The following is a 57,671-nucleotide window of genomic DNA, read 5'->3' as shown; positions in this document are numbered from 1 at the left end:
GGTTCCGGTGGGGGTGGGCCGGGCGGTCACGTACGTACCTCCATGGTTGGCTTTTACAACTAAACAACCGTTGTACTATACAACTGATACGTCCGCGTGGGCGAGCCCGGGGAGATTCCGGCCCTGCCGCCCAGCACTCCGGCCCCTGGCCCCGCGACCGAGGAGCGCCATGACCGACGGCGACCGCAAGAACTCCGTCGACACCATCCAGCGGGAGCTGACGGCTTTCGCCCGGCGGGCGCGGGCCGCGGCGGCCCGGCTCCACCCCGAGCTGCCGCTCGTCTCCTACACGCTGCTCGCCCATATCGTCGATCAGCGGGGCTGCCGGGCCACGGACCTCGCCGCGCACTATCTGCTGGACAAGTCGACCGTCAGCCGGCAGGTGGCCGGGCTGGAGAAGATGGGCCTGGTCGAGCGCCGCCCCGATCCGGACGACCACCGGGTGCAGGTGCTGCACCCGACGGAGGCCGGCTCGGACCTTCTCTCCTCCACACAGGCGAACCGTCTCGCCGCCTACCAGGAACGCCTCAGGGACTGGTCCGCCGAGGATCTCGCCCGGTTCGCCGGGTACCTCCTCCGCTACAACGCCGCGGGTACGGCCGGCTTCCCCGACCCCCTCCGCTGACCGTCGGCGACGACGGCCGAGCCCGCGCCCCGCAGCCCTGCCCCGCTCCCACCCCGGTCGCGGCCCCCGTCTACAGCGCGGCGTCCCGGGCGAGCAGCGCCGCCTGGACCCGGTTCTCGCAGCCCAGCTTGGCCAGGATCCGGCTCACGTACGTCTTCACCGTGGCCTCGCTCATGTGCAGGCGCCGTCCCGCGTCCGCGTTGGACAGTCCCTCGCCGAGCAGCGCCAGCACGTCCCGCTCCCGCTCGCTCAGGGCCGCGACCCGGCCCCTGGCCTCCTCCGCCCGCGCCGCCTCCCGCCCGGAGGCCAGCCGCTCGACCACGTGCCGGGTGGCGGCCGGGGAGAGATAGGCATCCCCGGCCGCCGCGGCCCGCACCGCCCGGATCAGTTCGGCGGGAGCGGTGTCCTTGAGGAGGAACCCGGCACCCCCGTGTTCCAGGGCCCGCAGCACGTTCTCCCGCTCGCCGAAGGTCGTCAGGACGATCACCCGCGCCGAGGGGGCCGTCCTGCGCAGCTCGGGCAGGGCGGAGAGTCCGTCGAGCACCGGCATCTGGATGTCGAGCAGCACCACGTCGGCGGCGTGCGACCGGGTCGCCTCGACCGCTTCCCGGCCGTCGGCGGCCTCCGCGACCACCTCGATCTCCGGATCCGAGGTGAGGATCATCCGGATCCCCGCCCTGATCAGCGGCTCGTCATCGGCGATCACGACCCTGATGCGCTGCCCTGCCACAGCTACTCCCCAACGGCTACCGGTACGGCGCGGCCAGCGCTACCGCTTGACCTCGTAGGACTGTTTCTCGATCAGCTTGCCGTCCTTGAAGCAGAACCGGAAAACCGGCTCCGTCTCGAAGTCGTCGCCTATCTCCGAGGACATCAGGACCAGACACGCGGCCCCCTCGGGCTCGGCGGGCCCGTGGCCGGCCAGCCCCGCGGTGGTGATGGTGTCGCCGGAGGGAAGGACGTCGCGCACCTCCTTCTCGGCCGTGCCGACCTTCACCGCGTCGTACTGGCCGGGGTCGATCATCCCCTCCTGCATCGATCCCACCAGGAAGTAGAGCCCGAAGCCCGCGGCCACCATCAGCAGCACCAGCGCCGCGGCGGCGATCCCGCACCCCAGCGCGACGCCGTTCGTCTTGCTCCTGCCCCCGCGCAACGCCATCGCCAGCTCCCGCTCCGTGAACGTCCAGTCGGCCGGTCCGACCGCGACCGGTCCACCGTCGTCGAACACGGGTGCCGCCGACTGCTGCCGGAAGTCGTCGGCGACATCGACCAAAGGCGTTGCTTCCCCACCGCCGTAGGGCAGGACTCCGGCGACCCGGAAGCCGCCGCTGTCCACCGGGCCGGCGTGGACCATGCCGCCGACCAGCCGGGCCCGCTCGTGCAGCCCGGTCAGGCCCTGTCCGCCGCTGACGACGTCCCCCGGCGGGGACGCGGCCGCTTCGTTGACGATCTCCACGACGAAGGAGTCGGGTTCGTACCGCAGCTCGACGCCTATGAGGGCGCCCGGGGCGTGCTTGTAGGCGTTGGTCAGCGCCTCCTGGACGATCCGGTACGCGGCGTGGTCGGCGGCGGGCGGCAGCGGCTGGTGGCCCCCGACCCGCCGCAGCTCGACCTGGTTCCCCGCGGCGCGTGCCGCCTCCACCAGCCCTTCGATTCCGGCCGTCCCCCGGGCCGCCCGCCCGGTCTCGTCACCGGCCCGGGCGGGCGCGAGCGCGGGAGCGGGGGCGTGTGCCCCCGGCCCGGTGTCCGGGGCCTCGATGCCGTCGCGGAGGATGCCGACGACCTCGCGCAGCTCGTGCATCGCGGTCACGGAGGCGTTCCGGAGCACGCCGACGGCCTGGCGCTGCCGGTCGGTCAGTTCGCGGTCCACTTCCAGGGCGCCGGTGTGGACGGAGATCAGCGCCAGCTGGTGGCCGAGGCTGTCGTGCATGTCCTGGGCGATCCGCTGCCGTTCCCGCAGCCGGGCCTGACTGGCCACCATGACCCGCTCCCGCAGCAGTTGGGCGTTGCGTTCCTGCAGGGCGTGCAGGAGGGTCCGGCGCTGGGTCCAGTACCGGTTGGCGAGGCCGGGGGCGAGCGTCGTCGCCAGGTAGTACAGCGTGGAGAGAAAAACCAGGGTCAACGCCCGGTGCAGGTCCCAGGACTCCAGGAGGGTGGTCGCGATGTTCAGGACGTAGGCGGCGCTGTACGCCACGAGGGCCCGTCCGGCGCCGGCGATGCGGCGGCCCGCCGACCAGCCGACGAGGATCAGCAGCACCAGGAAGCCGGGGAGGAGCGGCGCGAGTGCTCCGGTGACGATGAGGACGCTGGCGGGGAGCCGGCGCCTCAGCAGCGACAGCACGGCGGCGGCCAGGGCGACCCCGGCGAGCTGCCATCCCTCCCCGCCGAGCAACTCCTCGGTCCCGGCGGCCAGCAGCGCCATGACCACGGCGAGCACCGTCTCGCCGGCGGTCCTGCGCCGCGACCACATGCCGGGTGGCGCGAACCACCGCCGCCCGGCGGCGATCGCCGATCTGATCTTCGAAGACGCGTCCACGCTCGCACCCTAGGCAGTACCCGGCACCGCACGCGGCTCTCTTTCGTCTCCCCCGCGCACGACGAACGTCGCACCGCCGCGAGGCGCCCGCCAGCCCGCGCCCGGACCGCGCCCGCCCGGTTGGTGCCCGGCACCGCGGCCAACCCCGCGCCCGCATGCCGTGTGTGACGTATATAACGCACCGCACAAACGCGGAAGCCCCGTAGGTCGTTGACCTACGGGGCTTCCGTCTGGTGCGCGAGGGGGGAGTTGAACCCCCACGCCCTTTCGGGCACTGGAACCTGAATCCAGCGCGTCTGCCTATTCCGCCACCCGCGCATTGGGTGTGTCTCCCGGTCCCGCACCTTGTCGGTGCGAGCGCCTGGCGACATCTGAAGATTAGCACGGCGCAGACCGTGGATTCACATCCGTTGTTTCGGCCGCCCGTCCAGCGAACAGGGACAGACAGGGAGGCGAGAGAAGGCCGCGGGGAAGCGGGAGGAGGCCGGGGTGAGCGACGAAAGGACGGCGATCGAGGCGGCGGCGAACCGAGGACCGGACCGATAAGCCCCGAGGAGTCGAGAGACGCCGCGAAGGGGAGGAACGGGACGGACCGCCCCTCGGCGGCCCCGCCGCTTCGCCCCGCTCTCCCTGTACACCCGCCGGGTGCGGGACACTGTCCACAGGCCGCCTCTACGATCCGTGTGAGAGGTGACACTCGTCCACAGGGCAGAGAAGGGGAACCAGCCGATTTCCCGACGCGTGGATACGATCAGTAAGCAGTACCAGGACGACAACGACGGAGGAGGTGCCCCATGGGAGTCATGAAGCGTTTCGAGCAGCGACTCGAAGGCCTGGTCAACGGCACCTTCGCCAAGGTGTTCAAGTCCGAGGTCCAGCCCGTCGAGATCGCGGGCGCTCTCCAGCGTGAGTGCGACAACAACGCGACGATCTGGAACCGCGAGCGGACGGTCGTCCCCAACGACTTCATCGTGGAGCTGAGCACGCCCGACTACGAGCGTCTCAGCCCCTACTCGGGCCAGCTCGGCGACGAGCTGTCCGGCCTGGTCCGGGACTACGCCAAGCAGCAGCGCTACACCTTCATGGGCCCGATCAAGGTCCATCTGGAGAAGGCGGACGACCTCGACACCGGTCTGTACCGGGTGCGCAGCCGCACCCTGGCATCGAGTTCGTCACAGTCGCAGCCGCCGGCCGGCGGCGCGGCGCAGGGCCGTGCCCCCGGGTACGGCTACCCTCCCGCCGGTGCCCCTCCGATGCCCGCGGCCCCGCCGCCGGGCGGCCCGCAGCGCCCCGCGCCCGCAGGCCGTCCCGCCGCCGGTGCGCCCGGCCCCATGCCTTCCTCCGGCGCCCCCGCGCGCCGCTGGATCGAGATCAACGGCACCCGCCACCAGATCTCCCGCCCGACCCTGGTCCTTGGCCGCAGCACCGACGCGGACGTGAGGATCGACGATCCCGGCGTCTCCCGCCGGCACTGCGAGATCCGGACCGGAACGCCCTCGACGATCCAGGATCTCGGGTCCACCAACGGCATCGTGGTGGACGGGCAGCACACCACCCGCGCTACGCTCCGCGACGGCTCGCGGATCGTCGTGGGCAGCACCACCATCGTTTACCGGCAAGCCGAAGGGTGAAGCGGGGGCAATGTCAGAGCTGACCCTGACGGTCATGCGGTTGGGTTTCCTGGCCGTTCTGTGGCTGTTCGTCATCGTGGCCGTCCAGGTCATCCGCAGCGATCTGTTCGGCACACGTGTCACGCAGCGCGGTTCGCGGCGCCAGGACGCCCGGCCGCAGCAGAACGCGCGCCAAGGGGCCGCGCCGCCCCAGCAGCGCGGCCAGCAGAGCGGGGGCGGCGGCCGCCAGCGCCGTGGCGCCCCGACGAAGCTGGTCGTCTCCGAGGGCACCCTCACCGGCACGACGGTCGCCCTCCAGGGGCAGACCATCACGCTGGGCCGGGCCCACGACTCCACGATCGTGCTGGACGACGACTACGCCTCCAGCCGGCATGCCAGGATCTACCCGGACCGGGACGGCCAGTGGATCGTCGAGGACCTCGGGTCCACCAACGGCACGTATCTCGACCGGACCCGACTCACCACCGCCACACCGATTCCGCTGGGCGCGCCGATCCGCATCGGCAAGACCGTCATCGAGCTGCGGAAGTAGTGCTACGTCATGTATGAGTGCGAGCGGAGCGAGCGGGCCGAGGCGGTCCCCACGACGGACGGCGCGGACCGGCAGGTCCGGGCCGGGTACCGGCACGGGCTCCCGACCGGAGGGTGGGCAGTGTGGCTCGAGACCGGCTGTACCCCGAGGCGGCGTCGACAGGGCAGGTGCGCATGAGTCTGTCACTGCGCTTCGCCGCCGGGTCGCACAAGGGCATGATCCGCGAGGGCAACGAGGACTCCGGTTACGCCGGGCCCCGGCTCCTCGCGATCGCCGACGGCATGGGCGGCCAGGCCGCCGGTGAGGTCGCCTCCTCCGAGGTGATCTCCACCCTCGTCACCCTCGACGACGACGTCCCCAGCTCGGACATCCTCACCTCGCTCGGCGCGGCCGTGCAGCGGGCCAACGACCAGCTGCGGATGATGGTCGAGGAGGACCCCCAGCTGGAGGGCATGGGCACCACGCTCACCGCCCTGCTGTGGACGGGCCAGCGCCTCGGCCTGGTGCACGTCGGCGACTCCCGCGCGTACCTGCTGCGCGACGGGGTGCTGACGCAGATCACCCAGGACCACACCTGGGTGCAGCGCCTCGTCGACGAGGGCCGGATCACCGAGGAAGAGGCCACCACCCACCCGCAGCGCTCCCTGCTGATGCGCGCGCTGGGCAGCGGCGACCACGTCGAACCGGATCTGTCGATCCGTGAGGTCCGGGCCGGCGACCGCTATCTGATCTGCTCCGACGGGCTGTCCGGGGTCGTGTCCCACCAGACGATGGAGGACACCCTCGCCAGCTACCAGGGCCCGCAGGAGACCGTGCAGGAGCTGATCCAGCTCGCGCTGCGCGGCGGCGGCCCCGACAACATCACGGTGATCGTCGCCGACGTCCTCGACGTCGACGGCGGCGACACCCTCGCCGGGCAGCTCAGCGACACCCCCGTGATCGTCGGCGCGGTCGCGGAGAACCAGGCCCAGCTGAACGACGGCGGGGCGATGCAGACCCCCGCCGGTCGTGCCTCCGGGCTCGGCCGGGCCGGCGGGCACCAGCAGCCGCCCGCGGGCGGCTTCGGCCCGCCCGGCAGCGGTGACGACCACGGCTACGGCGGGATGCCGCCGCAGGGCTCCTTCGGGGCCTACAGCGACGAGGACTTCGACAAGCCGCGCACCGGCCGCAAGTGGCTGAAGCGGAGCTTCCTCCTGGTCCTGGCGCTCGCCGTGATCGGCGGCGGCGCGTACGGCGGCTGGCGCTGGACGCAGACGCAGTACTACGTCGGCTCCAAGGACGAGCACGTCGCCCTGTACCAGGGCATCAGCCAGGATCTGGCCTGGGTCTCGCTCTCGGAGGTCGAGAAGGACCACCCCGAGATCGAACTCAAGTACCTGCCGCCGTACCAGCGGAAGCAGGTCGAGGAGACGATCGCCGGGGGCAGCCTCGGCAAGGCGCAGACGAAGATCCAGGAGCTGTCCCTCCAGGCCACCGCCTGCAAGAAGGCGGAGCAGCGCCGCCAGGCCGCGGACAAGGCCGCGGACCAGGCGAGCAAGCCGCCCGCGGACGGCGCCGCCGCGCCCGACACCAAGCCCACCACAGCCGCTCCCTCCCCGGGCCCCACCCTCTCGGAGGACGAGCAGAAGCTGGCCTCGAACTGCGGCAAGCAGTAAGCACCCGTAGGGGGGCCTTTCACCACCATGAGCGTTGTCACCAACACGACCACGATCGGCGCGATCGAGGCACCGAGCCGCCGTAACACCGAGCTGGCGCTGCTCGCGTTCGCCGTCGTCATCCCGGTGTTCGCGTACCTCAACGTCGGTCTGGCGATCGACGGCGAGGTGCCCTCCGGCATGCTCGGTTACGGCCTCGGTCTCGGTCTGCTCGCGAGCGTCGCGCATCTCGTGGTGCGGAAGTTCGCCCCGTACGCCGACCCGCTGCTGCTGCCGTTGGCCACGCTGCTCAACGGCCTCGGCCTGGTGCTGATCTGGCGGCTGGACCAGTCGCCGCGGATCATCTCCCGGTACAAGACCTTCACCCCGGACGCCCCCAACCAGATGATGTACTCGGCCATCGGCATCGCGATGTTCGTGGGCGTGCTGCTGATCCTGAAGGACCACCGGGTCCTGCAGCGGTACACGTACATCTCGATGGTCGCGGCGCTCATCCTGCTGCTGCTGCCGCTGGTGCCGGGTCTCGGCGCGGACGTCTTCGGCGCGAAGATCTGGATCAACGTCGGCGGTTTCTCGATCCAGCCCGGCGAGTTCGCCAAGATCGTCCTAGCGGTGTTCTTCTCCGGCTATCTGATGGTGAAACGCGACGCGCTGGCGCTGGCGAGCCGCCGCTTCATGGGGCTCTACCTGCCCCGTGGCCGCGACCTGGGCCCGATCCTCACGATCTGGGCCGTCAGCCTCCTGATCCTGATCTTCGAGAACGACCTCGGTACGTCGCTGCTGTTCTTCGGCATGTTCGTGATCATGCTGTACGTGGCGACGGAGCGGACCAGCTGGATCGTCATGGGCCTGCTGATGTCGGTCGCGGGAGCCGTCGGTGTCGCCTCGTTCGCCGGGCACGTCCAGTCCCGCGTGGCCGCCTGGAGCGACCCCTTCGGCTGTCTGGAGACGGCTCCCGAAGGCTCCAACATGGCCGCCGCCTGTGACCAGATGTCCCAGGTGCTGATGTCCTTCGGCTCCGGCGGCATCCTCGGCACCGGCCTCGGCCAGGGCAACTCCGACCTGATCGGCTTCGCCGCGAACTCCGACTTCATCTTCGCCACCGTCGGCGAGGAGCTCGGACTGACCGGCGTCATGGCCTTCCTCCTCCTCTACGGCCTGATCATCGAGCGTGGTGTCCGCACCTCCCTCGCGGCCCGCGACCCGTTCGGCAAGCTGCTCGCCATGGGCCTGTCGGGCGCGTTCGCCCTGCAGATCTTCGTCGTCGCCGGCGGTGTGATGGGCCTCATCCCGCTGACCGGTATGACCATGCCGTTCCTCGCGTACGGCGGTTCCTCCGTGATCGCCAACTGGGCCCTGATCGGGATCCTGATCCGGATCAGCGACACCGCGCGCCGCCCGGCGCCCGCCCCCGCCCCGTCCCCCGACGCCGAGATGACCCAGGTGGTCCGTCCGTGAACAAGCCCCTGCGCCGGGTCGCGATCTTCTGCGGCCTGCTGGTCCTCGCCCTGCTGATCCGGGACAACTGGATCCAGTACGTCCGCGCCGACGAACTCAACACGCACCCGCGCAACAAGCGGGTGCAGATCGAGCGGTACGCCAACGAGCGCGGCAACATCATCGTGGACGGCAAGCCGATCACGGGCTCGGTCGACTCCAAGGACCCGTACTACCGGTTCAAGCGGACCTACACCGACGGCCCGATGTGGGCGCCGGTGACGGGGTACGCCTCGCAGGCCTACGACGCCAACCAGATCGAGAAGATCGAGGACGGCATCCTCACCGGCAACGACGACCGGCTCTTCTTCGACCGCACGCTGTCGATGTTCACCGGCGACAAGAAGAAGGGCGGCAACGTCGTCACGACGCTGAGCGGCGCCGCCCAGAAGGCCGCCTTCGAGGGGCTCGGCAAGAAGACCGGCGCCGTCGTCGCCATAGAGCCCAAGACCGGCAAGATCCTGGCGATGGCGTCCACCCCCTCGTACGACCCCTCGACGTTCGCCGGCTACTCCGGCAAGGACGAGAAGGCCTGGGTCGCGCTCGAGAAGAACAAGAACAAGCCGAAGCTGAACCGCGCGCTGCGCGAGATCTACCCCCCGGGCTCCGTCTTCAAGGTCGTCACGGCGGCCGCGGCGCTGGAGAACGGCGCGGTCAAGGACATCAACGCGCCGACGGACACCCCGGAGCCGTACAGGATCCCGCTGTCCTCGACCAACATGAAGAACCACGCGAACGGCTGCGAGAACGCCAGCCTGAACCGCGCGCTGGAAGTCTCCTGCAACTCGGTCTTCGCCAAGCTCGGTGACCAGGTCGGCCGCGACAAGATGGTCGAGACGGCGGAGAAGTTCGGCTTCAACGCCGAGCAGTTCACCCCCGTCCGCTCGGCCGCCTCCGTCTACGACAAGCAGATGGACCGCGGCGGCAACGCGCTCTCCTCCATCGGCCAGTTCAACACCGCGACGACCCCGCTCCAGATGGCGATGGTCACCGCCGCGATCGCCAACGACGGCAAGCTCATGAAGCCGTACATGATCGACAAGCTGGTGGCGCCCAACCTCGACGTGCTCAAGCAGAACGACCCGGAGGAGATGAGCCGCCCGGTCTCGCCGGAGAACGCCCAGCTGATCCAGACGATGATGGAGAACGTCGTCGAGAACGGCACCGGCAGCAATGCCGACCTGAACATGGACGGCGTCAAGGTCGGCGGCAAGACGGGCACGGCCCAGCACGGCGAGAAGAACGCCAAGCGGCCCTACGCCTGGTTCATCTCCTACGCCAAGACCGACCAGGGCTCCCCCGTGGCCGTCGCCGTCATCGTCGAGGACTCCGAGGGCACCTCCCGCGAGGACATCAGCGGTGGCGGGCTCGCCGCCCCGATCGCCAAGGCCGTGATGAAGGCGGTACTGAAGACCGGAAGCTGACCACGGGGCCGGGTTCCGGCCGGATACCGGTCAGGTATCAGGTGCCGGTCGCGGGCGAACGCCTTCCCCGCGGCCGGTAGCGTATGCGCGAACAGCACACCGCCGGACCACACACGGGTGCGGTCGGGACAGACGGAGAGGGCTGGATTAGCTATGGAAGAGCCGCGTCGCCTCGGCGGCCGGTACGAGCTGGGCTCGGTGCTCGGCCGTGGTGGCATGGCCGAGGTCTACCTCGCCCACGACACCCGGCTCGGCCGCACCGTCGCCGTGAAGACGCTGCGGGCCGACCTCGCCCGTGACCCGTCCTTCCAGGCCCGGTTCCGCCGTGAGGCCCAGTCCGCCGCCTCGCTCAACCACCCGGCGATCGTCGCGGTGTACGACACCGGCGAGGACTACGTCGACGGTGTCTCCATCCCGTACATCGTGATGGAGTACGTCGACGGTTCGACCCTGCGTGAGCTGCTGCACTCGGGGCGCAAGCTGCTGCCCGAGCGCACCCTCGAGATGACCGTCGGCATCCTCCAGGCGCTGGAGTACTCGCACCGCGCCGGCATCGTGCACCGTGACATCAAGCCGGCGAACGTCATGCTGACGCGCACCGGCCAGGTCAAGGTCATGGACTTCGGCATCGCGCGCGCCATGGGCGACGCCGGCATGACCATGACGCAGACCGCCGCGGTCATCGGCACCGCCCAGTACCTCTCCCCGGAGCAGGCCAAGGGCGAGCAGGTCGACGCCCGCTCCGACCTGTACTCCACCGGCTGCCTGCTGTACGAGCTGCTGACCGTCCGGCCGCCGTTCGTGGGCGACTCCCCGGTCGCGGTCGCGTACCAGCACGTACGCGAGGAGCCGCAGCCGCCGAGCAACTTCGACCCCGAGATCACGCCCTCGATGGACGCCATCGTCCTGAAGGCGCTGGTCAAGGACCCGGACTACCGCTACCAGTCCGCCGACGAGATGCGTGCCGACATCGAGGCCTGCCTCGACGGTCAGCCGGTCGCCGCGGCCGCGGGTCTCGGCGGGGCGGCGTACGGCGGGGGTTACGGCGGCTATCCGCCGGACGACCAGCCGACGGCGGCGCTGCGGCAGACCGACGCGGGGCAGACGTCCATGCTGCCTCCGGTGAACCCGGACAACGGCGGCTACGGCTACGACGACCGCCCGGCCCGGCGCGGCCGGCAGAAGAAGTCGAGCACCTCGACGATCCTGCTGATCCTCGCCGGCATCCTGGTCCTGGTCGGCGCGATCCTCATCGGCGCTTCCGTGTTCGACGGCAAGGAGGGCACGGACCAGGTGGCCGTGCCCCAGTTCGTCGGCAAGACGCTGCAGGAGGCGGAGGTCCTCGCGACCAACGCCCAGGTGAAGGTGGCGCAGTCCGGTTCCGAGCGCTGCGACCAGCCGAAGGGGACGATCTGCCGGCAGACCCCGGCGGCCGACGGCACGGCGAAGATGGCCGTCAACGAGACGATCTCGGTCGTGGTCTCCGAGGGCGCCCCGCAGATCGAGGTGCCGGACGTCACCGAGAAGTCCCAGGAGAGCGCGGAGGAACAGCTGCGCGCCAAGGGCTTCCAGGTGAAGGTCGTGAAGGAGGAGTCCGACGAGGAGCCGGGCCGGGTCCTGAGCCAGAACCCGACCGGTGGATCGAAGGCGGAGCAGAACACCGAAGTGACGATCACGGTGGCGAAGAAGAAGCAGACGCCGCTGCCCGACGTCACGACGAAGTCGTACGACGCCGCCGTCCAGCAGCTCACCACCCTCGGGTTCACCAACATCGCCCGCCAGGACGTGGACTCGGACCAGCCCGCGGGCACGGTCATCGAGCAGACCCCGCAGGCGAACACGGACCAGGCCAAGGACGTCCAGATCACGCTGAAGGTCTCCAAGGGCCCGCAGCAGCCGCAGCCGGCCACGATCCCTGGCGGTCTGGCGGGCAAGAAGTACCAGGAAGTGAAGCAGCAGCTGGAGGCGCTGGGTCTGGTCGTGGCGCCGCAGGGCTCCGACAAGGACAACGCGGTGGTCCTCGGCACCAACCCGCCGGAGGGCAGCCAGGTCACCGCGGGTCAGACGATCACCGTCTTCACGACGGGCGGCAACGACGGCAACGGCTTCTTCGACTAGCGGGTGTTGCAGAAGGTCCGGCCGGCGCGCCACGCGCCGGCCGGGAGCACGCGAGAGGCCCCGGCATCCGAGGAGGATGCCGGGGCCTTCGTGTGTCGTCGCCGGGCCGGTGTCAGCGCAGTTCCGCCGGCGGGGTGCGGTCCCGGTCCACCTTCTCCGTGCGCTCCAGTTCGCCCCAGACGATGTAGCGGTAGTCCGAGGTGTACATCGGGGTGCACGTCGTCAGCGTGATGTAGCGGCCCGGTTTCTTCTTCCCCGACTCCTCGGGGACCGGCTGGATGACGTCCACGTTGTACTTCGTCGTCTCCGGCAGGGTCTTGTAGACCTTGTAGACGAACCAGGTGTCCTGGGACTCGAAGACGATCGAGTCGCCGTTCCTCAACTTGTGGATGTCGTGGAACTTCGCGCCGTGCCCGTCGCGGTGCGCGGCGAGCGAGAAGTTGCCCTGCTTGTCCTGCGGGAGGGCGGACTTGACCGGGTCGGTGTAGTAGCCGGCGACGCCGTTGTTCAGGGTGGCGCTGTCGGTGCCCTGCTTGACCAGTATCTCGCCGTCGCCCATGGCCGGTACGTGCAGGAAGCCGATGCCGTCCTTGGTGTCGAGGGCGCCGGGGCCGCCGGCCCAGCGGTCGCGGACCTGCTCGCCGTCCTGGTCGGCGGCGCGGTCGGCGAGGACGTTGGTCCACCACAGCGAGTAGACGACGAAGAGACCGAGCACCAGACCGGCGGTGATGAGGAGTTCACCGAAGAGGCTGATGATTCCGGCGATCCTGCTGCGCGCACGTGCTGCCACTACGTCGTCCCGTCTGGAGGAATGGGGTCTCAGCCTACGAGCGCGTCCGGTTTCCCCTTGCTGCGCGGGCGTTCCTCGACCATCTTGCCCCACACGATCATGCGGTACGTACTGGTGAATTCGGGGGTGCAGGTGGTCAGCGTGATGTACCGGCCGGGGCCGGTGAAGCCCGATCCCTGGGGCACGGGATCGATGACGGCGACGTTCGACGGCGAGGTCTGCGGCAGGATGCTCGCCATCTCGTACGTGTAGTACGCGTCCTGGGTCTCGACGACGATCGGGTCGCCCGGGTTCAGCTGGTTGATGTAGCGGAACGGCTCGCCGTGGGTGTTGCGGTGCCCGGCGACGGCGAAGTTGCCCTGCTTGGCGGAGGGCATCGCCGTCTTCAGGCTGCCCTCGGCGTAGTGGCCGACCATGCCCCGGTCCAGGACCTTGGGCTTGTCGATGCCCTCGGCGATGGGGACGACCACGTCCAGCTTGGGGATGTACATGATGGCGAAGCCCTGGCCGGGTTCGAAGGCCTCCGGGGCGCGGCCCTTCGTCCAGGCGTCCTCGATCTGTTCCTTGGCCCGGTCGGTCTGCTGCCCGGCGCGGACGTTCGTCCACCACAGCTGGTAGGTGACGAAGAGCAGCATGACGACGCCGAAGGTGATGAAGAGCTCGCCGACCACGCGGCTGGCGACGACGCCGACGCTCTCCTTGCGGGCGCGGGCCGCCCGTCGGGCCTCGACGCGCGAGAGGGGGGCGGTGGGCGCGGTGGCGGCGGCCGGAGCGGGGGCCGCCCCGCGTCTCCCCTTGCCCTTGCCCTTGGCGGCGCGCCGGCGCTCGGCGCGCCCGGGGCCCGGGTCGGGGGCGGGCGGGGGCTCCGCCGGGGCGGGTTCCTGATCGGCGTCGACGGACGGCAGGGCCATCGTCTCGCCGTAGGTCTCGTACGCCGGTGCGGCCGGGGTCTCGTAGGACGCCTCGTAGGGCGTTTCGTACGGCTGCTGCGGCGCGCTCCGGGGAGCCTCGTACGGAGTGGCCTCGTACGGGCCCTGGAAGGGGGTCTCCTGGGGCGCGTGGGGCGGCTGAGGCTCCTGGGCGGGGGCGTACGCCGTCGTCCCGTAGGAGGCCTGGTGAGCCGTCTCGTCGTACCGGGGCGCGGATATCGGGTCGCCCAGCGGATCACTCAGCGGGTCGTACGGGGGACGCCCCGGCGCGCCGGGCCCCGGTGCGTACTGCTGCGGGGGTACGGGGACGGGTTCGGGCCCGTGTTCCGGCTCCTGCGGGTTCGTCACCCGGAACCACGGCGACCCCGTCGTCACGCGACGGCCTTGCCCACCACCGGCGCGAGCCCCGCCGACCGGCCGACCGCCCCCTTGTCGCCGCACCGCTCCAGCCAGTTGGCGAGCATCAGGTGGCCATGCTCGGTGAGCACCGACTCGGGGTGGAACTGCACGCCCTCGACGTCCCGTTCGCGGTGGCGCAGGCCCATGATGATGCCGTCGTCGGTCCGGGCGGTGACCTCCAGCTCGGCCGGCAGGCGGGCGGGCTCGGCGGCGAGCGAGTGGTACCGGGTCGCGGTGAACGGCGAGGGCAGGCCGGTGAAGACGCCGCCGCCCGCGTGGTGGACGAGGGAGGTCTTGCCGTGCAGCAGCTCCGGGGCGCGGTCGACGACGCCGCCGTACGCCACGGCCATCGACTGCATGCCCAGGCAGACGCCGAAGACGGGCACCCCGGTCCGGGCGCAGTGGCGGACCATGTCGACGCAGACCCCGGCCTGTTCGGGCGCGCCGGGGCCGGGGGAGAGCAGGACGCCGTCGAAGCCGTCCTGGGCGTGGCCCAGGGCGACCTCGTCGTTGCGCACCACTTCGCACTCGGCGCCGAGCTGGTAGAGGTACTGGACGAGGTTGAAGACGAAGCTGTCGTAGTTGTCGACGACGAGAATCCGCGCGCTCACTGGCCGTCCACCGTCACATCGTTGAACGGAAGCAGAGGCTCCGCCCAGGGGAACACATACTGGAAGAGGGCGTAGACGACCGCGAGGGCCAGCACGAGGGAGAGGATCCCCCGCACCCACGCGTTGCCCGGCAGATGCCGCCAGATCCAGCCGTACATGCCGTCCACTGCCCCTTCCGTCCGTCAGGAGACCAGAGTACGGGGCGATGGCCCCCGCGAGGGGTCAGCCGTGCAAAGCGGGTGGCTCGTCCGGCTGCGTCGGGGGCCGGGCCGGTCCGGCGTGCGTCACAGCACGGGCGGCCTGCCCCGCGTCACGGGCTGGGTGGCGTCCAGGTGCGCCCAGACGATCAGGCGGTGGCTGCTGCCCCACTCCGGCTCGCAGGTGGTGAGGGTGAGATAGCGGCCGGGGCCGTCGAAGCCGGACGCGCGGGGCACCGGGTCGATCACGCGGGTGTCGGTCGGCACGGTCCGGTGGGGTGCGCGGGCGACGCGGTACGTGAACCAGGTCGTGCCGTCGGTGAGGACGACCGGGTCACCCGGACGCAGCCGGGGGAAGTCCTTGAACGGATCTCCGTAGGTGCGGCGGTGGCCGGCCACGGCGAAGTTTCCGGTCTCGCCGAGGCGGGCGGTGGAGGCGTAGTGGCCGAGGCCCTTCTTCAGGGTGGCGGTGGCGGTGCCCTCAAGGACGGGCCACTCCCACTCCTCGCCGAAGCGGGGGATGTACATGACGGCGAGGCCCTGGCCGGCGGTGTAGGGCCGGGGGGCGGGCGGTGCCGGGGTGCCCGGGCCGGTGTCGGGGGCGGCCGGGAGGGGCTGGTCCACCCAGGCGCGCTGGAGGAGCTCGACCTGGTCGGCCGTGTCGCCGTGGGCCTTGACGCCGGTCCAGAACAGCACGTGGACGACGAAGAGCAGGATCACCGTCCCGGCGGTGACGCACAGCTCGCTGAGGGTTCTCACGACCAGTCGTACGGACAGCCCCACCCGGCCCTCCCTGCGGTCGGCTCGTGGTCGGTCAGCTCACCGGCTTCGCGTAGTGGAGGTCCACTGTGCCGGAGTAGCCGGGGAGAGTCATCGCCCGGTGCTCGTCCACTTTCCAGCCGAGGCCGTAGGCCTTCACGTAGAGCTGGTAGTTCTGGATGGCCGGGGAGTCGGTGAGCGCCTTGTTCAGGGCGTCCCGGTCACCCACAGCGGTGATCTTGTACGGCGGGGAGTAGACCCGACCCTGGAGGATCAGGGTGTTGCCGACGCAGCGGACGGCGCTGGTCGAGATGAGGCGCTGGTCCATGACCTTGATCCCCTTGGCGCCGCCCTTCCACAGGGCGTTGACGACGGCCTGGAGGTCCTGCTGGTGGATGACGAGGTCGTTGGCCTGGGGATCGGGGTAGCCGGGGGCCGCCTGGGCGTTCGGCGGGGCATCATTGAGGGTGACGGTCAGTCCGGGGCCGGAGGTCTCGGTGGTCCCGGCGGCCGCCTCGAGGGCGCGCAGCCTGGCGTCCTCGGCCTTGGTGGAGCCGTCGTCGCGGGCGGCGAGGGCGTCGACCTGGCGGCGCACGGCGGCGGTCGACTCGTCGAGGCCGGCGTTCTTGTGGCTGCGTTCCTCGATCAGGTCGGAGAGCCTCAGCAGGGAGGCGTCCGTGCGGATGTTGGTGCCCTTGGCGGTGTTGAAACTGGTGACGAAGATCAGACCGGCGAGGGCGAAAACGGCAGCGGTGAGGACCCGGACGGGCCGCCACTGGGATGATCGGCCCGGCCCGGTGGGAGAGTCGGCGGAATTGCTCAACGTACCCTGATCCCCTTCGGCGCCACGGAAGCACTACGCTAACGGACGCCCGGGGGACGCAGTGGTCCTCCTACGTCACATCCCGGCGCCAGCCACAGTTCCCTGCGCGGTCACGCAGCGCATCGACAGGAGAGTCCCTCGTGCCGAAGTCACGTATCCGCAAGAAGGCCGACTTCACGCCTCCGCCCGCCAAGCAGGCCACCAACATCAAGCTGACCAACCGAAGCTGGGTGGCACCGGTGATGCTGGCGCTGTTCCTGATCGGGCTGGTGTGGATCGTCGTCTTCTATGTCACCGACGGCACGCTGCCGGTGAAGTCCCTCAACAACTGGAACATCGTCGTGGGCTTCGGCTTCATCGCGGCCGGGTTCGGCGTCTCCACCCAGTGGAAGTAGCCCTTCCCGGGTCGGCCGTCAAGCCTTGCCCTGAGGTTATCCACAGCGTTGTGCACAGCACTGGATAACTTACGAAGATCTGTGGATAACCCATCGGTAGGTTGACGCCGGTGTGACTGCGCCCCCTCCTTTACGGAGGGTGGCAGGCCCCTCGCTCTGAGAAGAAAGCCGCAGCTCAGAGACGAGGGGCACAGTTGTTCCCCAGGAAACACACATCGAAGGCCACCGCCTGTGGATAACTCTGGGGAAAGCTCGCCCGCGCGGCTCATCCACAGCCGTCACCGCTCAGGTGAGCGCCACTGAGCGGGCCAGGACCAGCCCCAGATCGATGGCGAGCACCACTCCACAGGCGGCGTACTGCACCAGGGCCCGGCGGGTCCGGGGCGCGTGCACCAGGCCGTAGGTCACCAGGGCGCCGCCGACCAGGCCGCCGATGTGCGCCTCCCAGGAGATGCCCGGGCGGGTGAAGGTGAGCAGCAGCGACAGCGCCGTGAAGAGGATCACCGGCCGCATGTCGTACCGCCTGCGCCGGGCCAGCACCACCCACGAGCCGATCAGGCCGAAGACGACGCCCGAGGCGCCCAGTGACGGCTGGTTCGAGGCGGCGACGAGGAAGGCCAGCGCGGAGCCGGAGAGGCCGGAGAGCAGGCACAGCACGGCGTAGCGGATCCGCCCCAGCTCCGGTTCGACGATCCCGCCGATGATCCACAGACCCAGCATGTTGAAGACGAAGTGCGGGATCTCCTGGTGCAGGAACGTGGACGTCACCAGCCGGTACCACTCGCCGTCGGCGACCCCCACCACCTCGCCGAGCGCCGGGTTGTACGCGTACCCGATCAGCGACAGCTCGTCCACGAGACGGTCGCCCGCCACCTGGACGGCGATGAAGAGGGCGAGGTTGATCGCGATGAGGATCTTCGTGACCAGACGCCCGTCGGAGGCCACCCGCCCGCCGGCCAGGGTGCGCGGCTGGTTGGCGTCGGGCGCGTGGCCCGTGCCGGAGCCGTTGCGCACGCAGTCGGGGCACTGGAAGCCGACCGACGCGGAGACCATGCACTGGGGGCAGATCGGCTTCTCGCAGCGGGTGCAGCGGATGCCCGTCTCGACGTCCGGGTGACGGTAACAGCGCGGCGGGCCGGACTCCGGCTCCATGGGGTCCCTCCCGAGGACAGGGCGGCTGGGGCGTGCGGACCACGTGCGACGGCGGCGACGCACGGCACCGCCCCGCCCTCCTGACGGACGGGCGGGGCGAAAAGGTTCCCGGGGGCCGGGGGTTCCGGGCGGCGCTCCGGCGGCCGCGGCCCGGGGCACGGCTCCGGGCGGCCGCGGCTCCGGCGCGTGCGGCCCGGCTCCGCGCGGCGCGGGGGGCGGTCTCCGGACGGCGCGGCTCCGGGCGGCCGGCGGGTCAGCTCTGGCGCTTCTCGATCACCACGGACTCGATGACCACGTCTTCGACCGGGCGCTCGGTGCGCGGGTTGGTCTCCGTGGTGGCGATCGCGTCGACGACCTTCTTGCTCGCCTCGCCGCTCACCTCGCCGAAGATGGTGTGCTTGCGGTTGAGCCAGCTCGTGGCGCCGACCGTGAGGAAGAACTGCGAGCCGTTGGTGCCCGGCCCGGCGTTGGCCATGGCCAGGAGATAGGGACGGTCGAAGAACAGCTCGGGGTGGAACTCGTCGGCGAATTCGTAGCCGGGGCCGCCGGTGCCGTTCCCCAGCGGGTCGCCGCCCTGGATCATGAATCCCTTGATGACCCGGTGGAAGACCGTGCCGTCGTAGAGCCGGTCCGTGGAGACCTGGCCGGTGGCCGGGTGGGTCCACTCGCGCTCGCCCTGCGCGAGTTCCACGAAGTTCCGGACCGTCTTCGGGGCGTGGTTCGGCAGCAGCCGAATCTGGATGTCGCCCCTGTTGGTCTTCAGAGTGGCGTAAAGCTGCTCGGCCACGGTCCGCCTTCCGTCGTTCTCCTCTGGGTCTCCCCTGGCGGTCCGATCCTCGCATGCCCCGGATGCCCGCTCGGGCATGCCGGACCTGGATCCGGCAGGCATGATTTCGAAAAGGGTGGAAAGGCGAAAAAGACCGCCGCCGAGTAGGAGGATCCCGTGACCCGGATGGACAGCGTGCGCACCGCGACCGATTCGGCCAAGGACAGCGTGCTGCACGCCGCGGAAGTGGTGGCGCCCTATGCGACCACGGCCAAGGACCAGGCCGTGGTGTACGCGGGCACAGCCAAGGACCACGCCGCGCTCTACGCGCACGAGGCACGCCTCCGGCTCGCGCCGAAGGTGGAGAAGGCCGCGCGTCAGGCCCGTAAGCAAGCGCGTGTGCAGTACGACTCCCGGGTGGCACCGCACGTGCCGCCGCGGGTCGACGCCGCCGCGCATCGTGCCGCGGTGCGGACCCGCAAGGCCGCCCGTCAGGCGGCCGATTACACCGTTCCGCGTGTCGAGCACGCGGTCGCCGTGACCGGTCCTGTCCTCGACGAGGCCGGCACGCGCTCCATCGCCGCCTGGGCCGCGCTCCGCGGTCAGGTGACGCCGAAGGAGATTCAGAAGATCGTGAGGAAGCACGAGCGTCGGGCGAAGGCAGGACGCCTCGCCAAGGGGCTCGCGGTTCTGGGTGTTCTGGCCGGCGGCGCCTACGCCGCCTGGAGGTGGTGGGACAAGCAGGCCAACCCGGACTGGCTGGTCGAACCGCCCGCGCCTACCGAACTCGACGAGGAGTCGGTGCTGTCGTCCGTCGACGGCGGCAAGACTCTCGACGACGAGCTGGCGGCCAAGCAGGCGGCGGCCGACGCGGCGGACGCCGCGGCGGAGGCCGGAACGGCCGAGGACGAGACCACGGACCGCGACGAGCGTCCCTGACCCGGGAGCCTTACGGGTTCCGGGGAAGACCCGGGACCGGCGGTCCCACGACGACGGACACACGAACCGGCACGGACGTAGGGCGTGGGGAGCGAACCGTCTCCCCGCGCCCTACGCGGCCGAGGCAAGGGCCAGGCCCGACAGCTCCGACTGCTGCGCGGCCGGGTCGTTCTCGGCCGGGGTGCCGGTGCGCCGCTGACGTACCGAGGGCGAGGAGCCGTGCGCTTCCGCGCCGATACGCTGCTTGATCGTGGGCGGCAGGGAGCGGTCCCGCACCGGGCTCCACCGATGCGTGCGCTGCGCCGGTACGGACGCGAGGGCCCGCGCGCCGGGGTCGGTGGCGGTGCCGGGCGCGGCCGGCTCCTCCGGCTGCTGCACGGAGGGGGCCTGCGCGGCGGTGGCGGTGCTCGCCAGGCCGACGGAGGCGAGCAGGGCGAAGAGTACGGAGATGAAGGCGGTCCAGAACTGCTTGACCTTGGCGGTGGCCATGGCCCCTCGCTTTCGTGACGTTCGCGGATGACGCTCGGGTCGCGTGCCCGGGCGGGTTGTTCAATGACGTGCTGGGACGGCGTTCTCGGGTGGCGCATTTCAGGTTGCGCGCTTTACATACCTTCCTCATGATGTGTACGCACTGCCGGAATCCACGGAGCGACGCCGACACCGCGCAGTTCTTCCGATGAACACCACCCGTACGGCTCAGAGCGCGGCGCCCGCCTCCGCCGGTGACCGCCGTTCGCCCGCCCGCGCCCGGGACCGCTCGGCCCACCGCACCGCGGGCCCCGTGGCAGCCCCCGCGGCCAGGAAGACCGCGCCGAACACCAGCCAGCCGGGCACGCCCCAGGTGATCAGCAGCGTCGTGACGAGCAGCGGCCCGAGCGTCCGGGCGACCGGGACGCCGGAGCCGTAGAAGCCCTGGTACTGCCCGATCCGGTCGGCCGGGGCGAGGGCGAAGCCGATCTGCCAGGACCCGGCCGAGTGGCGCATCTCCGCGGCGACCTGGAGGACGGCGGCCAGGACGAGGACGGCGACCGCCGTCCACGGGCCGAGCCCGGCGGCCGTCGTCGCGAAGACGCCGCAGGCGGCGCACATGACGACCCCGGAGCGAGCCACCGCGCGCGTGGCGCCGGGAAGATCGGTGACCTTCCTTGCCGTACGGACCTGAAAGAGCATCACGGCCGCCGTGTTGAGGACGAAGAGCGCCGAGACCGTCCAGCCCGGTGCGGAGGTCCGCTCCACGATCCACAGCGGCAGGGCCAGGCTCAGCAGCGGCAGGCGCAGGAGCAGCAGCGCGTTGAGGAGGGTCAGCAGCGCGTACGGGCGGTCGCGCAGCACCCGCGGAGACGGCTCCCCGCCGGCGGCGTTCGTGCGGGCGGGCGCGGGGAGCACGCGGGGCAGGCCGCGCAGGAGGAGCGCGCAGGCCAGGAAGGACAGCGCGTCCAGGGCGAACACCGCGAGGTAGGCGGGGCGGGTGCCGGCGTGCAGGGCGAGGCCGCCGACGCCGGCGCCGACGGCGAGTCCGGCGTTGACGGTCGACTGGAGCCTGGCCAGCGCCTCCGTACGGGCCGCGGGCTCGACCAGCCCGGCGAGCAGCGCCTGGCGGGCGGCGGCGAGGCCGCTCTGGGCGGTGGCGTAGACGACGGCGGCGACCAGGAACGGCACGAAGGCGCGGACGACGAGGAACGAGGCGACGGCCGCGGCGGTCGTCAGCGCCAGGAGAACCGCCGTACCCCGCGACCCGCGCCGGTCGGCGAGGTGCCCGAGCGGCGCGCCGGCGACCGAACCGACCGCCCAGGCGAGGGTGAGCCCGAGGCCGATCTGGGAGGTGGAGAGTCCCACGATCCGGGTGAAGTAGAGCGCCGAGGAGACGTAGAAGGCGCCGTCGCCGATCGAGTGGCAAAGCTGCGCGACGAGGAGGGCGCGGGGCGCCCGCGCGGGTCTGTGCGGGCCCCGGGGAGCGGGAGGGGAAGCGTGTGCCATGGACACGACGCTAGGGGCGGGTGGCCCAGCCGTTCTGGTCCATTGCGCCCTGGGGAAAGCGGGCCACTTCCGGCGTCCGCGAGCCACCGCCGCGGGGTGCGGACGGCTGCGCGGCCGCCCCCTCAGACCCTCGCCGCGGCACCGCTTCCCACCGGTGACCCGCGGCTTCACCCCCGCGAACCGCTCCCGCGCGGCCCGCCCGTTTCGCCCGCCGACGGCCGTGGGACAACCCTCGGACGGACGTCCCCGCCCGCCCGCGCGCCCGGCTTCGGAGGCACGCAAAACACCCCTTCGAACCGCGTTTCCGCAGGTAGGAAGGGGTGTGAAGAGTGGAGCCTAGGGGAGTCGAACCCCTGACATCTGCCATGCAAAGACAGCGCTCTACCAACTGAGCTAAGGCCCCGGAACGAGAACAGAGTACCGGGTCTCCCCCTGTATCTCGCAAAAGGATTGGGACTCCCGGTCGGCCACCACGCTCCGTAAGATGCTGCCCGAGGTTCGCAGTGGCGAACCGCAGGGATGGGGAGAAGTAATGGACGCAGCGCAGCAGGAAGCCACGGCAAGAGCCAGAGAGCTTCAGCGCAGTTGGTACGGAGAGCCGCTGGGGGCGCTCTTCCGTCGGCTCATCGACGATCTCGGGCTCAATCAGGCCAGGCTCGCGGCCGTGCTCGGACTGTCCGCGCCCATGCTCTCCCAGCTGATGAGCGGTCAGCGGGCCAAGATCGGCAACCCCGCCGTCGTCCAGCGCGTCCAGGCCCTGCAGGAGCTCGCCGGCCTGGTCGCCGACGGCAGCGTCAGCGCGGCCGAGGCCACGGACCGGATGGACGAGATCAAGAAGTCGCAGGGCGGCTCGGTGCTGACGGGCACCAGCCAGACCACCAACAGCTCGGGCGCGCCGACCGTGCGCCGCGTGGTCCGGGAGATCCAGTCGCTGCTGCGTTCGGTGGCGGCGGCGGGCGACATCATCGATGCCGCCGACTCCCTCGCCCCCGTCCACCCGGAACTGGCAGAGTTCCTCCGGGTGTACGGCGCCGGGCGCACCGCCGACGCGGTCGCGCACTACGAGTCGCACCAGAACTGACACGGGTCCGCCCCCGGCCGGGGCCGTGGTGCTCGCACCGTGGCCGCGGCCGGTACGGCGGAACCGACACGGCACGAGGGCACGACGGGCACGGAAGCACGACGGGCACGGAAGCACGACGGGGAGCGGGCGCAGAGCGATGGGTGAGGTCTTCGCTGGTCGGTACGAGCTGATCGACCCGATCGGACGCGGCGGGGTCGGCGCGGTGTGGCGCGCCTGGGACCACCGGCGCCGCCGCTATGTGGCGGCCAAGGTGCTGCAGCAGAGCGACGCCCACACGCTCCTGCGGTTCGTGCGCGAGCAGGCGCTGCGGATCGACCACCCCCATGTCCTCGCCCCGGCCAGCTGGGCCGCGGACGACGACAAGGTCCTGTTCACCATGGACCTGCTGGCCGGTGGTTCGCTGGCGCATGTGATCGGCGACTACGGCCCGTTGCCGCCGCGTTTCGTCTGCACCCTGCTCGACCAGCTGCTGGCCGGCCTGGCGGCGGTGCACGCGGAGGGGGTCGTGCACCGTGACATCAAGCCGGCGAACATCCTGCTGGACGTGACCGGGACCGGGCGGCCGCATCTGCGGCTGTCCGATTTCGGCATCTCCATGCGCAAGGGCGAACCCCGCCTGACCGAGACCAACTACGTGGTGGGGACGCCGGGTTACTTCGCGCCGGAGCAGATGATGGGCGCGGAGCCGGACTTCCCGGCCGATCTGTTCGCGGTGGGTCTGGTCGCGCTCTATCTGCTGCAGGGCCGCAAGCCCGACTCACGGGCCCTGATCGAGTACTTCATGGCCCATGGCACCCCGGGCGCCCCCGAGGGCATTCCGGAGCCGCTGTGGCAGGTTCTCGCCGGTCTGCTGCAGCCGGACCCGCAGGCGAGGTTCCGGACGGCCACGGGGGTGCGCAAGGCGCTCACCGCGGCGGTGGAGATGCTGCCCGAGGCGGGTCCTGACGAGGAGCCGGTGGAGGTCTTCGACCAGATCGGCCCGCTGCCGGCCGGTTTCGGCCCGCACGGCCCCGAGAAGCCGGCGCCCCAGGACCCGGCGCTCCCGGCCCCGCAGGCCCCCGTCACGGCGCCCCAGGCCCCGGTCGCCGGCGCCGCCGCACCCGTACCGGACCACACCCCCGGACCCGTACCCGCACCCGTCCCCACTCCCGTGCCCGCGGAGCAGCCGTCGCACCGGCCGTCGCCGGGCGCTTCCGAGACGGGCAGCTTCCATCTGCCGCCGCCTCCGCAGCCGGCTCCCGGGCCTGCGGCGCGCGTGGACGTCGCCCGGGCGCCGACGGCCGCCGGGCCGTACGCGCAGCCCTCCACCGTCCCGTACACCGCTCACGTCCCGCCCGCCGCCGCGGGCGGCCGGCTCCCGGACGCTCCCCTTCCGCGCGCCGCCGAGCGGCGGCCGGGACCGCCCCCGAAGGTCGCGGTCCCGGTGCTCTTCCTGGCGCTGGTCTGCTTCGCGGTCGGGATCTGGGCCCTCACCCAGGCCTGACGCCCGGGCTCGCCCCTCACCAGGCCGTCGGCGGCCCGAACCCCGGCGGACCGCCCGGAGGGCCGTCCTGAGGCGCCTGAGCGGCCGCCCGGCGCCTGCCGAGGACCGTCCACACGCCGAGGACGAGCAGTAGGACCGTCCCGGACCCGATCCCGGCGGCGGCGACCAGCCGCATGCTGTCGCTCTTCTCCGCCTGGGGCCCGCTCTGCCCGCTGGCCGCCGCGTCCCGGTCGTCGTCGGTGACCTGGAACGGCCCGGCGTCCCCGGTGTACGCGGGACCGGACGTCGCCGTACCGGTGACGTTCACCCGCAGGGTCAGCGGCACCGGCTTGTCGCCGTACGCCTTGGCGACCTCCGGGCTGAGGGTGGCCGAGAGGTGGTACCAGCCGGCGAACCGCAGGGCGTTGGTGTAGCTGTTGGAGGCGTAGCGGTTCTCGTACGCCACCGGCCGGTGCGGGTCGAGCGACAGGGTCGCCGGTCCGCCGGAGTAGCTGACGGTGTCCTCGTCGACGTGGCCCCGGGCGGGGTTGTCGAGCGACAGCACGAGCGCGTTGCCGATGTACGTGTCCCCGGAGGGGCTCGTGCCCAGTTCGGCGCTGGCGTGGATCTGCTGGCCCCAGCCGACGGGCACCCGGTAGAAAAGCGTCTGGCCGGGCTTGATGTCGGTACGCCACTCTCCCTGGCGCAGCGAGGTGGCGTCGTGGAAGCCGGCGCCGCCCTGGCGCTTCTGCGGGCCGCCCGCGGGCGGCGGGGGCGTGGACGACGGCCAGCTCTCGGGCAGCTCGGTGGGGCCGGTCCGCCGCACGCCCGGCTCGGTGAGGTAGCGGATCTCCAGGTCCCAGTCCTCGGGCGTAGAGGGGGCCTTGGAGGTGCGCTCGACAAGGACGTAGTACGCGCCGGCCTGCCGGCAGGTGGAGCTGTCCGGATCGATCGTGCGGTGGGCGTAGGCGGTGACGGGGCGGGTGAAGCCGCCGGAGCCGAAGGTGGCGTCCTGGTAGCCGCACTGGCTGTCGGAGCCGTCCCGCATGCTCACCTTGATGCCGTCGCCGTACTCCGCCTTGGCGCCCGACCTGGGGACGGCGACCACGGAGACGTACGCGTTCTGCTGGGTGTCGAGATCGACGCGGTAGTAGAGCTTGCCGTCCTTCTTGATGGTGTCCCGGTACGTCCCGCCGGGCTTGAGCTGCTCGGCGTCCAGGTTGGAGGCCGCGCCCCGGACGGGCTGCGCGGTGTCGTCGAAGGTGTACGCGCTCCCGCCGGCGGCCCACGCCTGCCCGGGCAGCGCACCGGCCGCGCACACCGCGGCGACCAGGGCCCCGACCGCCCGTACGAACGCCGTCCGCCGACCGGTCCCCCGCACGGCCACCGTCCGCACGGACGCGGACCGTACGGACGCCGTCCGCTGCCCGGCCCGCCGGTCCCCGCGCCGACCGCCCCACCCGCGCCGCGTCTTCGCACGCTCCACGCGCTTCTCCTCGTCTCCCACCCGCCGCCACCGTTGACCGCGACCGCTCAACTTTGCTCTCGCAAGCTAGTGATTCGCGGGGGTGAACTCAAGGGGCTGCCCGTCACGGTCCCGACACAGCACGAAGCCCCGGCCGCTCAAGCGCGGCCGGGGCTTCGTTCACTGACGGTCTTCGTCTCACACACCCGAACCTGCGGGCACGGAGTCGGTCGCCTCCGTCCACAGATCCTGCTCGGCGCGATCCGCCTGGATCTGGCGGTACACGAGGAGCCCGCCGATGGCGGCCAGTGCGACCAGGAGAAGCTTCTTCACCGCGCGACCTCGTCTTTCGTTGACGTAGGAGACTTCTGACGCCCACTCTACACATCGACCGATACCGATCGGTGACCTACTCTCCGGTCTCCCGCCTTCCCGGCGGAAGCGATTCCTCACCGCGGCGGTTCAAGCCCGCGCCCGCCCTGGTCGGACCGCGTTCCCGCCCCCGCCCGCAGCCAGTCGGGCTCCGCCCGCCGTCTCGCACGCCGAAGGCCCCCGACCGTGATCGGTCGGGGGCCTTCGTACTACTGGTGGGGCTAACAGGATTTGAACCTGTGGCCTCATCCTTATCAGGGATGCGCTCTAACCAACTGAGCTATAGCCCCGCCGCGCTCTGCGGTGTATGTCCCGCGCGCTGACCTCTGAAGATTAGCGCACCTGGGGGCCAGTCCCAAAATCGGTTCCGGGCGGCCCCCAGGCGGCTCACTCGTCTTCCGCCAGCGTGAGCTCGACACCGCCGACGAAACCGGCCGACAGGTTGTAGATGAACGCGCCGAGCGTCGCCAGCGCGGTCATCAGGACCACGTCGATGACCGCGATCACCGACGTGAACATGAGGACCCGCGGCAGCGACAGGAACGACTGCAGGTCGAAGCCGTTGTCCTCGTTCGAGCCCGTGGCCTCGCTGATGGTGCCGCCGACGGTCGAGAAGACGCCCATGGCGTCCATGACCATCCACAGCACCGACGCGGCCACCACCGTGCAGATGCCCAGCGCGATGGAGAGCAGGAAGCTCACCTTCATCACCGACCACGGGTCGGCCTTGGCCACCCGCAGCCGCGCCTTGCGCGTGCGGGGCGTGGTCTTCGCCCCGGTACGCGGCCGGCGCACGGCCGCCGCGTCCTGGCCGCCCGTACCGCCGGCGCCCGGCGCCTGAGCGCCGTACGCCTGCGGCGGGTGGTACGGACCGCCCGGCTGCTGCGCTCCCGCGCGTTCGCCGGGCAGCGGCCCGTTGTACGTGTCGTACGAGGGCTTGGGCCCTCGAGTGTCCGTCACCGCAACCCCCTGGGAGTCCGTGGTGGAACCACGGGTACCGTCCGCTCCAGCACCTGCAGAAGCTCCGGCAGCCGCCGATCCGGCGCCCGTGGCTCCACTCACGCTCTACTCCTCGTGCTCCCCGGCCGAGGGCTCGCTGCCCTCGGCTGCCTCCGCCGCGGCAGCGACCTCGGCACTGTCCGTGTCCGTGTCCTCGACCTCGGCGACACCTTCGGCGCCGTCGATGCCGTCGGCACCGTCGACCTCTTCGGCCTCGCTGCCGGCCTCGGCATTACGTGCGATGCCGACGACGGCATCGCGCTTGCCCAGGTTGATCAGCTGGACGCCCATGGTGTCACGGCCGGTCTCCCTGACTTCGTTGACTCGCGTGCGAATCACACCACCGGAGAGCGTGATGGCGAGGATCTCGTCCGTCTCCTCGACCACCAGCGCGCCCACGAGCGAGCCGCGGTCCTCCACGATCTTGGCGGCCTTGATGCCGAGGCCACCGCGACCCTGGACGCGGTACTCGTCGACGTTGGTCCGCTTGGCGTACCCACCGTCGGTGGCGGTGAAGACGAACGTACCCGGCCGGACGACATTCATCGAGAGCAGCTCGTCCCCTTCGCGGAAACTCATGCCCTTCACACCGGAGGTGGCGCGGCCCATCGGACGCAGCGCGTCGTCGGTCGCGGTGAACCGGATCGACTGCGCCTTCCTGCTGATGAGCAGCAGATCGTCCTCGGCGGAGACCAGCTCCGCGCCGATCAGCTCGTCGTCGGCGCCCGCCTCCGTCTCCCGGAGGTTGATCGCGATGACACCGCCGGCACGGGGCGAGTCGTAGTCCTTCAGCGCGGTCTTCTTCACCAGGCCGGCCTTGGTGGCGAGCACCAGGTACGGCGCGGCCTCGTAGTCGCGGATCGCCAGGATCTCGGCGATCTGCTCGTCCGGCTGGAAGGCCAGCAGGTTGGCCACGTGCTGACCGCGGGCGTCCCGGCCGGCGTCCGGGAGCTCGTACGCCTTGGCGCGGTAGACCCGGCCCTTGTTGGTGAAGAAGAGCAGCCAGTGGTGGGTGGTGGAGACGAAGAAGTGGTCGACGATGTCGTCCTGCTTCAACTTCGTGCCGCGCACACCCTTGCCGCCGCGCTTCTGCGAGCGGTAGTCCTCGGTCTTCGTACGCTTCACATAGCCGCCACGCGTGATGGTGACGACGATGTCCTCCTCGGCGATCAGGTCCTCGATGGACATGTCACCGTCGAAGGGCACCAGCTTGGAGCGGCGGTCGTCGCCGAACTTCTCGACGAGCAGCGCCAGCTCCTCGCTGACGATCTGCCGCTGACGCTCCTCGGAGGCGAGGATCGCGTTGTACTCGTTGATCTTGGCCTGGAGCTCGTCGTGCTCGGCGACGATCTTCTGGCGCTCCAGGGCGGCGAGCCGGCGCAGCTGCATCTCGAGGATGGCGTTGGCCTGGATCTCGTCGATCTCCAGCAGGCCCATCAGGCCCTCGCGCGCGACCTCGACGGTGTCGCTGCGCCGGATGAGCGCGATGACCTCGTCGATGGCGTCGAGCGCCTTGAGCAGACCGCGCAGGATGTGCGCCCGCTCCTCGGCCTTGCGCAGCCGGAAGCGGGTCCGGCGGACGATGACCTCGATCTGGTGCGTCACCCAGTGGCGGATGAACGCGTCGAGCGAGAGGGTGCGCGGCACGCCGTCGACGAGCGCCAGCATGTTGGCGCCGAAGTTCGTCTGCAGGTCGGTGTGCTTGTACAGGTTGTTGAGGACGACCTTCGCGACGGCGTCGCGCTTGAGCACGATGACGAGGCGCTGGCCGGTACGGGACGAGGTCTCGTCGCGGACGTCGGCGATGCCGCCGATCCTGCCGTCCTTGACGAGGTCGGCGATCTTCTGCGCGAGGTTGTCGGGGTTGGTCTGGTACGGAAGCTCCGTGACCACCAGGCACTGGCGGTTCTGGATCTCCTCGACCTCGACGACCGCGCGCATGGTGATGGAGCCGCGGCCCGTGCGGTAGGCCTCCTCGATGCCCTTGCGGCCCACGACCAGCGCGCCGGTCGGGAAGTCCGGGCCCTTGATCCGCTCGATGAGCGCGTCGAGCAGCTCCTCGTGGGTGGCCTCGGGGTGCTCAAGCGCCCACTGGGCGCCGGCCGCGACCTCGCGGAGGTTGTGCGGCGGGATGTTGGTCGCCATGCCGACCGCGATGCCGGCGCTGCCGTTGACCAGCAGGTTCGGGAAGCGGGCCGGCAGGACCGTCGGCTCCTGGTTGCGGCCGTCGTAGTTGTCCTGGAAGTCGACGGTCTCCTCGTCGATGTCCCGGAGCATCTCCATCGACTGCGGCATCATCTTGCACTCGGTGTACCGCATGGCGGCGGCCGGGTCGTTGCCCGGGGAACCGAAGTTGCCGTTGGAGTCGACGAGCGGCATCCGCATCGACCACGGCTGGGCCAGGCGGACCAGGGCGTCGTAGATGGAGGAGTCGCCGTGGGGGTGGTAGGTGCCCATGACGTCGCCGACGACGCGGGCGCACTTGTAGAAGCCCTTCTCGGGCCGGTAGCCGCCGTCGTACATCGCGTACAGCACGCGCCGGTGGACGGGCTTGAGGCCGTCCCGTACGTCGGGCAGCGCGCGGGAGACGATGACGGACATCGCGTAGTCGAGGTACGACCGCTGCATCTCGGTCTCGAGCCCGACGGGCTCGATCCGCAGCACCGGCTCTTCTTCTTCGGTCGTGACAGGGGGGTTCTCGTCGGCCATTGCTGGTCGTCAGTCCTTTCGTACGGTCAGCTGAGACCGACTCAGATGTCGAGGAAGCGAACGTCCTTGGCGTTGCGCTGGATGAAGGAGCGCCGGGCCTCGACGTCCTCGCCCATCAGCACCGAGAACAGGTCGTCGGCCTGGGCCGCGTCGTCCAGCGTGACCTGGCCGAGCACACGGTGGTCCTGGTCCATCGTGGTGATGCGCAGCTCTTCGGCGTTCATCTCGCCCAGACCCTTGAAGCGCTGGATCGAGTCCTCGCGGATCCGCTTGCCGTTCTGCTTGCCCAGCTCGACGAGCGCGTCGCGCTCCCGGTCCGAGTACGCGTACTCGAAGTCGTCCCGGCCCCACTTGATCTTGTAGAGCGGCGGGCGGGAGAGGTAGACGTGACCGGCCTCGACCAGCGGACGCATGAAGCGGAAGAGGAAGGTCAGCAGCAGGGTGTTGATGTGCTGGCCGTCGACGTCGGCGTCCGCCATCAGGATGATCTTGTGATAGCGGAGCTTCTCGATGTCGAAGTCCTCGTGGACTCCGGTGCCGAAGGCCGAGATCAGCGCCTGGACCTCGGTGTTCTGGAGGATCTTGTCGATCCGCGCCTTCTCGACGTTCAGGATCTTGCCGCGGATCGGCAGGATGGCCTGGTACATCGGGTTGCGGCCGGACTTGGCCGAGCCGCCGGCGGAGTCACCCTCGACGATGAAGATCTCGCACTTGGTGGGGTCGTTCGACTGGCAGTCGCTCAGCTTGCCCGGCAGGGAGGCCGACTCCAGCAGGCCCTTGCGGCGGGTCAGGTCGCGGGCCTTGCGGGCCGCCACGCGCGCGGTGGCCGCCTGGATCGACTTGCGGATGATGTCCGCGGCCTCGACGGGGTTGCGGTCGAACCAGTCGTTGAGGTGCTCGTGGACGATCTTCTGGACGAAGGTCTTGGCCTCGGTGTTGCCCAGCTTCGTCTTCGTCTGGCCCTCGAACTGCGGCTCGCCCAGCTTGATGGAGATGATCGCCGTCAGGCCCTCGCGGATGTCCTCGCCGGTGAGGTTGTCGTCCTTCTCGCGCAGCAGCTTCTTGTCGCGCGCGTACCGGTTGACCAGACCCGTCAGTGCGGCGCGGAAGCCCTCTTCGTGCGTTCCGCCCTCGTGGGTGTGGATGGTGTTCGCGAAGGAGTACACGCCCTCGGTGTACTGCGAGTTCCACTGCATCGCGATCTCGACCGAGAGCATGCGCTCCTTGTCCTCGGCCTCGACGTCGATGACGGTGGGGTGGATCAGCTCGCCCTTGCGGGAGTTGAGGTACTTCACGAAGTCGACGATGCCGCCTTCGTAGTGGTACTTGACCGTCCTCGCCGGCTGCTCCTCGGCCGCCTCGGCGTCGGGGTCGTCGGCGCCGACCGTGGCCTTCGCGGACGCGCGCTCGTCGGTGAGCGTGATCGTCAGGCCCTTGTTGAGGAAGGCCATCTCCTGGAAGCGGCGCGAGAGCGTCTCGAAGGAGTACTCGGTCGTCTCGAAGATGTCCGGGTCGGACCAGAACGTGACCGAGGTGCCGGTCTCGTCGGTCTCCTCGCGCTGGGCGAGGGGGGCGGTGGGGACGCCCATCTTGTAGTCCTGCGTCCAGCGGTGGCCGTCGGTCTTGACCTCCACCGAGACCTTGGTGGAGAGGGCGTTGACGACGGAGACGCCGACGCCGTGCAGACCGCCGGAGACCGCGTAGCCGCCGCCGCCGAACTTGCCGCCCGCGTGCAGGACCGTCAGCACGACCTCCAGGGCCGGCTTGCCCTCGGACGCCACGATGCCGACGGGGATGCCGCGCCCGTTGTCGACGACGCGGACGCCGCCGTCGGCCAGGATCGTCACGTCGATGGTGTCCGCGTGGCCGGCCAGGGCCTCGTCGACGGAGTTGTCGACGACCTCCTGCACCATGTGGTGCAGTCCCCGTTCACCGGTCGAGCCGATGTACATGCCGGGTCGCTTGCGGACCGCGTCCAGACCCTCGAGGACGGTGATCGCGCTGGCGTCGTACGACGCAGCGTGGGCGGACGGAGTGTTCTCGTTGGGGTTGCCGGAATCGGCCACGAAGCGCCCTTTCTGGCACAGCACAAGCCGTTCTCCGGGCATACGGGAGCGGCTGCGTCGTTCGACTTGTTCCGCGGGGTGGCGGGATTACCCACCAGTCTACCGGTAGCGCTGACACGAGTGGGGGTTTGCCGGTACCTGAGTCCGCATGTGCCGCCCTGAGCGGGAGCGAGACGACTCCCCATATCCGGACGGGGGCTCCAAAGGGCTCTGACGGCCACCCAGCGCTTCGGGCGGTGACCGGTTGTGGGCAACCGATCGGGTGGGGTCCCGGGCGGGGGGTGTGCGGGCGCCGCCGGGGTGGCATACGGGGCGGGCCGAGCGGCACGGAGGGGGCGAAACGGGGGGCCACCGCGGGCGCGCGCGTGCGCGCGTAGGGAGGGGGTGTGGGGGCCGCCTGGGGCCGGGGTAGGGCGGTGCGGGGCGCAGGGGCGGGACGGGGTGCGTGTGTACGAAGGGCCTGGGCGCGAGGGACCTGTGTACGAGCGGCTGGGGCCGAGCAGGGGCCGCACCGGAGAAGCCTCCCGGGGCCGCGGGCGCGAGGCGGCCCGCCGAGGCGTGCGCATCGCGGGCCCGCACGCCCTGACCCCGCGCCCCCGGCCGCCGGCGTCGTGCCTCAGCCGTACGTGTCGCCGGGTCCCACGGACCCCGGTGCCCGGAGCGGGCCGTACCCCTTGCGCGGGCCGCCCGGGCCGAGGACCTTGATCGCGCGGACCGTGCCGTGGCCCAGGTCCTCGTTCAGCCGGGCCACCAGGCGCGGCGCCAGGAGGCGGAGCTGGGTCGCCCACGCCGTCGAGTCGCACTGCACGGTGAGCACCCGCTCCTCGGGGTCGTCGTCGTACTTCAGCGGCTCGCAGTGCTTGGCCAGGTCCTCGCCGACGATCTGCGGCCAGCGGCCCATGACCCCGCCCACGGCCGCCGGCGCCTCCCAGCCGCGTTCGGTGATCAGCCGGTTGATCGCCGAACCGAGCGCCATCGGGTCGCGCCCGTCGGCGTGCGCGCCGGACCGCAGGCCGCCGCCCCGCCGGGCCTGCTTCTTCTGCTGGGCGGCCGCGCCCCGCGCCTTCGCCTGCTCCTTGGCGGCGCGCAGCGCGACCCGCGCCAGGTCGACGCCGGACGGCTCCGGGGTCTTCGCTCCCGCCTGGGGGGCCTCGCCTTCGCTGCCGCTCACAGCCGCTCCACCAGGCCCTCCGCGACGCCGTAGCGCGCCCCGGCCAGCACTCCCGGGACGTCGTCGTCCACCGCCGCCGTCACCAGCACCTGCTCGCCCGGCGCCACCAGCTCCGCGAGCCGTTCCCGGCGCCGCGCGTCCAGCTCGGCGAAGACGTCGTCGAGCACCAGGACCGGCTCGTTGCCCTCCGCCCGCAGCAGGTCGTACGAGGCCAGCCGCAGGGCCAACGCGTACGACCAGGACTCGCCGTGGCTGGCGTACCCCTTCGCCGGCATGTCGCCGAGCTTGAGCAGCAGCTCGTCCCGGTGCGGTCCGGCGAGGGTGACCCCGCGCTCGATCTCCTGTTTCCTGACCTCGGCGAGCGCCCCGAGCATCTGCTCGTACAGCTCCTCGCGGGTGTGGCCGGGTCCCGGCGCGGACGGCCGGTACTCCAGCAGAATCGGTCCGCCGCCGGGCGCCAGCTGCTCGTACGCCTTGTCGGCGAGCGGCTGGAGCACGCCGATGAGGTCGAGGCGCTGGGCCAGCAGCTCGGCACCGGCTCTGGCGAGGTGCTGGTCCCACACCTCCAGCGTCGACAGGTCCATGCCACGGCTGCCGTGGCGGCGGGCCATGGCGGCGGACTTCAGGAGCGTGTTGCGCTGCTTGAGCACCCGGTCGTAGTCGGCGCGCACGCCGGCCATGCGCGGCGCGCGCGCCGTGATCAGCTCGTCGAGGAAGCGCCGGCGCTCGCCGGGGTCGCCCTTCACCAAGGCGAGGTCCTCGGGCGCGAACAGCACGGTCCGAACGATCCCCAGCACATCACGGGGTCTGACCTGCGAGGACCGGTTGATACGGGCGCGGTTGGCCCGGCCGGGGTTGAGCTCGAGCTCGACCAGCTGGGAGCGCTCGCCCTGGGTGACCGCGGCCCGGATGATCGCCCGGTCCGCTCCCATGCGGACGAGGGGCGCGTCGGAGGCGACGCGGTGGCTGCCGAGGGTGGCGAGGTAGCCGACGGCCTCGACGAGATTGGTCTTGCCCTGGCCGTTCGCCCCCACGAAAGCGGTGACGCCCGGGTCGAGCGGGACCTCGACCCGGGCGTAGGAGCGGAAGTCGGCCAGCGACAGATGCGTGACGTGCATGGTGGGCGCCGACCTTCCCCGGCAGCTGTGCACCGCCGGGTGCACAGCCTGTGGATTACTTCGTGGACTCGACCGCGTGGCCGCCGAACTGGTTGCGCAGCGCGGCGATCATCTTCATCTGCGGGGAGTCGTCCTGACGGGACGCGAACCGCGCGAACAGCGACGCGGTGATCGCGGGCAGCGGCACGGCGTTGTCGATGGCCGCCTCGACGGTCCACCGGCCCTCGCCGGAGTCCTGCGCGAAGCCGCGCAGCTTCTCCAGGTGCTCGTCCTCGTCCAGCGCGTTGACGGCCAGGTCGAGCAGCCAGGAGCGGATGACCGTGCCCTCCTGCCAGGAGCGGAAGACCTCGCGCACGTCGGTGACGGAGTCGACCTTCTCCAGGAGCTCCCAGCCCTCGGCGTACGCCTGCATCATCGCGTACTCGATGCCGTTGTGGACCATCTTGGCGAAGTGGCCGGCGCCGACCTTGCCGGCGTGGACGGAGCCGAACTCGCCCTCGGGCTTGAGCGCGTCGAAGATCGGCTGGACCTTCGCCACGTTCTCGGCGTCACCGCCGTACATCAGGGCGTAGCCGTTCTCCAGGCCCCAGACGCCGCCGGAGACGCCGCAGTCGACGAAGCCGATGCCCTTGGCGGCGAGCTCCTCCGCGTGCTTCTCGTCGTCGGTCCAGCGGGAGTTGCCGCCGTCCACGACGATGTCGCCGGGGGAGAGCAGCGCGCCCAGCTCGTCGACGGTGGACTGGGTCGCGGCACCGGCCGGGACCATCACCCACACGACGCGCGGACCCTTGAGCTTGCCCACAAGCTCTTCGAGGCTGGGGACATCGGCGAGGTCCGGGTTGCGGTCGTATCCGATGACGGTGTGGCCTGCGCGGCGGATGCGCTCGCGCATGTTGCCGCCCATCTTGCCGAGACCGACGAGACCGAGCTCCATCAGAGATTCCTTAAGCGTCGTGTGCGGTTCGTACCCGGGTCCGAGCCTACGCCCGGACCCGGTTGCACACCTGTGGGGTCGGCCGCTCAGTCGACGGCCGTCAGCCCGACAGACGCACGGGCATGATCAGGTACTTGTACGCCTCGTCCGCCTCCGCGTCGACCGCGGGCTTGCCGCTCAGCAGGGCGGGCTTGGTGGAGGTCGTGAAGGAGAGCTGGGCGACCGGGGAGTCGATCGCGCTCAGGCCGTCCAGCAGGAACGTCGGGTTGAAGGCGATCGAGATGTCGTCGCCGTCCAGCTGCGCGTCCACGCGCTCCACAGCCTGTGCGTCGTCGCTGGAGCCGGCCTCCAGGATCAGCACGCCCTGCTCGAAGCTGAGCCGCACCGGGGTGTTGCGCTCGGCCACCAGGGCCACGCGCTTGACGGCCTCGACGAACGGGGCGGTCTCGATCACCGCGATCGAGTTGAACTCGGTCGGGAACAGCGTCCGGTACTTCGGCAGGTCGCCTTCGAGGAGCCGGGTGGTGGTGCGGCGGCCCGCGCCCTCGAAGCCGATCAGGCCCTCGCCCTTGCCGGAGCCGGAGAGCGCCAGCGTGACGGTGTCACCGCTGGTGAGCGCCTTGGCGGTGTCCAGGAGGGTCTTGGCGGGCACCAGGGCGACGGCGGAGGCGTCCGGGGACTCCGGCTTCCACAGGAACTCGCGGACCGCGAAGCGGTAGCGATCGGTGGAGGCCAGGGTGACCGTGTCGCCCTCGATCTCGATGCGCACACCGGTGAGCACGGGCAGCGTGTCGTCGCGGCCGGCGGCGATGGCGACCTGGGCGGCGGCGGAGGCGAAGATCTCGCCGGGGACCGTGCCGGTGGCGGTGGGCATCTCCGGCAGGGCCGGGTACTCCTCCACAGGCAGGGTGTGGAGGGTGAAGCGGGAGGAGCCGCAGACCACGGTCGCCCGTACACCGTCTGTGGAGATCTCGACCGGCCGGTTGGGCAGGGCGCGGCAGATGTCGGCCAGCAGGCGGCCGGAGACGAGGACGGTGCCGTCCTCCTCGACCTCCGCCTCGACGGAGACCCGGGCCGAGACCTCGTAGTCGAAGCTGGAGAAGCTCAGCGCGCCGTCCTCGGCCTTCAGCAGAAGGCCCGCGAGAACGGGCGCCGGCGGACGGGCCGGAAGGCTGCGGGCCACCCAGGCCACCGCCTCCGCGAGTACATCGCGCTCCACCCGGATCTTCACCGGAACCGCCTCCTGCTGTTGCTGGCTCTTCGTCGACTGCGGGAACCAGTCTGACGCACGCCACCGACACTCGGTGCGGCTCGGGGTCAAGTCGCGACGAGAGGTCGCCGACGGTCCGGCCTCGAGTTGTGCACAGGTCCCACTTCGAAGCGGATTCCGGGCTAACTCTAGGTGGAAGTAGTAGTAGGGCCTGTGGAAACCGTGGATAACCCCGTTTTCGCAGGTCAACACCGATTTTTTGTCCACCGGCCCTGTGGGCGACGCCCGTGGACAACCGGGGCGTTCTGTGGACGCCCGAAAGTTCTGCACACCCGGTACACAGGCAGCCCGGGGTTCTCCCCAGTGATGTCCCCAGCTTTACCCGCGTTCCCCACAGCCCAATCGCACCCCTCGGTGTGACCGCTTTCACTCGACGCGGTGAGCGGGGGTGTTGCGTTGCCGAACAGTGGACAGCGGTGTGGAGAAGCTGTGGGCAACCCTCGGCGGCCTGTGGGTTGGCGGTGGACAACCCCGAAGGGCCCCTGTGGACGAAAGATCTGTCCACAGGCTGTGGATCACGGTTGCCAACAAATCCCCAAGGGTCTGACCTGGTGTGATGATCTCCCACTCGGAGCGTCTGTGGACATGATCCGGATAACTTGGTGGTCCCCACCCTGTGGACGGAAGATCATCCCGCAATCTGTGGAGAACCGGCGTCTCACCTTTGGTATTCGAACAGCGGCGCCTTCGCACCGGCGCCCCGGAAGCCGGCAGAACCTTCCTGAGAGAGCGAAAAAGCCCTTCCGGGGGCGCCCGGAACGGCGCCGGAGCACACCGACGCGCCATCCCCAGGCGAGCGCAGGGCGGCGCAGGAGGACGCAGGAGGACCCGGGACTGACCGGCCCGAGGCCTGAGGCTCTGAGGTCCCGAGTCACCAATGCCGGTGTCCCCGAGTCCCCGAGTCCGCGAGTCCGCGAGTGCCCGGGGACACCGGCCGGACAGCATGAAGGGCGCCCCGGGAGGTGTCCCGGAGCGCCCTGGGGCCCGTCCGCGTGAGCGCGGAAAGGGCCCGTCAGCCGTTCTTGATGCGGTTGGTGAGTTCGGTGACCTGGTTGTAGATGGAGCGCCGCTCGGCCATCAGCGCGCGGATCTTGCGGTCCGCGTGCATCACCGTCGTATGGTCACGGCCGCCGAACTGCGCGCCGATCTTCGGCAGCGACAGGTCCGTGAGCTCCCGGCAGAGGTACATCGCGATCTGGCGGGCCGTCACCAGCACCCGGCTGCGTGACGATCCGCAGAGGTCCTCCACGGTGAGACCGAAGTAGTCGGCCGTCGCCGCCATGATCGCGCCGGCGGTGATCTCCGGAGCGGCGTCCTCGCCCCCCGGGATCAGGTCCTTGAGCACGATCTCCGTCAGCCCCAGGTCCACCGGCTGCCGGTTCAGGCTCGCGAACGCCGTGACCCGGATCAGTGCGCCCTCCAGCTCACGGATGTTCCGCGAGATCCGGGAGGCGATGAACTCCAGGACCTCCGGCGGGGCGTTGAGCTGCTCCTGGACCGCCTTCTTGCGGAGGATCGCGATCCGCGTCTCCAGCTCCGGCGGCTGCACATCGGTCGTGAGGCCCCACTCGAACCGGTTGCGCAGCCGGTCCTCCAGGGTCATCAGCTGCTTGGGCGGCCGGTCCGAGGAGAGGACGATCTGCTTGTTCGCGTTGTGGAGCGTGTTGAAGGTGTGGAAGAACTCCTCCTGCGTCGACTCCTTGCTCGCGAGGAACTGGATGTCGTCGACCAGCAGGATGTCCACATCGCGGTAGCGCTTGCGGAAGGTGTCGCCCTTGCCGTCGCGGATCGAGTTGATGAACTCGTTGGTGAACTCCTCCGAGCTCACGTACCGCACACGCGTCCCCGGATAGAGGCTCCGCGCGTAGTGACCGATGGCGTGCAGCAGGTGCGTCTTGCCGAGGCCCGACTCCCCGTAGATGAAGAGGGGGTTGTACGCCTTCGCCGGAGCCTCGGCGACGGCGACGGCGGCCGCGTGCGCGAAGCGGTTCGAGGAACCGATGACGAAGGTGTCGAACAGGTACTTGGGGTTGAGGCGTGCGTGCTGCTCGCCGGGGGCGCCGGACGCCCCGCCCTGCCCGGAGGACGCGCCCGGGCGTCCCACGCCGGGGCCGCCGCCGCCCGGACCCGGGACCGGACCGCCGGGACGCGGGCCCTGGCCGGACCCCGGCCCCTGCGGGTCGACGAGCCCGTCGCGCTCGGGCCGCTGCGGCTGGTCGTAGGAGGACGGCCGCTCGTCGTAGCGCGGCTGCTGGGACTGGGGGTGACGGGGCCCGGCGTACGGCTCCCGCTCCTGGTAGCCGCCGAGCCGGGGCTGCTGCCAGGAGTGGTCGTCCCCGCCCCGCGGCCAGGCACCCGGGTCGGGCCGCTGCTGCTGGTAGTCCGGGTAGGCGGGACGCGCGGTCGGCAGCCCGTCGTCATGCGCGGGCCGGTGGCCGTAGCCGTCGTACTTCTCGTACCCGTCCGCGGGCGGCCGCTCGTCGTAGCGACCCTGCTGCGGGGACTGCTGCTGGTGGTGGATCGGCGGTGCCGGCGGGCTGGGCTCGCCCACCGAGTCGTCGACGGTGATCGCGATCCGGATGGGCCGGCCGCACTCCCGGCTGAGCGTCTCGCTGATCAGCGGCGCCAGGCGTCCTTCGAGCACCCGCTTGCCCCACTCGTTGGGGACGGCGAGGAGCGCGGTGTCGGCCACCAGGGCGAGAGGCTGGCAGCGCTCGATCCACTGCTTGTCCTTGGGCTCCATGCCCTGCTGGCCTTCTCTGAGGAGGTGCTCCAGCACGCGTGGCCACACTGCGGCAAGATCGGCAGGTACGTCAGCCACAGGGCACGCTTCCTCGCAGGTCCCACGAATGTGTGGTTCTCGGGACGGTGGGTCGATGTCCGTCAGGACAGGTAAGGACAGAACGGAAAAGTTCTGGAGTCCGGCCACGGTAGTCGCGGCGGCTGACGTGGTTCAAGTTGTTGTCCACAGCCTGTGCACAATGGACCCCGGCGATGGGCCGGTTTGACCGGATGGCGTAGCCGCGCGTACCGTGACCAGGTCGAGTTGTCGATGGCTGCTGCCGCCTGCCTCCGATGGGCAAAGATCACGGTCTGTGATCGTGAAGCGGTGCACTCGGGCGTATTGCGAGCTACTCGTGGGCGCACGGTGACAGCCAGGCGATGTCCCGCCACCACACGAATCATTTCTGGAGCCCCCGAGTGAGCAAGCGCACCTTCCAGCCGAACAACCGTCGTCGCGCGAAGACCCACGGCTTCCGCCTGCGCATGCGCACGCGTGCCGGTCGCGCCATCCTGGCGAACCGCCGTGGCAAGGGTCGCTCGAGCCTGTCCGCCTGATCCGCGTAACAAACAGGTCATGACGTGCTGCCTACCGAGAATCGGCTGAGGCGGCGCGAGGACTTCGCAACCGCGGTACGCCGAGGGCGCCGGGCCGGTCGCCCGATCCTCGTCGTCCATCTACGCAGCGGTGCAACGGACCCGCACGCGCCTGGGGAGAGCGCTCCCCCGACGCGTGCGGGTTTCGTCGTGAGCAAGGCCGTGGGCGGCGCCGTCGTACGCAACCAGGTGAAGCGACGACTGCGCCACCTCGTCCGCGAACGGCTGTCCGAGCTGCCCCCCGGTAGCCTGGTGGTCGTACGGGCGTTGCCCGGAGCCGGCGACGCCGATCACGCACAGCTGGCCCGAGACCTGGACGCCGCTCTTCAGCGGCTCCTGGGAGGGGGCACGCGATGAAGTACCCGCTGCTGGCTCTCATCAAGCTGTACCAGTGGACAATCAGCCCGCTCCTCGGGCCCGTCTGCCGGTACTACCCGTCGTGTTCCCACTATGGATTCACGGCCATCGACCGGCATGGCGCGATCAAGGGCACTGCCCTGACCGCCTGGCGCATCCTGCGGTGCAATCCGTGGTCGCCCGGCGGCGTGGACCACGTGCCTCCGCGCAAGCGGCCTCGCTGGCACGAAATGCTGCGAAACGCACTGCGCGGCGACAAGGGCGGGTCCACCGCCGAGACGAGCCCGGCCGCAGAGACCTCGCCCAATGCTCAAGGAGCCTGATTAGTGGACACGATTGCCAGTTTTTTCAGCTTCATCACCACACCTGTCTCATGGGTGATCGTCCAGTTCCACAAGCTGTACGGGGCGATCTTCGGCCCTGACACAGGTTGGGCCTGGGGTCTGTCCATCGTGTCCCTGGTGGTGCTGATCCGGATCTGCCTGATCCCGCTGTTCGTCAAGCAGATCAAGTCGACCCGGAACATGCAGGCGCTCCAGCCGAAGATGAAGGCGATCCAGGAGCGCTACAAGAGCGACAAGCAGCGTCAGTCCGAAGAGATGATGAAGCTGTACAAGGAGACGGGCACCAACCCGCTCTCCTCGTGCCTGCCCATCCTGGCCCAGTCGCCGTTCTTCTTCGCGCTGTACCACGTGCTGTCCAGCATCGCCTCGGGCAAGACGATCGGTGTCATCGACCAGCCGCTGCTGGAGAGCGCCCGTCAGGCGCACATCTTCGGCGCCCCACTGGCGGCCACCTTCACCGACAGTGCCGAGAAGGTCGCCTCCCTCGACGCCTCGATCACGTCGGTCCGCATCGTCACCGCGATCATGATCATCATGATGTCGGCCTCGCAGTTCTACACGCAGCGCCAGCTGATGATGAAGAACGTCGACCTCTCGGTGAAGACGCCGTACATGCAGCAGCAGAAGATGCTCATGTACATCTTCCCCGTGATCTTCGCCGTCATGGGCATCAACTTCCCCGTCGGTGTCCTCGTCTACTGGCTGACCACCAACGTGTGGACCATGGGCCAGCAGATGTACGTGATCAACCAGAACCCGACTCCGGGCAGCGCGGCGCAGGACTCCTACCTCCAGCGACTGCTGAAGAGCGTCACCTCCCACGGTGAGGTCCGCGGCCGGCGCCGGAAGAACATCGTCAAGGCCATCGTCGCCAAGGGCAGTGACCGCAACGAGAACGAGCGCCGCTTCTTCGCGGGCCTGGCCAAGGCCGGCTTCGCCGCCCAGGCCGACGGCACCGTGATCAAGAGCGACACCATCGCGGCCGAAGCCGAGGGCGGGCCGGCGGCCCGGCGTCAGCAGCCCAAGCGCCAGACCAAGGCGAAGCGCCAGGCAGCCGCCCAGGCCCCCGCGACGAAGAGCGCCGAGGACGCCGCCGACACCCCGGCGGACGCCGAGGAGCCCAAGACCTCGCTGGAGAAGAAGCCGCAGGGTTCCGCCGCCGATCAGGCCAAGGACTCGGCGCAGGGCGACAAGCCCGCGCGCCCGAGCCGTGCCAACTCCGGTGCCACCCGTCAGGCAAAGTCCGGTCAGCGCAAGGGCCAGCAGCGGCCCAAGCACCCGTCGTCCAAGAAGTAGAAGGAGTCGATCCGTGACGGAAGGCACCACCTCCGCCCCCGCTGAGGGTGGCGACACCCTGACCCGCCTGGAGCAGGAGGGCGAGATCGCGGCCGACTACCTCGAAGGTCTCCTCGACATCGCCGATCTCGACGGCGACATCGACATGGACGTCGAGGCCGACCGGGCTGCGGTCTCGATCATCAGCGACTCGAACAGCCGCGAACTGCAGAAGCTCGTGGGCCGCGACGGCGAGGTGCTGGAGGCCCTCCAGGAGCTGACCCGCCTCGCCGTGCACCGGGAGACCGGTGACCGCAGCCGTCTGATGCTCGACATCGCCGGCTTCCGCGCCCAGAAGCGCACCGAGCTCGCCGAGATCGGCGCCAAGGCGGCGGCCGAGGCGAAGTCGACCGGTGCCCCGGTCAAACTGGACCCGATGACACCGTTCGAGCGCAAGGTCGTGCACGACGCGGTCGCGGCCGCCGGTCTGAGCAGCGAGTCCGAGGGCGAGGAGCCACAGCGCTTCGTCGTCGTTCTCCCTGCCTGACCCCTCGTCGTAGAGTCGGCCCCGTCTGCTCGCAGGCGGGGCCGATCTTTGTCAGCCTGATAACAGCCACCACAGTGCGCTCGCACGTACGCGTGCGGTACGGAAGGACGGTTCCCCGTGACGGAGGCAGCGGAGCTTCCCCCCGCGCCTGAGCAGGCGCGGACGGTATTCGGTGAGTACTACGCGGAGGCTGTCCGGTACGCGGAGCTCCTCGCGGACGCGGGCGTCAAGCGAGGGCTGATCGGGCCCCGCGAGGTCCCTCGCCTGTGGGAGCGCCACCTGCTGAACTGCGCGGTGCTCTCCGAGGTGGTCCCCGAGGGCGTCACCGTCTGCGATGTCGGCTCGGGCGCCGGCCTGCCCGGCATCCCGCTGGCGCTGGTTCGGCCTGATCTCAAGATCACGCTCCTGGAGCCGTTGCTGCGCCGCACCAACTTCCTGCAGGAGGTCGTGGAGCTGCTGGGCCTGGACCATGTGACGGTCGTCCGCGGCCGGGCCGAAGAGGTCCTCGGCAAGCTGTCGCCGGTGCACGTGGTGACGGCCCGGGCCGTGGCCCCGCTGGACCGTCTGGCCGGCTGGGGCGTTCCCCTGCTGCGTCCGTACGGCGAGATGCTGGCCCTCAAGGGGGACACCGCCGAGGAGGAGATCATCGGCGCCCGTGCCGCCCTCTCCAAGCTCGGCGTGGTGGAGACCTCGGTGCTCCAGGTCGGTGAGGGGATCGTGGATCCTCTGTCGACGGTCGTCCGGGTGGAGGTCGGGGAGAGCCCCGGCGGTGTGCGGTTCGCCGCCAAGCGGGCCAAGGCCGCCCGCCCGAGCCGTACACGTCGTCGCCGCTGACCCCTCAGCGGGGCGCAACTGATCCTAAAAAGCTGCCATACGTACGTATTTCGGAGTGTCGAGCGGTCCCGGGTCGACGGCGCGTGCATCGTGTTTCACGTGAAACGTCGCTCACTGCTGCAGGGGATCATCAGCCGCGGTCGCGCGGCCACCACGCCCTGGGACCGCAAACCGCCGGTGAAGCCCCCCTCAAGGGTGAGGGGGTTGTCCACAGAGGTGGAATCGTCCACAGAACCACGGGCCTCGCTGGTTCACGACCCCGAAAGCATGGCAGGCTCTGTCCATCGCGAGCCTGAAGCCGAGGAGAGTGAATCCTTGCGGTCCAACGCCAACATCGCGGGACCGATGACCGATCCGGTCCCCGGTCCCCGAACCGAATCGGCGGGGGAGGATGTTTCACGTGAAACACCGCCCCCGATGGACGACACCCCCATTGGCCGTGCTGCCCAACTGGCGGTAGAGGCACTGGGACGTGCCGGAGAGGGCCTGCCTCGGCCTGCCCAGACACGCGTGATGGTGGTCGCCAACCAGAAGGGCGGCGTCGGCAAGACGACCACGACGGTCAACCTTGCCGCTTCGCTCGCGCTGCACGGCGCCCGGGTCCTGGTGATCGACCTCGACCCTCAGGGCAACGCGTCGACGGCCCTGGGTATCGACCACCATGCGGAAGTTCCCTCGATCTATGACGTCCTCGTGGAGAGCAGGCCGCTCTCCGAAGTGGTGCAGCCCGTCCCGGACGTCGAAGGCCTCTTCTGCGCCCCCGCCACCATCGATCTCGCCGGTGCGGAGATCGAGCTGGTGTCGCTGGTGGCGCGGGAGAGTCGACTCCAGCGAGCGATCCAGGCGTATGAGCAGCCGCTGGACTACATCCTGATCGACTGCCCGCCCTCCCTCGGCCTGTTGACGGTCAACGCGATGGTGGCGGGCGCCGAGGTCCTGATCCCGATCCAGTGCGAGTACTACGCGCTGGAGGGACTGGGCCAGCTCCTGCGGAACGTCGACCTGGTGCGGGGGCACCTCAACCCCACGCTGCATGTCTCGACGATCCTGCTCACCATGTACGACGGCCGCACGAGGCTCGCCTCCCAGGTCGCCGACGAGGTGCGGAGCCACTTCGGCGAGGAGGTGCTGCGGACCAGCATCCCGCGGTCGGTACGCATCTCGGAAGCACCGAGCTACGGACAGACCGTGCTCACCTACGACCCGGGCTCCAGTGGTTCGCTGTCGTATCTCGAGGCGGCCCGTGAGATCGCGCTGCGAGGGGTCGGCCTCCACTACGACGCCCAGCAGGCCCACACGGGTCACCAGAACAGCCAGCGCAACATGTCGGAGGGGATCCAGTGAGCGAGCGACGTAGAGGATTGGGGCGTGGGCTCGGTGCGCTGATCCCCGCTGCTCCCCAGGAGCGCCAGGCACCGGCCGTCGGTGCGGGACAGGGATCGACCTCGCCGGGGGCCATCCCCTCCATGGCGTCCGAGCGTGGGGTGGCCGCCGCGAAGGTCGCGACCCTTCCGCAGAGCCCGTCGTCCCCGGACTCGGTGGTGCCGACGGTCGAGCCCGAGCCGACCCCCGAGGTGGACTCCCCTGCCGGAGCCCACTTCGCCGAGTTGCCGCTCGACTTCATCACGCCGAACCCGCGCCAGCCTCGTGAGGTCTTCGACGAGGACGCACTGGCGGAGCTGGTCACCTCCATCAAGGAGGTCGGTCTGCTGCAGCCCGTGGTCGTGCGTCAGCTCGGAGCCGAGCGCTACGAACTGATCATGGGCGAGCGTCGGTGGAGGGCCTGCCGGGAGGCCGGCCTGGAGCGCATCCCCGCGATCGTGCGCGCCACGGACGACGAGAAGCTTCTCCTGGATGCCCTCCTGGAGAACCTCCACCGGGCTCAGCTGAACCCGCTGGAAGAGGCGGCCGCCTACGACCAGCTGCTCAAGGACTTCAACTGCACGCATGACCAGCTGGCCGACCGGATCGGCCGTTCGCGGCCCCAGGTCTCCAACACGCTGCGGCTGCTGCGGCTCTCGCCCCCGGTCCAGCGACGGGTCGCCGCCGGTGTCCTCTCGGCCGGCCATGCCCGCGCGCTGCTCTCGGTGGACGACCCGGAGACGCAGGACAAGCTGGCGTACCGGATCGTGGCCGAGGGGCTGTCGGTCCGGGCGGTCGAGGAGATCGTCACGCTGATGGGTTCGGAGCCCACGTCCACGACCAAGCCCAAGGGGCCGCGGGCGGGGGCCCGTGTCTCCCCGGCGCTCACGGACCTGGCCGCCCGGCTCTCGGACCGCTTCGAGACCCGGGTGAAGGTGGATCTCGGTCAGAAGAAGGGCAAGATCGTCGTCGAGTTCGCATCGGTGGACGATCTCGACCGGATCCTCTCGACCCTCGCCCCCGGCGAGGGCCGCGTCCTCGACCAGGTCCACTCCGAGCAGGGCGAGGAAGACACCGAGGGCTGATCCGTCCCCGGCTTCTCCCCAGGGCGGGCCGTGTTCCGGTGAAAGCCGGAACACGGCCCGCCTTTTGCCTGCGGACGGTATCGCCCTGATCGCCCCATCGATACGATTCTGAGAGGGCGTATCCGTGCTGCGTCGGTCGAGGGAAGCGAGGATCAGCCGTGGGGCGTCGGCTCGTACCGCTCACGCTGGACAACCTTCCGGATCTCCCCCAGCGGTGTCGCTCCTGTGTCTTCTGGGAGCTCGACCCCGTCAGCGGCGAGGCCGCGGTGGAGTCGGGACGGCCGGAGCTGGAGAAGGAAGCCTGGATCTCCGCCGTGCTCCTGGAGTGGGGATCGTGCGGCCGCGTCGTCTACGTCGATGACGTGCCCGTCGGCTTCGTGCTGTACGCCCCGCCGGCCTATGTGCCGCGCTCTCTGGCTTTTCCCACCAGCCCGGTGTCGCCGGACTCGGTGCAGCTGATCACTGCCCTGATCATGCCCGGCTACCAAGGGCAGGGGCTGGGTCGGACGATGGTGCAGACCGTCGCCAAGGATCTGCTGCGACGGGGCTTCAAGGCGATCGAGGCGTTCGGAGACGCCCACTGGAAAGAACCGGCTTGTGTGCTGCCGGCGGATCACCTTCTGGCCGTGGGGTTCAAGACCGTCCGCCCCCACCCGGCTCACCCGCGGATGAGGCTGGAGCTGAGAACGACGCTCTCCTGGAAGGAGGACGTCGAGCTGGCACTGGACCGACTCCTCGGCGCGGTCCAGAAGGAACCGGCGCTCCGCCCTCTGTAGGACGACCGCGATGCACCTCTGACAGACGAACGGCCCGCCCCCAGAGGGACGGGCCGTTCGTGTTTCACGTGAAACGAAGGCGTCAGGCCTTGGTCGCCTCGTCGGAGACGAACTCCTCGAGGTCACGGAGGATCGCGGCCTTCGGCTTGGCACCGACGATGGTCTTCACGACCTCGCCGTTCTGGTACACGTTCAGCGTCGGGATCGACATGACGCCGTACTTGGCAGCCGTGGCCGGGTTCTCGTCGATATTCAGCTTCACGACCTCGATCTCACCGTGCTCGGCGGCGATGGCCTCAAGCGACGGGGCGATCTGGCGGCAGGGACCGCACCAGGCGGCCCAGAAGTCCACCAGGACGGGCTTGTCGCTCTTGAGGACATCGTCCTCGAAGGAAGCGTCGGTCACGTTCTTCAGGGCGCCGGCCACGGCGACCTCCTTAACTTCGCGGGGTGTGGGGTGGGGGATGCGGGGAGGGTCAGACCGCGGGGGTCTTCTCCGGCTCGGCGAGCTTCTCGCTGTCGGCGAGGGCAGCCAGGAAGCGCTCGGCGTCGAGTGCGGAGGAGCAGCCCGTACCGGCGGCGGTGATCGCCTGGCGGTAGGTGTGGTCGACCACGTCGCCCGCGCCGAAGACACCGGGGAGGTTGGTCCGCGTCGACGGAGCCTCGACCTTGAGGTAGCCCTCTTCGTCCAGCTCCAGCTGCCCCTTGAACAGCTCGGTACGCGGGTCGTGGCCGACGGCGATGAAGAGGCCGGTGACCGGGAGCTCGCTGGTCTCGCCCGTCTTGGTGTTCCGCAGGGTGAGGCTGGAGAGCTTCTGGTCGCCGTGGATCTCCGCCACCTCGCTGTCCCAGGCGAACTTGATCTTCGGGTCGGCGAAGGCGCGCTCCTGCATCGCCTTGGAGGCGCGCAGGGTGTCACGGCGGTGGACGATGGTGACGGACTTGGCGAAGCGGGAGAGGAACGTCGCCTCCTCCATCGCGGTGTCGCCGCCGCCGACGACGGCGATGTCCTGGTCCTTGAAGAAGAACCCGTCGCAGGTGGCGCACCAGGAGACACCGCGACCGGAGAGCGTGTCCTCGTTCGGGAGCCCGAGCTTGCGGTGCTGGGAGCCGGTCGTCACGATGACGGCCTTGGCGCGGTGCACGGTGCCGGCGGTGTCGGTGACGGTCTTCACGTCGCCGGTCAGATCCACGGCGACGACGTCGTCCGGGACCAGCTCCGCGCCGAAGCGCTCGGCCTGGGCGCGCATGTTGTCCATCAGGTCGGGGCCCATGATGCCGTCACGGAAGCCGGGGAAGTTCTCCACGTCGGTCGTGTTCATCAGTGCGCCACCAGCGGTGACAGCACCCTCGAAGACCAGCGGCTTCAGCGACGCACGCGCCGTGTAGAGCGCAGCGGTGTAACCCGCGGGCCCGGAGCCGATGATGATCACGTTACGGACGTCGCTCACGGGTTTCTTCCTCGTCTCTGCAGACTGCCTACTGCTACGGGGCGATCGGGTCGGTGACTCTCACCCCACCCAACGGATCCTACGGGTCGAGCATTCCCGAATTCGCCCCGCGGCACAGCGGTACGTCAGGAGCGAGGGTAGGAGTCCGTCAACAAGACCTTGGCCTTGTCCGCTCCGCCGCCGTCCGCGCAGGACGCGTCCAGCACGAATGCCTGCACCTGAGTGGGGTCCGCCCGGTCCGGGAGAACGAGGAGGTAGGCCGCCGTTCCCTGGTAGTCGCCCTTCTGGAAGGCGAGAGGCGCGTCCGGATGACCGGTGCCGGCCTTGACGCACGCGGGGATGGCTGCGGCGAGGGTGCGCTTGGGAGTGTTGCCGCCCTCGGCGGACATCGACTCGGGGCTGCCGTCCTTGGGGGCCCTCAGGGTGGCGTCCGGCTGCAGCAGGGCCTGGACTCGTGTCTCGACCGGCTCGCCGTCGAAGCGGGACGCGGCCGTGTCGCTGACCGCTGCGTCGCTCCGCTTGTCGCCGGAGTCGCCACTGAGCGTCTGGACGCCGCCTTGGACGAAGAAGAGGCTCAGCCCCAGGGCAACGGCGCCGAAGGCAGCCCCAAGGGCCGCGTTCCGGCGACGGCCGGCCTTTCCCGGACGGCCGGGTCCGGTGGCGGCCCGAGGACGCCCGGCGGGCCGGTCCCCGCCCGAGCCCGCTGGAGCGGTAGCGGGCGACTTCTGGGGGGCGGGCGCTGTTTCACGTGAAACATGGTCGTCCGCGTCGGGAGTCGTGGCGTCGAGCAGGGCCTCGGCCGCAAGGGCGGCGTCGATGCGGCCGGCGATGTCAGCGGGCATCCGGGGCGGACCCGGCAGCGTTCCCAGCAGCCCGCGGATCTCCTCCAGGGAGGTGCGTACATCCGCACAGAGGGGGCAACCGTCGATATGCCGCCGTACGACGGCGGTGCGGGACGGCGAGAGCAGCCCCTCGTTGAGGTCGGAAATCTCCGAGACGTCCGGGTGCTGGGTCGTGTCGGTCGAGGATGTCACGCGCGCCCACCTCCGCCCTTCACAGCAGCCGGACCGTTCGGTCCGGTATCCCTTGGCCCCGCCACCGGTGGGACGGATGTCCCCGGCGTCCGGTTCCTTCCCCGCTCGGCTGCCTCGTTACCCACCGTGCCGGCGCGCAGATGAGTGACCATGGGCAGCAGTTTCGCCCGGCCCCGTGCGCACCGGCTTTTCACCGTTCCGGCAGGCACCTCCAGGATGCGGGCGGCTTCGGCCACGGGGTATCCCTGCATGTCGACGAGGACGAGGGCCGCTCGCTGGTCTTGCGGGAGTTTGGCCAGGGCGGCCAGCAGCTCCCGGTGAAGGTCCTGGCGCTCGGCGGGCGCTTCGGCCGATTCGGCGGGCTCGAGAAGCTGCTCGAAGCGGGCGGTGTCGTCCATGGGAGACGTCTTACGGGAGGCGGTTTTACGGGCACGGTCGAGACAGGCGTTCACCGTGATGCGGTGGAGCCAGGTCGTGACCGCGGACTGGCCTCGGAAGGTGTGGGCGGCCCGGAAGGCGGAGACGAGGGCGTCCTGGACGGCGTCAGCGGCTTCCTCGCGATCCCCCAGCGTCCGCAGCGCGACGGCCCAGAGGCGGTCGCGGTGGCGCCGTACGAGCTCACCGAAGGCGTCCGGTTCACCGGCCACATGTCGCGCCAGGAGTTCCTGGTCGTCCATGTCGCCGTATATGGCGTCGTCCAACGGTGAGCCCCCTCCCCTTCGGCCGTCAGCTGGTGATTTTGATGTCCGAGATCTTGCCGCGGAAGTTGCCCTCGCTGCTGGCGGGCAGCTTCGTCAGCCAGATCAGAACGTAGCGCGTCGTCACCGGCTTCGGGGCCTTCAGGGTCACGCTGGTTCCGGAGCCGGACACCTGGGTGGCGAAGCCGTCAGGTGTGGTCGGTGCGGTGGTGTCCCCGGCCGGCGCGGTCCGCAGTTCCACCGAGGTCTGTCCCACGAAGGAGAGCTCGACGGAGCCGACCTGCTGAGCCGTCCCCAGGTCGAGCACCATGCCCACGCCCTCCTTGAGTTCCCCGAAGTCCGCGCTGTAGTAGCCGTCGGTGTTCCAGAAGCTGCTGGGGTCGCCGTCGTAGGCGTTCTTTATGCCCTCGGGCTTCTCCGAGCCGCTGCCCAGCGGATCGAAGTCGTGGGCGTCGACGATGGCGACGGGCTTGCCGACCGCCGGTGCCTTCTCGTCGTCCGTGGAGTCCTGCGGCTGGGTGTTCTGCGGGGTGTCGGTGCCCTTCTTCTGGTCGAGCAGCCGGTCCGCGATCTGCCAGCTGCCCAGTCCCAGGGCGGCGATGAGCAGCGCGGAGACGGCCCACTTCAGGGCCCTGCCCGTGCGGCTCTCCAGCGGAGCGGGCGGCACGACCACCGGCGGCGGGACCGGGGCGCCCGGGCGCTGCGCCGGGCGGCCGTACGTGCCCTGCTGGTAGGTGGTGCGCTGGTACTCCGGCGGGGTGGGGAACGCGGGCTCCGGCGGGCGGATGCGGGGCATGGCCGCCACGGCCTTGGCCAGCTCGTCCGGGGTGGTGCAGGGCGGCTCCTGGCGCGAGGCCGTGGCCCCGTCGTTGGCGAGGGCTCGCATGGCGATCTCGGACAGGCCGCGATGGACCCCGGCCCGTACCTGGTCGGGAGCGAGCAGGCCCACACCCTTGGGAAGGCCGGAGAGCCCGTGGGCGTCGCTGTCGTACGGCCAGCGCTGGGTCAGCGCGGCGTACAGCAGGGCTCCGATCGCCTCGGTGTCGGTCCGCTGGGGCCGTTCGGCGCTGATGCCCCGCAGGGCGGCGTTCACGGCGAGGCCGCGGATCCGGTACTGGCCGGTGGAGCTGCGCAGTACGGCGCTCGGGGTGAGACGGAGGTGGGCGAGGCCCTCGCGGTGGGCCGCTGCCATCGCCTGGGAGACCTGGCTGACGAGCTGATAGGCGTCGTGCGGCTCCAGCGGGCCGACCGCGAGGAGCGCGGTGAGTTCCGTGGAGTCGGGCAGCCACTCGTGCACCACGTACACGAGGTCGTTCTCCTCGACGGCGTCGAGGACCTGGACGAAACGGGGGTCGCCGAGGAGCGCCGCGGAGCGGGCCGCCGCGAGCACCGAACGGGCTCGTGGGTGGTCCGCGGGCAGGAGGTGGACGCCGACCGCCCGACGCAGTTTCTCGTCGACAGCACGCCAACTGCTGAAACCGTCCAGACGGGTGACGCACTCCTCCAGGCGGTAGCGCCTGGCCAGTTTGTGGCCGCTGTGCAGCTCGGGTGTCTCGATGGAGGGCTGTTCGCCGTTCTGCCGATCGTCGGCCTTGTTCTCCGCGTCTTCGGCGGAGTTCTCCGCCTTCGCCTGCGCTTTCGCCACCCCGTCGGTCGCGGCCTTGCCCGCCTTGGCGGTCAGCGGGTCGTCACCGCTGTTGTCGGCCACGTCGACGGCAGCCGTGCTACGTTCCGCCACCGTCGTTCCTGCCTCCCCATCCGTTGCGCCACATCCAACAGCCAAGCCAATTGTGCCCACAGTCGGCCGCTCTGCACGACACGCGGCAGCCGACGATGGTTGTGCGGGACGGATCTCCTACCGTCCGAGGCGTCCCCGGACCATACCGACCATGGAGTTCAGCTCGGCGATCCGCATCCGCTTGGCCGCCACGAAGAAGACACCGAGCAGGACGACACCGCCGACCACGAGGGCCGCGAGCGAGCCCAGAGCATCCTCGCCGAGAACCTTCAGGAGGCCGAACCCGACCGCCCCCGCCACGATCGCGGCGGGCAGGGAGGCCAGGCAGAGCCGCGCATAGGTTCGCATGACATGGGCGCCGTCCAGGTCCCCGCCCAGGCGGTTGCGCAGCCGGCGCCAGGCGACGCCGACCCCGACGGCGTAGGCGAGACCGTAGGAGGCGGCCATGCCGACGACGGCCCACTGGGCCGGCAGAACGAAGTAACAGGCGGCCGAGGCAGCCGCGTTGACGGCGGCGACGATGACCGTGTTGTAGAAGGGCGTCCGGGTGTCCTCGTAGGCGTAGAAGCCGCGGAGCACGACGTACTGCACCGAGTACGGGATCAGACCGAGGCCGAAGGCCATGAGGATGAAGCCCATGCTCTGGGCGGCCTGGACACCGCTGGAGGCGTAGAGCAGGGTGCACATCGGGACGCCGAGGGCGAGGAAGGCGAAGGAGACCGGGACGATCGCGACCGCGGAGTTCCGCAGTCCCTGCGAGATGTCGTCGCGGACGGCGCCGGGGTCGTCGTCGTGGGCCGCACGGGAGATGCGGGGCAACAGCGCGGCCATGACCGAGACGGTGATGATGGCCTGCGGCATGCCCCAGATCAGCTGGGCGTTGGAGTAGGCGAGGAAGCCCGCGCCGCTCTTGCCCGACGCCTCGCCCGCGGCGGTGGCGAGCTGGGTCACGACCAGCACACCCGCCTGGTTGGCGAGGACGAACAGCACGGTCCACTTGGCGAGCTTGACCGTCTTGCCGAGGCCGTGGCCCTTCCAGTCGAAGCGGGGCCGGAACCGGAAGCCCGTCTCACGGAGGTAGGGGATCATCGCCAGCGCCTGGACGGCCAGGCCGAGAAGGGTGCCGATGCCCAGCAGCCGGATGCCGTCCTCCGGGATGGTCTGCACACCCATCTGGGACTCGGCGGAGGTGCCGTAGACCCAGATGAAGAGGCCGAAGGTGACGATCATGACGATGTTGTTGAGGACCGGGGTCCACATCATCGCGCCGAACTTGCCCCGGGCGTTCAGGATCTGACCCATCACCACATGGACGCCCATGAAGAAGATGGTGGGCAGGCAGTAGCGGGCGAAGGTGACGGCGACGCTGTTGGCGGCGGCGTCGTCGGCGATGGTGTTGGACATCAGCCGGATCAGCAGCGGGGCCGCGAAGACGGCGAGCGCCACGATCGCGCCGAGGGCCACCATGACAAGGGTGAGCAGCCGGTTGGCGTACGCCTCTCCGCCGTCCTCGTCGTTTTTCATTGCGCGGACCAGCTGCGGAACGAAGACGGAGTTGAGGCCACCGCCGACGGTGAGGATGTAGATCATCGTCGGGAGGGTGTACGCGATGGTGAAGGTGTCGCCGAGGAGGGCGGCGCCGAGGGCGCCGGTGATCACGAGGCTGCGGACGAAACCGGTGAGGCGCGAGACCAGGGTCCCGGCCGCCATCACCGCGCTCGACTTCAGCAGCCCGGAGGCACGGCCGGACTTCTTCGGGGCGGGGGCGGGCATCGGACGCGGCTCCGGAGCGGGCGGAGGCACCTGTCCGGGGGCCTGCTGGTCCCGGTAGAGGTGCGCGAAGGCGTCCGGCTCGGGGCCCTCCTCGCCGGCCCGGGTGACGAGGTCGTCCACACCGGTGAACTGGACCGTGCGGGCGTCGTCGCCGTAGGGCAGGTGGCGCGAGGGACCGTCGGGCTCGGGCGCCGGGGTCTGCGCCCACACCCTCGGGTCCGGGGCGTACGCGGGCGCGGCCGGCTGCTGGTAGAGCGGCTGGGGTTCCTGATAGGTGCCCGGGGGCGGCGGGGGGTGCGCGGCCCGGTCGTAGAGCGCCTCGTTCACCGGGTCCTGGGCGGAGAGGTCCTGGGCCTGGTAGGGGTCGTGCGCGTAGGCGTCCTGGACGTAGGGGTCCTGCCCGTAGGGCTCCTGGGCGTAGGGATCGGGGCTCGGCTGCGGGGGAGGCGGAACCGGCGCCCGGCCTGGGCCCGGGGGCGTCCCGCCGGACGGCTCGGTGCCGCCCGCGCCCTGGCCGCGGTCACCGTCGTACGGCGCGTTCATGGTTACCCCACCTCATCGTCCCCGGCCGACCGGCCACGACATCGCTCAACGGTCCACTTTCTCACCCGGGCCCGACCGGTCGCCGCTTTCGGGACCGGTGTCCGGCGTCGGGTCACTCGGCTGCCCGGGATCGTCGCCCTCCGGGGGTTCCGCTTCGGCGTTGCCGGCGGCCGCGCGCTTGCGCTGGGTGTACATCCGTACGCCGGCGAGGACGAGCAGCAGCACACCACCGGCGATGACGAGCATCACGGTGGAGGTGATCTCGGAGACCTTCACGGTGAAGGTCATCGGCTTGCCGTACGGCTTGCCGTCCTCGGTGAAGAGCTGGGCCTCCATCGGGACCGGACCGTTGGCGTTGGCCGATGCGGTGAACTTCACCGACTGGCTGTGTCCGCCGTTGATCTTCACCGGACGTTCGGAGCTGACGGCGCCGTCGATCTGCAGACGGGTCTTGTTGCTGGAGGTCAGCCGCAGCACCAGGTGATCCACGCCCTGCAGCAGCTTGTTCTGCACGGTGACGGGGATGGTGGCGCTGCGTCCGGAGAGCATGAGGTCCGACTTGTCGATCAGCTGCACCTCTTCGGTGAGCGCCCGGAGGTAGTCGCGGACCTCGATCCGGTACAGCGAGGCCGCCGGTGCCTCGCCCCGCCAGGACGTCGACATCTCCCGGCTGATCGCATTGCCGAAGGGGGTCACCACGCGGTCCGGCTGGCTCAGGATGACCTTGAAGTCGTCGAGCGCGTCGCGCGTCTCCTTCATGTCGCGGAAGGCCTGGACCGGCAGCTCCTGGGCCCGCAGGCGCTGCGGGTAGCGGGAGGCGCTGGGCACCTTGGTCACGGAGTCCGGATCCGGCTTCGTCGCGGCGGCCGTGATGAGGTCGGAGGGCTGCGTCCAGCGCTGCGCCGCCAGCCCGCGGAGCGCGGTCGCCATGCTCTGCGCCTGGGCGGTCGTCGGGATCCGCTGGGGGGCGACCACGACGCTGCGCTGCTCGTCGGGCTGTTCCAGGGTGACGGCGAGCGACTGGGCGAGGAACTCCTGTACGGCGCGCGTGGCGGATCCGGTGCGGATCAGATCGCCCTCGAAGGCGGTCGAGAGGGACGCGTCGCTGACGACGGCGGTGGTGCCGCCGCCGACGGCGCGCGCGGCCGTGGGGGTGTAGGGGAGGTCGTCCCGGAAGCTGTCGCTGCGGGCGATGACCTTGTGGGCGCCGGCCGAGGTCGCGACGTCCATGATCGAGGGATCGACGGCTCCGTCGACGGGCCAGGCGAAGTCGGTGGAGGGCGTCACGTGGAGCGTGGTCTCCACGGTCGTCTGCGCCAGTTCCGTGGCCAGCCGGAGGTGGCTCAGCGAGCCGGGGACGTCCTTGCCGCGGTGGGCCAGGGAGGCGATGTCGGGGTCGGCGAACGGCAGGGCGACGACCTTGCGGTCGGCCACCGCCTTCTCCAGCTGGTCGAGCCACTGCTCGGCGAGCGCCTGGTTCGTGCCGGGCACCGTCGCGGCGCCGCTCTTGACGCGGTAGCTGCCGGTCATGGCGTCGACGGTGGCGAGCAGGTCCGGATCGATGACCCAGGTGACCGGGAGGTCCTTGCCCAGCGCGACCATCTGCTCGAGACGCCCGCCGGGGGCGAGCTCGGCGGCCAGGTCGTCGTTCTCGAAGACCGGCGTCTGCTGGTCGTCCGAACCCGTCTCCGCGGACACCCGGGCCGAGGAGATGAGGGGCCAGAGGTAGGTGAGCTGGGTCCTCTTCTCGGTGGCTTCGGGCTGGTAGGGCAGGAAGGTCCGCTCGATGCCGAGGACGCGCCCACTGGGCTGGGCCGGCGTCCGGCCGGTGAGGGAGACCCCCAGCTGGTAGACGCCGCCGTCCTTGAGCCCGAGCTTGTCGACCGGGACGGAGAGCTTGAACTCGTGGCTGAGTCCGGCTCCCAGGCGGGGGATCTTGAGGGCGTAGGTGCCGCCGAGGGGCGCCGGGTCGTCGCCCGGCCGGAAGCCGGTGCGGTCGGAGACCTGCTCGATCTGGCTGCGGCTGGTCATCCGGGGCCCGACGCGGAGGTCGACGGTGGCGTCGGTCACGGCCTGCTTGCTCTGGTTGGTGACCGTGCCGGAGACCGTGAGGGTGTCGCTCTCCAGCGGTGCGCTCGGCGAGAGCGTGTCGAGGGACACACTGACCGTCTTGGATCCGCTCGGCTCCTCGGCCGCCGCTGCCGGGGGCGCCACCGGGCCCGCGAGGATTCCGGCCAGGAGGGGCGTTCCGGCGATCAGGGAGGCCGCACGCCGCAGCCAGCGACGGGCAGGTGAGGGACCGGTCCCCTGGATGTCTGCCGCCTCGGCCACGCGTTCGCCCGTCCTCGTCGTATCAGTGGTGTCGGTGGTTCCCGGTTGCTGTGTCCACGCATGGTAACGAGGCACGCTGTGGCCAAGTGCCGGGGAGTGCTCCAGGTGATCGCCGCGAGGGCGGAGGCCCCGGTGAAAACGGGGACGCCGGGACGAGCCGGGGCACGTACCCTTTTCTGTTGTGCCGAACGCCAACGAAGACACCCCGACTGCACTGAGCCAGGTGCAACGCCGCGCGGTCAGCGAACTGCTGCGTGTGTCCCCTGTCGCCGACGACCTCGCGCTCCGTTTCCAGGAGGCCGGGTTCAGCCTCGCGCTGGTCGGCGGCTCGGTACGGGACGCGTTGCTCGGCCGGCTCGGCAACGACCTCGACTTCACGACCGATGCCCGCCCCGACGATGTGCTGAAGATCGTCCGGCCCTGGGCGGACGCGGTCTGGGAGGTCGGCATCGCCTTCGGCACGGTCGGCTGCCAGAAGAGCGGCTACCAGATCGAGGTCACGACGTACCGCTCCGAGGCGTACGACCGCACCTCGCGCAAGCCCGAGGTCTCCTACGGCGACTCCATCGAGCAGGACCTCGTCCGGCGCGACTTCACGGTCAACGCCATGGCGGTGGCGCTCCCGGCGAAGGAGTTCATCGACCCGCACGGCGGCCTCGAGGACCTCGCCGAGCGGGTGCTGCGGACGCCCGGCACGCCGGAGGAGTCCTTCTCCGACGACCCGCTGCGCATGATGCGCGCCGCTCGCTTCGCCGCCCAGTTGGACTTCGAGGTGGCGCCCGAGGTCGTCACGGCGATGACCGAGATGGCCGGCCGCCTGGAGATCGTCTCCGCCGAGCGCGTACGTGACGAGCTCAACAAGCTGCTCCTCTCGACGCACCCGCGGAAGGGCCTCGGTCTGCTCGTCGACACGGGACTCGCCGATCACGTGCTGCCCGAGCTGCCGGCGCTGCGGCTGGAGAGTGACGAGCACCACCGCCACAAGGACGTCTATGAGCACTCCCTGACGGTGCTCGACCAGGCGATCGACCTGGAGGAGGACGGACCGGACCTGGTGCTGCGGCTGGCGGCCCTGCTCCACGACATCGGCAAGCCGCGTACCCGGCGCTTCGAGAACGACGGTCGGGTCTCGTTCCACCACCACGAGGTGGTCGGCGCGAAGATGACCAAGAAGCGCATGATCGCCCTCAAGTACTCCAACGACATGATCAAGGACGTCTCGCGGCTGGTGGAGCTGCACCTGCGCTTCCATGGCTACGGGACCGGAGAGTGGACCGACTCGGCGGTGCGCCGCTATGTGCGGGACGCCGGCCCGTTGCTCTCGCGGCTGCACAAGCTGACCCGTTCCGACTGCACCACGCGGAACAAGCGCAAGGCGAGTGCGCTCTCCCGTGCGTACGACGGTCTGGAGGAGCGCATCGCACAGCTCCAGGAGCAGGAGGAGCTGGACGCCATCCGTCCCGACCTGGACGGCAACCAGATCCAGGAGCTGCTGGGGATTCGGCCCGGTCCCGCTGTCGGACGGGCCTATCAGTTCCTGCTGGAGCTCCGACTGGAGAACGGCCCCATGGAGCGTGAGGCGGCCGTGGCCGCGCTCAAGGAGTGGTGGGCGGCACAGGACTGAGTCGAGGCGGGGGGGTGTTTTAGGGACAAAAAAAAACCCGCCGGGGGGGGGCGCCGGGCCGGGGGGGGGGGGGGGGGGGGGTTGTAGAGGAAAAAAAAAAACCAAAAAAAAACACC

51 protein-coding genes and 3 tRNA genes (1 of these 54 running past the window's edge) are annotated in these 57,671 nt (G+C 70.4%); 21 read left to right on the top strand and 33 right to left on the bottom strand.

Annotated elements, in window-relative coordinates; genetic code table 11:
* On the bottom strand, nt 1–30 hold the start of the coding sequence (locus ACFZBD_RS15610) for a hypothetical protein (protein ID WP_391140033.1). It extends 1,032 nt beyond the left edge of the window; 30 of the gene's 1,062 nt are visible here — the first part of the coding sequence; the start codon lies at nt 28–30; the stop codon falls past the left edge of the window.
* A gap of 139 nt (nt 31–169) precedes the next feature.
* Here ACFZBD_RS15610 and ACFZBD_RS15605 point away from each other — a divergent pair, with 139 nt between their 5' ends.
* Nucleotides 170–625 carry a MarR family transcriptional regulator gene (locus tag ACFZBD_RS15605; RefSeq protein WP_391140032.1) on the top strand — a complete coding sequence of 152 codons (456 nt, stop codon included), beginning with the start codon at nt 170–172 and terminating at the stop codon, nt 623–625.
* Between the two features lie 70 nt (nt 626–695).
* Here the strand turns inward: ACFZBD_RS15605 and ACFZBD_RS15600 are convergent, their stop codons facing one another.
* The 3 genes from ACFZBD_RS15600 to ACFZBD_RS15590 all read right to left on the bottom strand — a co-directional run bounded on the left by ACFZBD_RS15600 (nt 696) and on the right by ACFZBD_RS15590 (nt 3,479).
* Nucleotides 696–1,355, bottom strand: coding sequence for a response regulator (locus tag ACFZBD_RS15600; protein ID WP_391140031.1), 660 nt, complete (start codon nt 1,353–1,355; stop codon nt 696–698).
* 39 nt (nt 1,356–1,394) lie between these two features.
* Nucleotides 1,395–3,095 (bottom strand): histidine kinase, encoded by a 1,701-nt coding sequence (locus tag ACFZBD_RS15595; protein WP_391140452.1) that lies wholly within the window; start codon nt 3,093–3,095, stop codon nt 1,395–1,397.
* A gap of 297 nt (nt 3,096–3,392) precedes the next feature.
* Nucleotides 3,393–3,479: transfer RNA gene (locus ACFZBD_RS15590), tRNA-Leu, on the bottom strand.
* Nucleotides 3,480–3,955: 476 nt separating this feature from the next.
* Between ACFZBD_RS15590 and ACFZBD_RS15585 the strand changes: the two genes are divergently transcribed.
* From ACFZBD_RS15585 to pknB, 6 genes are all read left to right on the top strand, one after another.
* Nucleotides 3,956–4,792: an FhaA domain-containing protein gene (locus ACFZBD_RS15585; protein ID WP_391140030.1), complete on the top strand. Its 837-nt coding sequence runs from the start codon at nt 3,956–3,958 to the stop codon at nt 4,790–4,792.
* Nucleotides 4,793–4,802: 10 nt separating this feature from the next.
* Entirely contained in the window at nt 4,803–5,324 is a 522-nt protein-coding gene (locus ACFZBD_RS15580) for an FHA domain-containing protein (protein ID WP_391140029.1), read from the top strand.
* A 173-nt stretch (nt 5,325–5,497) separates the two neighbouring features.
* Nucleotides 5,498–6,979, top strand: coding sequence for a Stp1/IreP family PP2C-type Ser/Thr phosphatase (locus tag ACFZBD_RS15575; RefSeq protein WP_391140028.1), 1,482 nt, complete (start codon nt 5,498–5,500; stop codon nt 6,977–6,979).
* 27 nt (nt 6,980–7,006) lie between these two features.
* Nucleotides 7,007–8,437: an FtsW/RodA/SpoVE family cell cycle protein gene (locus ACFZBD_RS15570; protein WP_391140027.1), complete on the top strand. Its 1,431-nt coding sequence runs from the start codon at nt 7,007–7,009 to the stop codon at nt 8,435–8,437.
* The gene (locus tag ACFZBD_RS15565) at nt 8,434–9,900 is read left to right on the top strand and encodes a penicillin-binding transpeptidase domain-containing protein (protein ID WP_391140026.1); all 1,467 of its coding nucleotides are present in this window, start codon (nt 8,434–8,436) and stop codon (nt 9,898–9,900) included. The genes ACFZBD_RS15570 and ACFZBD_RS15565 overlap by 4 nt, the downstream gene beginning before the upstream one ends.
* Nucleotides 9,901–10,053: 153 nt before the next feature.
* Nucleotides 10,054–12,018 carry a Stk1 family PASTA domain-containing Ser/Thr kinase gene (gene pknB / locus ACFZBD_RS15560; protein WP_391140025.1) on the top strand — a complete coding sequence of 655 codons (1,965 nt, stop codon included), beginning with the start codon at nt 10,054–10,056 and terminating at the stop codon, nt 12,016–12,018.
* 112 nt (nt 12,019–12,130) lie between these two features.
* On the opposite strand, the gene ACFZBD_RS15555 is transcribed toward pknB, so the two are convergent.
* The 6 genes from ACFZBD_RS15555 to ACFZBD_RS15530 all read right to left on the bottom strand — a co-directional run bounded on the left by ACFZBD_RS15555 (nt 12,131) and on the right by ACFZBD_RS15530 (nt 16,526).
* Nucleotides 12,131–12,808 carry a class E sortase gene (locus ACFZBD_RS15555; protein WP_391140024.1) on the bottom strand — a complete coding sequence of 226 codons (678 nt, stop codon included), beginning with the start codon at nt 12,806–12,808 and terminating at the stop codon, nt 12,131–12,133.
* 29 nt (nt 12,809–12,837) lie between these two features.
* Entirely contained in the window at nt 12,838–14,112 is a 1,275-nt protein-coding gene (locus ACFZBD_RS15550) for a class E sortase (protein ID WP_391140023.1), read from the bottom strand.
* Nucleotides 14,109–14,747 carry an aminodeoxychorismate/anthranilate synthase component II gene (locus ACFZBD_RS15545; RefSeq protein ID WP_391140022.1) on the bottom strand — a complete coding sequence of 213 codons (639 nt, stop codon included), beginning with the start codon at nt 14,745–14,747 and terminating at the stop codon, nt 14,109–14,111. Before ACFZBD_RS15545 ends, ACFZBD_RS15550 begins: the two co-directional genes overlap by 4 nt.
* Nucleotides 14,744–14,914 carry a hypothetical protein gene (locus ACFZBD_RS15540; RefSeq protein WP_391140472.1) on the bottom strand — a complete coding sequence of 57 codons (171 nt, stop codon included), beginning with the start codon at nt 14,912–14,914 and terminating at the stop codon, nt 14,744–14,746. The genes ACFZBD_RS15545 and ACFZBD_RS15540 overlap by 4 nt, the downstream gene beginning before the upstream one ends.
* A gap of 117 nt (nt 14,915–15,031) precedes the next feature.
* A complete protein-coding gene (locus ACFZBD_RS15535; protein ID WP_391140451.1) occupies nt 15,032–15,721 on the bottom strand; it encodes a class E sortase in 690 nt (229 codons plus the stop codon).
* 37 nt (nt 15,722–15,758) lie between these two features.
* Nucleotides 15,759–16,526, bottom strand: coding sequence for a DUF881 domain-containing protein (locus ACFZBD_RS15530; RefSeq protein ID WP_391140021.1), 768 nt, complete (start codon nt 16,524–16,526; stop codon nt 15,759–15,761).
* A 140-nt stretch (nt 16,527–16,666) separates the two neighbouring features.
* On the opposite strand from ACFZBD_RS15530, the gene crgA reads away from it, so the two are divergent.
* Entirely contained in the window at nt 16,667–16,921 is a 255-nt protein-coding gene (gene crgA, locus ACFZBD_RS15525) for a cell division protein CrgA (protein ID WP_356887205.1), read from the top strand.
* 285 nt (nt 16,922–17,206) lie between these two features.
* Here crgA and ACFZBD_RS15520 read toward each other — a convergent pair whose 3' ends face one another.
* Both ACFZBD_RS15520 and ACFZBD_RS15515 read right to left on the bottom strand, forming a co-directional pair.
* Nucleotides 17,207–18,073: a rhomboid family intramembrane serine protease gene (locus ACFZBD_RS15520; RefSeq protein WP_391140020.1), complete on the bottom strand. Its 867-nt coding sequence runs from the start codon at nt 18,071–18,073 to the stop codon at nt 17,207–17,209.
* A 253-nt stretch (nt 18,074–18,326) separates the two neighbouring features.
* Complete coding sequence (locus tag ACFZBD_RS15515) at nt 18,327–18,860, bottom strand: peptidylprolyl isomerase (protein WP_391140019.1); 534 nt, start codon at nt 18,858–18,860, stop codon at nt 18,327–18,329.
* A gap of 156 nt (nt 18,861–19,016) precedes the next feature.
* Between ACFZBD_RS15515 and ACFZBD_RS15510 the strand changes: the two genes are divergently transcribed.
* On the top strand, nt 19,017–19,778 hold the full coding sequence (locus tag ACFZBD_RS15510) for a DUF5324 family protein (protein WP_391140018.1): 762 nt from the start codon (nt 19,017–19,019) through the stop codon (nt 19,776–19,778).
* Nucleotides 19,779–19,889: 111 nt separating this feature from the next.
* Here ACFZBD_RS15510 and ACFZBD_RS15505 read toward each other — a convergent pair whose 3' ends face one another.
* From ACFZBD_RS15505 to ACFZBD_RS15495, 3 genes are all read right to left on the bottom strand, one after another.
* Nucleotides 19,890–20,267, bottom strand: a complete 378-nt coding sequence (locus tag ACFZBD_RS15505; protein WP_391140017.1) for a DUF6344 domain-containing protein — start codon at nt 20,265–20,267, stop codon at nt 19,890–19,892.
* 207 nt (nt 20,268–20,474) lie between these two features.
* Nucleotides 20,475–21,755: an MFS transporter gene (locus tag ACFZBD_RS15500; protein WP_391140016.1), complete on the bottom strand. Its 1,281-nt coding sequence runs from the start codon at nt 21,753–21,755 to the stop codon at nt 20,475–20,477.
* Between the two features lie 330 nt (nt 21,756–22,085).
* Nucleotides 22,086–22,158, bottom strand: a tRNA-Ala gene (locus ACFZBD_RS15495).
* 129 nt (nt 22,159–22,287) lie between these two features.
* Here ACFZBD_RS15495 and ACFZBD_RS15490 point away from each other — a divergent pair.
* Together ACFZBD_RS15490 and ACFZBD_RS15485 are read left to right on the top strand one after the other, a co-directional pair.
* Nucleotides 22,288–22,836: a helix-turn-helix domain-containing protein gene (locus ACFZBD_RS15490; RefSeq protein WP_391140015.1), complete on the top strand. Its 549-nt coding sequence runs from the start codon at nt 22,288–22,290 to the stop codon at nt 22,834–22,836.
* A 139-nt stretch (nt 22,837–22,975) separates the two neighbouring features.
* Nucleotides 22,976–24,322, top strand: a complete 1,347-nt coding sequence (locus tag ACFZBD_RS15485; protein WP_391140014.1) for a protein kinase — start codon at nt 22,976–22,978, stop codon at nt 24,320–24,322.
* 16 nt (nt 24,323–24,338) lie between these two features.
* Here ACFZBD_RS15485 and ACFZBD_RS15480 read toward each other — a convergent pair whose 3' ends face one another.
* The 11 genes from ACFZBD_RS15480 to dnaA form a co-directional block, all read right to left on the bottom strand.
* Complete coding sequence (locus ACFZBD_RS15480) at nt 24,339–25,697, bottom strand: hypothetical protein (RefSeq protein ID WP_391140450.1); 1,359 nt, start codon at nt 25,695–25,697, stop codon at nt 24,339–24,341.
* A gap of 267 nt (nt 25,698–25,964) precedes the next feature.
* On the bottom strand, nt 25,965–26,099 hold the full coding sequence (locus tag ACFZBD_RS15475; RefSeq protein ID WP_003958712.1) for a DLW-39 family protein: 135 nt from the start codon (nt 26,097–26,099) through the stop codon (nt 25,965–25,967).
* A gap of 252 nt (nt 26,100–26,351) precedes the next feature.
* Nucleotides 26,352–26,428: transfer RNA gene (locus ACFZBD_RS15470), tRNA-Ile, on the bottom strand.
* A gap of 97 nt (nt 26,429–26,525) precedes the next feature.
* Nucleotides 26,526–27,098, bottom strand: coding sequence for a DUF3566 domain-containing protein (locus ACFZBD_RS15465; RefSeq protein ID WP_391140013.1), 573 nt, complete (start codon nt 27,096–27,098; stop codon nt 26,526–26,528).
* A 105-nt stretch (nt 27,099–27,203) separates the two neighbouring features.
* On the bottom strand, nt 27,204–29,846 hold the full coding sequence (gene gyrA / locus ACFZBD_RS15460; protein ID WP_391140012.1) for a DNA gyrase subunit A: 2,643 nt from the start codon (nt 29,844–29,846) through the stop codon (nt 27,204–27,206).
* Nucleotides 29,847–29,887: 41 nt separating this feature from the next.
* Entirely contained in the window at nt 29,888–31,954 is a 2,067-nt protein-coding gene (gene gyrB / locus ACFZBD_RS15455; RefSeq protein ID WP_391140011.1) for a DNA topoisomerase (ATP-hydrolyzing) subunit B, read from the bottom strand.
* A gap of 574 nt (nt 31,955–32,528) precedes the next feature.
* Complete coding sequence (locus ACFZBD_RS15450) at nt 32,529–33,083, bottom strand: DciA family protein (RefSeq protein WP_391140010.1); 555 nt, start codon at nt 33,081–33,083, stop codon at nt 32,529–32,531.
* Complete coding sequence (gene recF / locus ACFZBD_RS15445; protein ID WP_391140009.1) at nt 33,080–34,201, bottom strand: DNA replication/repair protein RecF; 1,122 nt, start codon at nt 34,199–34,201, stop codon at nt 33,080–33,082. The genes ACFZBD_RS15450 and recF overlap by 4 nt, the downstream gene beginning before the upstream one ends.
* 55 nt (nt 34,202–34,256) lie before the next feature.
* Nucleotides 34,257–35,135 (bottom strand): phosphogluconate dehydrogenase (NAD(+)-dependent, decarboxylating), encoded by an 879-nt coding sequence (gnd, locus tag ACFZBD_RS15440; protein WP_391140008.1) that lies wholly within the window; start codon nt 35,133–35,135, stop codon nt 34,257–34,259.
* 100 nt (nt 35,136–35,235) lie between these two features.
* The gene (gene dnaN, locus ACFZBD_RS15435) at nt 35,236–36,366 is read right to left on the bottom strand and encodes a DNA polymerase III subunit beta (RefSeq protein ID WP_391140007.1); all 1,131 of its coding nucleotides are present in this window, start codon (nt 36,364–36,366) and stop codon (nt 35,236–35,238) included.
* A 1,051-nt stretch (nt 36,367–37,417) separates the two neighbouring features.
* On the bottom strand, nt 37,418–39,226 hold the full coding sequence (gene dnaA, locus ACFZBD_RS15430) for a chromosomal replication initiator protein DnaA (protein ID WP_391140006.1): 1,809 nt from the start codon (nt 39,224–39,226) through the stop codon (nt 37,418–37,420).
* A 380-nt stretch (nt 39,227–39,606) separates the two neighbouring features.
* Between dnaA and rpmH the strand changes: the two genes are divergently transcribed.
* From rpmH to ACFZBD_RS15385, 9 genes are all read left to right on the top strand, one after another.
* Entirely contained in the window at nt 39,607–39,744 is a 138-nt protein-coding gene (rpmH, locus tag ACFZBD_RS15425; protein ID WP_003967884.1) for a 50S ribosomal protein L34, read from the top strand.
* A 24-nt stretch (nt 39,745–39,768) separates the two neighbouring features.
* Nucleotides 39,769–40,140 carry a ribonuclease P protein component gene (gene rnpA, locus ACFZBD_RS15420; RefSeq protein ID WP_391140005.1) on the top strand — a complete coding sequence of 124 codons (372 nt, stop codon included), beginning with the start codon at nt 39,769–39,771 and terminating at the stop codon, nt 40,138–40,140.
* Nucleotides 40,137–40,463, top strand: coding sequence for a membrane protein insertion efficiency factor YidD (gene yidD, locus ACFZBD_RS15415; protein WP_015034858.1), 327 nt, complete (start codon nt 40,137–40,139; stop codon nt 40,461–40,463). Before rnpA ends, yidD begins: the two co-directional genes overlap by 4 nt.
* 3 nt (nt 40,464–40,466) lie before the next feature.
* The gene (gene yidC / locus ACFZBD_RS15410; RefSeq protein WP_391140004.1) at nt 40,467–41,780 is read left to right on the top strand and encodes a membrane protein insertase YidC; all 1,314 of its coding nucleotides are present in this window, start codon (nt 40,467–40,469) and stop codon (nt 41,778–41,780) included.
* A 13-nt stretch (nt 41,781–41,793) separates the two neighbouring features.
* Nucleotides 41,794–42,306, top strand: coding sequence for a R3H domain-containing nucleic acid-binding protein (locus ACFZBD_RS15405; protein ID WP_391140003.1), 513 nt, complete (start codon nt 41,794–41,796; stop codon nt 42,304–42,306).
* 117 nt (nt 42,307–42,423) lie between these two features.
* A complete protein-coding gene (rsmG, locus tag ACFZBD_RS15400; RefSeq protein ID WP_391140001.1) occupies nt 42,424–43,140 on the top strand; it encodes a 16S rRNA (guanine(527)-N(7))-methyltransferase RsmG in 717 nt (238 codons plus the stop codon).
* A gap of 267 nt (nt 43,141–43,407) precedes the next feature.
* Nucleotides 43,408–44,484: an AAA family ATPase gene (locus ACFZBD_RS15395; protein ID WP_391139999.1), complete on the top strand. Its 1,077-nt coding sequence runs from the start codon at nt 43,408–43,410 to the stop codon at nt 44,482–44,484.
* Complete coding sequence (locus tag ACFZBD_RS15390; protein ID WP_391139996.1) at nt 44,481–45,587, top strand: ParB/RepB/Spo0J family partition protein; 1,107 nt, start codon at nt 44,481–44,483, stop codon at nt 45,585–45,587. The genes ACFZBD_RS15395 and ACFZBD_RS15390 overlap by 4 nt, the downstream gene beginning before the upstream one ends.
* A 158-nt stretch (nt 45,588–45,745) precedes the next feature.
* The gene (locus ACFZBD_RS15385; RefSeq protein WP_391139994.1) at nt 45,746–46,363 is read left to right on the top strand and encodes a GNAT family N-acetyltransferase; all 618 of its coding nucleotides are present in this window, start codon (nt 45,746–45,748) and stop codon (nt 46,361–46,363) included.
* 82 nt (nt 46,364–46,445) lie between these two features.
* On the opposite strand, the gene trxA is transcribed toward ACFZBD_RS15385, so the two are convergent.
* The 7 genes from trxA to ACFZBD_RS15350 all read right to left on the bottom strand — a co-directional run bounded on the left by trxA (nt 46,446) and on the right by ACFZBD_RS15350 (nt 55,931).
* Nucleotides 46,446–46,790 (bottom strand): thioredoxin, encoded by a 345-nt coding sequence (gene trxA / locus ACFZBD_RS15380; protein WP_391139992.1) that lies wholly within the window; start codon nt 46,788–46,790, stop codon nt 46,446–46,448.
* A 49-nt stretch (nt 46,791–46,839) separates the two neighbouring features.
* The gene (trxB, locus tag ACFZBD_RS15375) at nt 46,840–47,814 is read right to left on the bottom strand and encodes a thioredoxin-disulfide reductase (RefSeq protein WP_391139990.1); all 975 of its coding nucleotides are present in this window, start codon (nt 47,812–47,814) and stop codon (nt 46,840–46,842) included.
* 125 nt (nt 47,815–47,939) lie between these two features.
* Nucleotides 47,940–48,848, bottom strand: a complete 909-nt coding sequence (locus ACFZBD_RS15370; RefSeq protein ID WP_391139988.1) for a hypothetical protein — start codon at nt 48,846–48,848, stop codon at nt 47,940–47,942.
* On the bottom strand, nt 48,845–49,525 hold the full coding sequence (gene sigM / locus ACFZBD_RS15365; RefSeq protein ID WP_391140449.1) for an RNA polymerase sigma factor SigM: 681 nt from the start codon (nt 49,523–49,525) through the stop codon (nt 48,845–48,847). The genes ACFZBD_RS15370 and sigM overlap by 4 nt, the downstream gene beginning before the upstream one ends.
* A 49-nt stretch (nt 49,526–49,574) precedes the next feature.
* Complete coding sequence (locus tag ACFZBD_RS15360; protein ID WP_391139986.1) at nt 49,575–51,284, bottom strand: protein kinase family protein; 1,710 nt, start codon at nt 51,282–51,284, stop codon at nt 49,575–49,577.
* Between the two features lie 117 nt (nt 51,285–51,401).
* Nucleotides 51,402–53,600 (bottom strand): murein biosynthesis integral membrane protein MurJ, encoded by a 2,199-nt coding sequence (gene murJ, locus ACFZBD_RS15355; protein ID WP_391139984.1) that lies wholly within the window; start codon nt 53,598–53,600, stop codon nt 51,402–51,404.
* A gap of 45 nt (nt 53,601–53,645) precedes the next feature.
* Nucleotides 53,646–55,931: a DUF6049 family protein gene (locus tag ACFZBD_RS15350; protein WP_391139982.1), complete on the bottom strand. Its 2,286-nt coding sequence runs from the start codon at nt 55,929–55,931 to the stop codon at nt 53,646–53,648.
* Nucleotides 55,932–56,112: 181 nt separating this feature from the next.
* Here ACFZBD_RS15350 and ACFZBD_RS15345 point away from each other — a divergent pair, with 181 nt between their 5' ends.
* The gene (locus ACFZBD_RS15345) at nt 56,113–57,555 is read left to right on the top strand and encodes a CCA tRNA nucleotidyltransferase (RefSeq protein ID WP_391139980.1); all 1,443 of its coding nucleotides are present in this window, start codon (nt 56,113–56,115) and stop codon (nt 57,553–57,555) included.
* Nucleotides 57,556–57,671: the final 116 nt, after the last annotated feature.

The organism is Streptomyces sp. NPDC008121 (assembly GCF_042957155.1).
GTDB lineage: Bacteria > Actinomycetota > Actinomycetes > Streptomycetales > Streptomycetaceae > Streptomyces.
The sequence above is the reverse complement of the archived record's forward strand: the minus strand, read 5'-3'. Positions and strand labels throughout refer to the sequence as shown.

What these genes read in the sequence shown, in the direction of transcription:
- ACFZBD_RS15395 (WP_391139999.1), top strand. Translation starts at nt 43,408, where the DNA reads ATGGCAGGCTCTGTCCATCGCGAGCCTGAAGCCGAGGAGAGTGAATCC.
- ACFZBD_RS15605 (WP_391140032.1), top strand. Translation starts at nt 170, where the DNA reads ATGACCGACGGCGACCGCAAGAACTCCGTCGACACCATCCAGCGGGAG.
- ACFZBD_RS15485 (WP_391140014.1), top strand. Translation starts at nt 22,976, where the DNA reads ATGGGTGAGGTCTTCGCTGGTCGGTACGAGCTGATCGACCCGATCGGA.
- ACFZBD_RS15580 (WP_391140029.1), top strand. Translation starts at nt 4,803, where the DNA reads ATGTCAGAGCTGACCCTGACGGTCATGCGGTTGGGTTTCCTGGCCGTT.
- ACFZBD_RS15500 (WP_391140016.1), bottom strand. Translation starts at nt 21,755, where the DNA reads ATGGCACACGCTTCCCCTCCCGCTCCCCGGGGCCCGCACAGACCCGCG.
- gyrA (WP_391140012.1), bottom strand. Translation starts at nt 29,846, where the DNA reads ATGGCCGACGAGAACCCCCCTGTCACGACCGAAGAAGAAGAGCCGGTG.
- gyrB (WP_391140011.1), bottom strand. Translation starts at nt 31,954, where the DNA reads ATGCCCGGAGAACGGCTTGTGCTGTGCCAGAAAGGGCGCTTCGTGGCC.
- recF (WP_391140009.1), bottom strand. Translation starts at nt 34,201, where the DNA reads ATGCACGTCACGCATCTGTCGCTGGCCGACTTCCGCTCCTACGCCCGG.
- ACFZBD_RS15585 (WP_391140030.1), top strand. Translation starts at nt 3,956, where the DNA reads ATGGGAGTCATGAAGCGTTTCGAGCAGCGACTCGAAGGCCTGGTCAAC.
- gnd (WP_391140008.1), bottom strand. Translation starts at nt 35,135, where the DNA reads ATGGAGCTCGGTCTCGTCGGTCTCGGCAAGATGGGCGGCAACATGCGC.
- ACFZBD_RS15520 (WP_391140020.1), bottom strand. Translation starts at nt 18,073, where the DNA reads ATGGAGCCGGAGTCCGGCCCGCCGCGCTGTTACCGTCACCCGGACGTC.
- yidD (WP_015034858.1), top strand. Translation starts at nt 40,137, where the DNA reads ATGAAGTACCCGCTGCTGGCTCTCATCAAGCTGTACCAGTGGACAATC.
- murJ (WP_391139984.1), bottom strand. Translation starts at nt 53,600, where the DNA reads ATGAACGCGCCGTACGACGGTGACCGCGGCCAGGGCGCGGGCGGCACC.
- ACFZBD_RS15490 (WP_391140015.1), top strand. Translation starts at nt 22,288, where the DNA reads ATGGACGCAGCGCAGCAGGAAGCCACGGCAAGAGCCAGAGAGCTTCAG.
- ACFZBD_RS15570 (WP_391140027.1), top strand. Translation starts at nt 7,007, where the DNA reads ATGAGCGTTGTCACCAACACGACCACGATCGGCGCGATCGAGGCACCG.
- ACFZBD_RS15595 (WP_391140452.1), bottom strand. Translation starts at nt 3,095, where the DNA reads ATGTGGTCGCGGCGCAGGACCGCCGGCGAGACGGTGCTCGCCGTGGTC.
- ACFZBD_RS15505 (WP_391140017.1), bottom strand. Translation starts at nt 20,267, where the DNA reads ATGGCCACCGCCAAGGTCAAGCAGTTCTGGACCGCCTTCATCTCCGTA.
- ACFZBD_RS15575 (WP_391140028.1), top strand. Translation starts at nt 5,498, where the DNA reads ATGAGTCTGTCACTGCGCTTCGCCGCCGGGTCGCACAAGGGCATGATC.
- sigM (WP_391140449.1), bottom strand. Translation starts at nt 49,525, where the DNA reads ATGGACGACCAGGAACTCCTGGCGCGACATGTGGCCGGTGAACCGGAC.
- pknB (WP_391140025.1), top strand. Translation starts at nt 10,054, where the DNA reads ATGGAAGAGCCGCGTCGCCTCGGCGGCCGGTACGAGCTGGGCTCGGTG.